At 64.1% G+C, this 57,671-nt stretch carries 42 protein-coding genes (1 of these 42 running past the window's edge); 23 read left to right on the top strand and 19 right to left on the bottom strand.

Features of this window, described 5'->3' with window-relative positions; all coding sequences use genetic code 11:
* The 4 genes from C8J98_RS17775 to C8J98_RS17760 form a co-directional block, all read right to left on the bottom strand.
* On the bottom strand, positions 1 to 1,568 hold the 5' portion of the coding sequence (locus C8J98_RS17775; RefSeq protein WP_107914526.1) for a fimbria/pilus outer membrane usher protein. It extends 931 nt beyond the left edge of the window; the window shows 1,568 of its 2,499 coding nt (coding positions 1-1,568); the start codon lies at positions 1,566 to 1,568; the stop codon falls past the left edge of the window.
* A 13-nt stretch (positions 1,569 to 1,581) separates the two neighbouring features.
* Entirely contained in the window at positions 1,582 to 2,316 is a 735-nt protein-coding gene (locus C8J98_RS17770) for a fimbria/pilus chaperone family protein (RefSeq protein ID WP_107914525.1), read from the bottom strand.
* A gap of 53 nt (positions 2,317 to 2,369) precedes the next feature.
* A complete protein-coding gene (locus C8J98_RS17765; RefSeq protein ID WP_146171665.1) occupies positions 2,370 to 3,182 on the bottom strand; it encodes a hypothetical protein in 813 nt (270 codons plus the stop codon).
* A gap of 158 nt (positions 3,183 to 3,340) precedes the next feature.
* Positions 3,341 to 3,940: a short chain dehydrogenase gene (locus C8J98_RS17760; RefSeq protein WP_107914523.1), complete on the bottom strand. Its 600-nt coding sequence runs from the start codon at positions 3,938 to 3,940 to the stop codon at positions 3,341 to 3,343.
* A gap of 47 nt (positions 3,941 to 3,987) precedes the next feature.
* Here C8J98_RS17760 and C8J98_RS17755 point away from each other — a divergent pair, with 47 nt between their 5' ends.
* The 10 genes from C8J98_RS17755 (at position 3,988) to C8J98_RS17715 (ending at position 16,971) form a co-directional block, all read left to right on the top strand.
* Positions 3,988 to 4,914, top strand: coding sequence for an AraC family transcriptional regulator (locus tag C8J98_RS17755; protein ID WP_107914522.1), 927 nt, complete (start codon positions 3,988 to 3,990; stop codon positions 4,912 to 4,914).
* Positions 4,915 to 5,167: 253 nt separating this feature from the next.
* Positions 5,168 to 6,535, top strand: coding sequence for a sugar ABC transporter substrate-binding protein (locus tag C8J98_RS17750; protein WP_107914521.1), 1,368 nt, complete (start codon positions 5,168 to 5,170; stop codon positions 6,533 to 6,535).
* Complete coding sequence (locus C8J98_RS17745; RefSeq protein ID WP_063571366.1) at positions 6,532 to 7,410, top strand: sugar ABC transporter permease; 879 nt, start codon at positions 6,532 to 6,534, stop codon at positions 7,408 to 7,410. The genes C8J98_RS17750 and C8J98_RS17745 overlap by 4 nt, the downstream gene beginning before the upstream one ends.
* An 11-nt stretch (positions 7,411 to 7,421) precedes the next feature.
* Positions 7,422 to 8,252 carry a carbohydrate ABC transporter permease gene (locus C8J98_RS17740; protein WP_107914520.1) on the top strand — a complete coding sequence of 277 codons (831 nt, stop codon included), beginning with the start codon at positions 7,422 to 7,424 and terminating at the stop codon, positions 8,250 to 8,252.
* Between the two features lie 9 nt (positions 8,253 to 8,261).
* Positions 8,262 to 9,332 carry an ABC transporter ATP-binding protein gene (locus C8J98_RS17735; RefSeq protein WP_107914519.1) on the top strand — a complete coding sequence of 357 codons (1,071 nt, stop codon included), beginning with the start codon at positions 8,262 to 8,264 and terminating at the stop codon, positions 9,330 to 9,332.
* A 9-nt stretch (positions 9,333 to 9,341) separates the two neighbouring features.
* Positions 9,342 to 10,826 (top strand): mannitol dehydrogenase family protein, encoded by a 1,485-nt coding sequence (locus C8J98_RS17730; protein ID WP_107914518.1) that lies wholly within the window; start codon positions 9,342 to 9,344, stop codon positions 10,824 to 10,826.
* Between the two features lie 83 nt (positions 10,827 to 10,909).
* The gene (locus tag C8J98_RS22110; protein WP_158272750.1) at positions 10,910 to 11,071 is read left to right on the top strand and encodes a hypothetical protein; all 162 of its coding nucleotides are present in this window, start codon (positions 10,910 to 10,912) and stop codon (positions 11,069 to 11,071) included.
* Positions 11,072 to 11,959: 888 nt separating this feature from the next.
* Positions 11,960 to 12,850 (top strand): 4-hydroxybenzoate octaprenyltransferase, encoded by an 891-nt coding sequence (gene ubiA, locus C8J98_RS17725; protein ID WP_233260283.1) that lies wholly within the window; start codon positions 11,960 to 11,962, stop codon positions 12,848 to 12,850.
* Positions 12,851 to 12,985: 135 nt separating this feature from the next.
* Positions 12,986 to 15,478 carry a TonB-dependent receptor gene (locus C8J98_RS17720; RefSeq protein WP_107914516.1) on the top strand — a complete coding sequence of 831 codons (2,493 nt, stop codon included), beginning with the start codon at positions 12,986 to 12,988 and terminating at the stop codon, positions 15,476 to 15,478.
* A complete protein-coding gene (locus tag C8J98_RS17715; protein ID WP_199229948.1) occupies positions 15,478 to 16,971 on the top strand; it encodes a CehA/McbA family metallohydrolase in 1,494 nt (497 codons plus the stop codon). The genes C8J98_RS17720 and C8J98_RS17715 overlap by 1 nt, the downstream gene beginning before the upstream one ends.
* On the opposite strand, the gene C8J98_RS17710 is transcribed toward C8J98_RS17715, so the two are convergent.
* The 3 genes from C8J98_RS17710 to C8J98_RS21975 are packed head-to-tail and all read right to left on the bottom strand — an operon-like array spanning position 16,965 to position 18,219.
* The gene (locus C8J98_RS17710) at positions 16,965 to 17,687 is read right to left on the bottom strand and encodes a ComF family protein (RefSeq protein ID WP_107914515.1); all 723 of its coding nucleotides are present in this window, start codon (positions 17,685 to 17,687) and stop codon (positions 16,965 to 16,967) included. The two genes, C8J98_RS17715 and C8J98_RS17710, sit on opposite strands and share 7 nt — an antisense overlap.
* 15 nt (positions 17,688 to 17,702) lie before the next feature.
* The gene (locus C8J98_RS17705; protein WP_107914514.1) at positions 17,703 to 17,909 is read right to left on the bottom strand and encodes a hypothetical protein; all 207 of its coding nucleotides are present in this window, start codon (positions 17,907 to 17,909) and stop codon (positions 17,703 to 17,705) included.
* Positions 17,910 to 17,934: 25 nt separating this feature from the next.
* A complete protein-coding gene (locus tag C8J98_RS21975) occupies positions 17,935 to 18,219 on the bottom strand; it encodes a hypothetical protein (protein WP_146171664.1) in 285 nt (94 codons plus the stop codon).
* Positions 18,220 to 18,635: 416 nt separating this feature from the next.
* Between C8J98_RS21975 and bioB the strand changes: the two genes are divergently transcribed.
* From bioB to bioC, 5 genes are read left to right on the top strand one after another with little or no spacing between them, the layout of a single operon-like run.
* Positions 18,636 to 19,643 carry a biotin synthase BioB gene (gene bioB / locus C8J98_RS17695; RefSeq protein WP_107914512.1) on the top strand — a complete coding sequence of 336 codons (1,008 nt, stop codon included), beginning with the start codon at positions 18,636 to 18,638 and terminating at the stop codon, positions 19,641 to 19,643.
* The gene (bioF, locus tag C8J98_RS17690) at positions 19,640 to 20,854 is read left to right on the top strand and encodes an 8-amino-7-oxononanoate synthase (RefSeq protein ID WP_107914511.1); all 1,215 of its coding nucleotides are present in this window, start codon (positions 19,640 to 19,642) and stop codon (positions 20,852 to 20,854) included. Before bioB ends, bioF begins: the two co-directional genes overlap by 4 nt.
* A 29-nt stretch (positions 20,855 to 20,883) precedes the next feature.
* The gene (locus tag C8J98_RS17685) at positions 20,884 to 21,621 is read left to right on the top strand and encodes a sulfurtransferase (RefSeq protein WP_107914705.1); all 738 of its coding nucleotides are present in this window, start codon (positions 20,884 to 20,886) and stop codon (positions 21,619 to 21,621) included.
* Complete coding sequence (gene bioH / locus C8J98_RS17680; RefSeq protein WP_255417751.1) at positions 21,618 to 22,391, top strand: pimeloyl-ACP methyl ester esterase BioH; 774 nt, start codon at positions 21,618 to 21,620, stop codon at positions 22,389 to 22,391. Before C8J98_RS17685 ends, bioH begins: the two co-directional genes overlap by 4 nt.
* Positions 22,388 to 23,275 carry a malonyl-ACP O-methyltransferase BioC gene (gene bioC, locus C8J98_RS17675; RefSeq protein WP_107914510.1) on the top strand — a complete coding sequence of 296 codons (888 nt, stop codon included), beginning with the start codon at positions 22,388 to 22,390 and terminating at the stop codon, positions 23,273 to 23,275. Before bioH ends, bioC begins: the two co-directional genes overlap by 4 nt.
* A gap of 10 nt (positions 23,276 to 23,285) precedes the next feature.
* On the opposite strand, the gene C8J98_RS17670 is transcribed toward bioC, so the two are convergent.
* The 3 genes from C8J98_RS17670 to C8J98_RS17660 all read right to left on the bottom strand — a co-directional run bounded on the left by C8J98_RS17670 (position 23,286) and on the right by C8J98_RS17660 (position 25,878).
* Complete coding sequence (locus C8J98_RS17670; RefSeq protein WP_107914509.1) at positions 23,286 to 23,840, bottom strand: DNA-3-methyladenine glycosylase I; 555 nt, start codon at positions 23,838 to 23,840, stop codon at positions 23,286 to 23,288.
* A gap of 92 nt (positions 23,841 to 23,932) precedes the next feature.
* Positions 23,933 to 24,877, bottom strand: coding sequence for a pyridoxal-phosphate dependent enzyme (locus C8J98_RS17665; RefSeq protein ID WP_233260275.1), 945 nt, complete (start codon positions 24,875 to 24,877; stop codon positions 23,933 to 23,935).
* Positions 24,874 to 25,878 carry an aldose epimerase gene (locus C8J98_RS17660; RefSeq protein WP_107914508.1) on the bottom strand — a complete coding sequence of 335 codons (1,005 nt, stop codon included), beginning with the start codon at positions 25,876 to 25,878 and terminating at the stop codon, positions 24,874 to 24,876. Before C8J98_RS17660 ends, C8J98_RS17665 begins: the two co-directional genes overlap by 4 nt.
* Positions 25,879 to 25,954: 76 nt before the next feature.
* Here C8J98_RS17660 and pepN point away from each other — a divergent pair, with 76 nt between their 5' ends.
* Positions 25,955 to 28,603, top strand: coding sequence for an aminopeptidase N (pepN, locus tag C8J98_RS17655; protein WP_107914507.1), 2,649 nt, complete (start codon positions 25,955 to 25,957; stop codon positions 28,601 to 28,603).
* An 8-nt stretch (positions 28,604 to 28,611) separates the two neighbouring features.
* Here pepN and C8J98_RS17650 read toward each other — a convergent pair whose 3' ends face one another.
* The gene (locus C8J98_RS17650) at positions 28,612 to 28,800 is read right to left on the bottom strand and encodes a hypothetical protein (protein WP_107914506.1); all 189 of its coding nucleotides are present in this window, start codon (positions 28,798 to 28,800) and stop codon (positions 28,612 to 28,614) included.
* 571 nt (positions 28,801 to 29,371) lie between these two features.
* Between C8J98_RS17650 and mnmG the strand changes: the two genes are divergently transcribed.
* The 4 genes from mnmG (at position 29,372) to C8J98_RS17630 (ending at position 36,631) form a co-directional block, all read left to right on the top strand.
* Complete coding sequence (mnmG, locus tag C8J98_RS17645; RefSeq protein ID WP_107914505.1) at positions 29,372 to 31,246, top strand: tRNA uridine-5-carboxymethylaminomethyl(34) synthesis enzyme MnmG; 1,875 nt, start codon at positions 29,372 to 29,374, stop codon at positions 31,244 to 31,246.
* A 91-nt stretch (positions 31,247 to 31,337) separates the two neighbouring features.
* Positions 31,338 to 32,111, top strand: a complete 774-nt coding sequence (locus tag C8J98_RS17640; protein ID WP_107914504.1) for an RDD family protein — start codon at positions 31,338 to 31,340, stop codon at positions 32,109 to 32,111.
* Between the two features lie 105 nt (positions 32,112 to 32,216).
* Positions 32,217 to 34,577 (top strand): Tex family protein, encoded by a 2,361-nt coding sequence (locus C8J98_RS17635; RefSeq protein WP_107914503.1) that lies wholly within the window; start codon positions 32,217 to 32,219, stop codon positions 34,575 to 34,577.
* 257 nt (positions 34,578 to 34,834) lie between these two features.
* The gene (locus C8J98_RS17630; RefSeq protein WP_107914502.1) at positions 34,835 to 36,631 is read left to right on the top strand and encodes an autotransporter domain-containing protein; all 1,797 of its coding nucleotides are present in this window, start codon (positions 34,835 to 34,837) and stop codon (positions 36,629 to 36,631) included.
* A gap of 267 nt (positions 36,632 to 36,898) precedes the next feature.
* On the opposite strand, the gene C8J98_RS17625 is transcribed toward C8J98_RS17630, so the two are convergent.
* The 4 genes from C8J98_RS17625 to C8J98_RS17610 all read right to left on the bottom strand — a co-directional run bounded on the left by C8J98_RS17625 (position 36,899) and on the right by C8J98_RS17610 (position 48,258).
* A complete protein-coding gene (locus C8J98_RS17625; protein ID WP_107914501.1) occupies positions 36,899 to 37,744 on the bottom strand; it encodes a YbaY family lipoprotein in 846 nt (281 codons plus the stop codon).
* A gap of 324 nt (positions 37,745 to 38,068) precedes the next feature.
* Positions 38,069 to 41,107, bottom strand: a complete 3,039-nt coding sequence (locus C8J98_RS17620; protein WP_107914500.1) for a TonB-dependent receptor — start codon at positions 41,105 to 41,107, stop codon at positions 38,069 to 38,071.
* Between the two features lie 481 nt (positions 41,108 to 41,588).
* On the bottom strand, positions 41,589 to 44,642 hold the full coding sequence (locus C8J98_RS17615; protein WP_107914499.1) for a TonB-dependent receptor: 3,054 nt from the start codon (positions 44,640 to 44,642) through the stop codon (positions 41,589 to 41,591).
* 574 nt (positions 44,643 to 45,216) lie between these two features.
* The gene (locus tag C8J98_RS17610; RefSeq protein WP_107914498.1) at positions 45,217 to 48,258 is read right to left on the bottom strand and encodes a TonB-dependent receptor; all 3,042 of its coding nucleotides are present in this window, start codon (positions 48,256 to 48,258) and stop codon (positions 45,217 to 45,219) included.
* A gap of 578 nt (positions 48,259 to 48,836) precedes the next feature.
* Here C8J98_RS17610 and C8J98_RS17605 point away from each other — a divergent pair.
* Positions 48,837 to 49,442, top strand: coding sequence for a helix-turn-helix transcriptional regulator (locus tag C8J98_RS17605; RefSeq protein ID WP_146171663.1), 606 nt, complete (start codon positions 48,837 to 48,839; stop codon positions 49,440 to 49,442).
* Between the two features lie 9 nt (positions 49,443 to 49,451).
* On the opposite strand, the gene glyS is transcribed toward C8J98_RS17605, so the two are convergent.
* On the bottom strand, positions 49,452 to 51,596 hold the full coding sequence (gene glyS / locus C8J98_RS17600) for a glycine--tRNA ligase subunit beta (RefSeq protein ID WP_107914496.1): 2,145 nt from the start codon (positions 51,594 to 51,596) through the stop codon (positions 49,452 to 49,454).
* Complete coding sequence (glyQ, locus tag C8J98_RS17595; RefSeq protein ID WP_107914495.1) at positions 51,586 to 52,500, bottom strand: glycine--tRNA ligase subunit alpha; 915 nt, start codon at positions 52,498 to 52,500, stop codon at positions 51,586 to 51,588. The genes glyS and glyQ overlap by 11 nt, the downstream gene beginning before the upstream one ends.
* Positions 52,501 to 52,565: 65 nt before the next feature.
* Here glyQ and C8J98_RS17590 point away from each other — a divergent pair, with 65 nt between their 5' ends.
* Together C8J98_RS17590 and C8J98_RS17585 are read left to right on the top strand one after the other, a co-directional pair.
* On the top strand, positions 52,566 to 54,383 hold the full coding sequence (locus C8J98_RS17590; RefSeq protein ID WP_107914494.1) for a GspE/PulE family protein: 1,818 nt from the start codon (positions 52,566 to 52,568) through the stop codon (positions 54,381 to 54,383).
* Complete coding sequence (locus C8J98_RS17585; protein ID WP_107914493.1) at positions 54,380 to 55,120, top strand: glutamine amidotransferase; 741 nt, start codon at positions 54,380 to 54,382, stop codon at positions 55,118 to 55,120. The genes C8J98_RS17590 and C8J98_RS17585 overlap by 4 nt, the downstream gene beginning before the upstream one ends.
* Here C8J98_RS17585 and C8J98_RS17580 read toward each other — a convergent pair.
* Both C8J98_RS17580 and C8J98_RS17575 read right to left on the bottom strand, forming a co-directional pair.
* Positions 55,109 to 55,792 carry a rhomboid family intramembrane serine protease gene (locus C8J98_RS17580; RefSeq protein ID WP_107914492.1) on the bottom strand — a complete coding sequence of 228 codons (684 nt, stop codon included), beginning with the start codon at positions 55,790 to 55,792 and terminating at the stop codon, positions 55,109 to 55,111. The two genes, C8J98_RS17585 and C8J98_RS17580, sit on opposite strands and share 12 nt — an antisense overlap.
* Before the next feature lie 2 nt (positions 55,793 to 55,794).
* Complete coding sequence (locus C8J98_RS17575) at positions 55,795 to 57,396, bottom strand: ExeA family protein (protein WP_107914491.1); 1,602 nt, start codon at positions 57,394 to 57,396, stop codon at positions 55,795 to 55,797.
* Positions 57,397 to 57,671: the final 275 nt, after the last annotated feature.

Below are 57,671 nucleotides of genomic sequence, written 5' to 3'. Positions count from 1 at the left end.
CGTCGCGTCGCAGCGCCTTGGAACAGGACGGTACGCGAGAAACCCGCACTGAGGTTGCCGAACCCGGGGGCTGACCACGACAGCGAAGCTGATGACTGATCACGATAGCGCGTGCGGCGCGCATCGATGGCGTTGTTGCCCGAGGTATCCAGCAGCTGGCGGTAGCCTGGGCTCTGGCGCAGATCGGACAGCGCGAACGACCAGTGCTCGCTCAGTCGATGCGACAGCGTCAGGGTCGCCTGCAAGCCCGACACATCCTCGCGGACAGCGCGTGAGCCGGTCGCGTCGAGTTGTAGCTGCGTGTTGGCCCCCAGCTGTGTGCCGACGCCGACACCGATCGCGTGGTAATCCGAGGACAGCATGGCGCCGCCGCTAACGATGACACTGCGACGCATGGGGCCGCTCCACCCACCACTGATCAACCATGGCGAGTCCGCACGCCCGGTGTTCCGTGCCTTGCCCACGGCGAGGGAATACCCGACGGAAGGTGCGACAGGGCCGGCCATGACCGGGGTCACGACAAAGCGTTGCACCTCACCCCCGTTTCCCACGACAGTCACATCCAGATTGGCACGCCGGTTGACGCGCGGAATATTGTTCAGGACGAACGGCCCGGCCGGCACCACGGTCGAGTAAACCAACACCCCATCCTGGCGAACCTCGACGCGTGCCTGGCTCGGGGCAACACCCTCCACGGCGGAATCGCCCCCTTGCATGGCAAGCGCTTGCTCGCTCATGAGCTGCATCCCGGTCACCTGTGCTCCGGCCAGCGCAGGGTTGACCACGTTGATCTCGCCGAGCTGGACCACGGCGCGGCGGTCGGAAAACGACCGTTGCGCGAAGGTGTCAAGGACCTCCGAACGAAGACGACCATCAGTTGCGCTGGCGACGCCGCGACTACGGATGATCCAATCGCCCGTATTGAATCCGACTTCCGTGTTGGCCGACGCGTAGCGACTTCGTCGCCCCTCCCCCCAGCTATTCAAGCCGATGACCTCGTAGTTGAGAAGGGCGGCCGTTCCACCGCGCGAGTAAGCCGACACATCCTGCTTCGGCCGCCGCAGCGCGTCAGTAGGTACCAGCAAGGAGACCTGGCCTCGGGCTGGATCGAGTTCGATGGACGCACGAGGCATGACCGACCTTAGATCGACACACGAGGACACTTCGGAGGCATCCCCGGCAGCTGCGTGCGTCGCTGGAATCACTACTTTCGCAACATCCAGCAAGGCCCGCTCGATACAGAGCGAACCGTGCTCGTCGAATCGTGCAGTGGCCCGCCCTGTCGATCGGCCGTTGACCCTCAACGACACGACGTGGTGCCCAACGGTGAACCGGGGAGCCTCGCGAAAGTATTCGGCCAGCTTCGGATCGATACCGCGCGACTTCAACATATCCGGATCGAACTCGACCCGGCGAGCACCGACGACAGAAGGAGAGGTCGACGACGTATCCCGTTCGTCGAGGTCGTTGGCTGAAGCCTCGGGCATATCCAGGGCGCACGCCAATGGAAACAGTGCCAGACGCAGACGCGCGCCGCGTAGTCGGCGGGCGGGCATGCGCAAACGCACGGCCGGCCTCGGCTCAACGCGCAATGGAACTCAATGCGGCGTCATAGGCGTCCACGGCGAAGCCATAGACGGTGGCGGGGTAAATACGTACCGACGCGGCGGACCTGGCAGACTCCGGAACCGCTATGGAGTGGAAGGCTCCGGGAAGCAGATAAGCGGCGGGAATCTTCACGGAAGCCATCATCGGCAGCAGGTGGACCTCCTGACCCATTCGCACGACGTAGGGCGTATCGTTGTGAACGGTCAACTCGCCGTTCGTGATCGACCATGTCAGGCCCTTCCACGGCTCGCGGTTGAGCGGCAGACCCTTCGGATGGACAATGACAGGAAGGTTCTGCCTGATATTGACAGCGACGGTCGCGCGCCCCGGCTCAAGCTTGTTCTTCGGCGGAATGCCTTCGAAGATCACGCGCTTCAGGCGCTGCGTCTTCAGTGGAACCGCGTTGCGCAGGATGAATCTAACCACCTGGTTCTCACCCGGCTCGACGCGCGACACCGGTGGCGTGACGAACAACAGCGGCTCGGTATCTTCCGGGATGCCTTGCAGCGTCACGTGCAGAAGGGAAGGTCGCGCATCGCTGTTACGTACATTTACCTGTGCCTCTCCCTTCTCCTCGTACACGATCACTACTGAGGTTTCCGGCAACATGCCGTCAGCAAGGGCCGGCATCGCAGGCAACACGCCAACCAATGCCACGGCGAACAGGACACGCCTGGCACGCACACACAGAACACCGCTCTTCGACATGCAAAAGCTCCCGCTCAGGCCCCCGGTGCGGCACACACAGGGGGCACCGTTGCTTAGTAGAAAATCTCGATCGTCGCCTGACCGGCGAGTTCGACTTCGTCATTAACGACCGGGTCCTTGGCCAGAACCGCATTGATCTTCAACGGCACATTCAACGTCGACAGGGCCGCCGGCTCCGTTGCGTCCGCGTCGGCGGCGAAAGCGAATGCCTCGCCGTCCTTGTCGAACCCGACCCGGCCGGTGACGGGCGTCGCCCAAGCTTCTCCAAGACCACCGTCCGTCGACTTCAGGACAAACGTATTGGAGACCATGGAAGCGGCGTCGATGCTAAGCGCGAAGTAACCGTTCGCCTTCCTGCCCTGCTCGTTGAAGCCAAGACTGTAGTGCGACGGGCCCGACTCCGACGCCCCCTGATCGCCATTGGCGTCGCTGGCTTTCAGCCAGAATTTCGCAGCGGCACCCTGGCAGTCGATCGCCAGCGACGCGTTCCTTTCTTCGAGAACCAGGTCCTGTCCGGGCGTGAAGTCAGCAAGCTTCACCGACTGAAGCTTCACACCCTCTTCGGGGACACCGACCAGCGATACGCTGCACGATGCCGGCGAGATCGTGCCGGTCACCTTGAGGCTGGCTGTATCTTCCGCGGTGGCGGCCAGGGGGACCAACAGCGCAAGCGTGACGCCGGAGTACAAGGCGAGATGACGCATCTGGTATTTCTCCTTAAATGGCCGTTGTGGCCGTAAAACTCCTGCGCGCCGATGGGATGCGACATGGCTGCGCGACGCGTAACCGCCGATTGCAAACGTGTTGCGACCGGAAGGCGTCTTAAGAGGTCGGCCATCGTATCGATGGCGCGACGGTGCCGACATAGGATCACTCCTATTTCACTCGGCAGGTTTGAACTTTCTGTGGGAGCCCATTTATCTGTGGGAGCCGATTCATCTGTGGGAGCCGATTTATCGGCGATTCCTTACGGTGTCCGCGAGCACCCATCGCCGATGAATCGGCTCCTACAGAAATCACGGATCTACCAGATTTTGTAGACCTGGCCGGTTTGGCGACCCTCGACCGAACGCGCGAACGCCATCGCCGCGCGTGCGGCGCTCACCGGCTCGAAGCCACGGAAGTAAGGCGCGTAGGCGTGCATCGCTTCGGTCAGTACGGTCGGGCTGACGACATTGATGCGGATGCCGCGCGGCAGTTCGATGGCCGCGGCGCGCACGAAGGCTTCGACGGCGCCGTTGACGGTGCTCGCCACGGCGCCGGAGAGGATCGGCTGCTCGGTGAGAATGCCCGTGATCAGGGTGAACGAACCACCATCGCGCACATGTGGCGTACCAGCGCTGACCAGCCGGATCTGGCCGAGCAGTTTGTCCTGCAGCCCCTCCAGATACTTCGCCTCGTTCAGCTCGGCCAGCGGTGCAAAGGGAACCTTGCCTGCTGCGCAGATCACGGCGTCGACCTGCCCCAGTTCGCGAAACATCGTCTCGACGCTCGCCGCGTCGCGAAGGTCCACATGGACATCACCACTGGAGCGACTCGCCCCGACAACGTTATGCCGCGCGCCCAGCTCCGCCGCGACCGCCTTGCCCAGGGTACCGTTGGCGCCCACGATCAGGACCTTCATATCCGCCTCCTTGGTGATTGATAACCGGAAAGAGTACGCTCGGACGCATGAACCGTCGTGCCGCCCTTTCGCTGCCGCCGCCCATGGCCGATACCTCGGCGCTCGGCCGTGAGCAGGATGTTCTGGGCCTGTCCGACGAACCCTCGATCCACTACCTCGACCATGGCTCACGCAGCCGGCTGATCCGTTGGCATTACCACCCAGCCTACGAGCTTCACCTGATCGTCGCGACCGAGGGTACCGCCTATGTGGGCGACTACGAAGGCCGCTTCGCGCCGTACACCCTGATGCTGACGGGCCCCAACGTGCCGCACAACTGGGTGACTGACACGAGCTGCGAGCCGGCGGCCTTGCGCGATCGCGTGATCCTGTTCTCCGAAGCCTTCGTGCGCCGCTGCATCGAGTTCTTTCCGCTGGCCCGACACGTGAAGTCCTTGTTGCTCGAGGAAGCGCGTTACGGCATCGAGTTCGCGCCGGATCTCGGCAGGCAGCTTGAGCCCTACTTCCGCCGCGTTGCGGAAAACCCAGGCTTGCGCCGCGTGGCGAGCTTCTTCGAGATGATCGAGGCGCTCGCCGAAGACCCCACCCGGCGCCCTCTGAGCAGCCGCCCATTCCAGGCGTCGGCCGATCCCAGTCAGTCGATGAAGTTGCATCGTGCGGTGACCTTCATCGACCGCCACCATGCCGGCGATGTGTCGTTGAAGACGGTGGCGGACCGACTGGCCATGTCTGAAACCGCATTCTCGCGCTTCTTCCACCAGCACACCGGTTATCGCTTCATCGACTATGTCAACCAGATACGCGTGCAACGCGCGTGCGAAAAACTGGTGGCTTCGACGGGGTCCATTACAGACATCTGCTACGAGGTCGGCTTCAGCAACCTGTCGAACTTCAATCGCCGCTTTCTTGCCCTGACCGGCATGACGCCGCGCGAATATCGGATGCGTCACCGGCAACCCGCCGCCGATCTGTAATGCCGCGACGCGTCACCAGACGCGTGCTGGATCTCTTATCGAACGGCTTCTTACGTACTTTATTGCTTAATGCCTTGTGTGCTGCATAGCAGCATTCGTGGCTATATGGCGGGTGTTTCTGAAGCCACGCGATGCCCGATTCTGCAAAAAAGTACGCATCTTCACCGGAAAACGACGAGACACGTATTGGTGGTCGTAGTGCCCTTGAACCTATAAACGGTCATCCATTCGGTTCGCCGCAAAGGGAGGCATGATGAGCGATTACCGGAACGGCCTTGGAAAGGGTATCGCCTCCGTCCTGTTCGCTACGTTGCTGGGAACGGCCGGCGTTGCATATGCCGACACCACGCTCACCATCGGCACGGTGAATAACGCGGACATGGTGCGCATGCAGGCGCTCTCGTCCGAGTACGAGAAGACCCATCCGGGCGTGCACCTGAACTGGGTGGTGCTCGAAGAGAACACCTTGCGGCAACGCCTGACCACGGACATCGCCACGCATGGCGGCCAGTTCGACGTCATCACCATCGGTGCTTACGAGGCGCCGCTATGGGGCGCACAGAAGTGGCTCAAGCCGCTGGACAACCTGCCCGCCGACTACGACACCAACGACATCTTCAAGAACGTGCGCGAACAACTGACGGTGGACGACCATCTCTACGCCGTGCCGTTCTACGCCGAAGCCAGCATCACCTACTTCCGCACCGACTTGTTCGCCAAGGCAAACCTGACCATGCCCGCCGAACCCACCTGGGACCAGATTCGTGGCTTCGCTCAGAAGCTCCACGATCCCGACCATGGCGTGTATGGCATCTGTCTGCGCGGCAAGGCAGGCTGGGGCGAGAACATGGCCCTGCTTGGCACCGTCGTCAACAGTTACGGCGGACGCTGGTTCGACGAACAGTGGCACCCGCAGATCGACACGCCGGAATGGCATAAGGCCGTCAACTTCTATGTGGACCTGCTGAAGAACTACGGCCCGCCCGGCCCCTCGGACAACGGCTTCAACGAGAACCTCGCGCTGTTCGCCTCGGGCAAGTGCGCCATGTGGGTCGATGCCAGCGTCGGCGGCGGTACCGTCACCGACCCGAAGGAAAGCAAGGTCGTCGGCAACGTCGGCTTTGCACGCTCGCCGCATGAAGTGACCGATCGCGGCTCGTCGTGGTTGTGGGTCTGGTCGCTGGCTATCCCGGACAGCACCCGGCAGCCGGATGCGGCGCGGCAGTTCATCCTCTGGGCCACGTCCAAGCCGTACCTGAAGATGGTCGCCGATAAGTACGGTGCGCAGGCCACACCGCCCGGCACGCGCGAGTCGACTTATGCGAACGCGGCGTACATGACCGCCGCGCCGTTCGCCAAGGTCACTTACGACTCGCTCAAGGCCGTCGACCCGTCGCATCCGACGCTCAAACCGGTGCCGTACAAGGGCATCCAGATCGTTTCGATTCCGGAGTTCCAGGCGGTCGCCACCCTGGTCGGCCGCGAGATCGCCGGTGCACTGGCCGGCCGCGGCAACGTGGACCAGCTACTGCATACCGCCGATGCCGCCGTCAGCCGCACCATGAAACGTGCGGGTTACTACGACCAGAAACCGGTCATCTCGAAGGAGCCGCCGAAATGAGCGCGCGTATCCGCAAACGCCCGGAGCGGCTGCTCGCCCAGCCCGCGATCATCATGCTGCTGGTATGGATGATTGTCCCGCTGGCGATGACGTTGTACTTCTCCACCCAGTACTACAACCTGCTCTACCCCGGTAAGTCGGCCTTCGTCGGGCTGGAGAATTTCGCCTACTTCTTCACGTACCCGAGTTTCTGGACCTCGATCCTCAACACCATCATCCTGGTCGGTAGCGTGCTGGTGGTCACCGTCGTGGGTGGCGTGCTGATCAGCGTGCTGGTGGACGAAACCTTCCCCGGCCAGGGCATCGTGCGGATGCTGCTGATCTCGCCGTTCTTCATCATGCCCACCGTCGCCGCGCTGGTATGGAAGAATCTGCTCATGAATCCCGTCTCGGGCTTCCTCGCCTGGGTATGGAAGCTGTTCGGGGCCACGCCGGTGAACTGGTTCGCCGACTGGCCGCTGTTCTCCATCATCACGGTAGTGTCGTGGGAGTGGTTGCCCTTCGCCATCCTTATCTTCGTCACCGCGCTGCAGTCGCTCGATCGAGAGCAGATGGAAGCCGCCCGCATGGATGGCGCGAGAGGCTTCGCGATCTTCCGCTACCTCACCCTGCCGCATCTCGCACGCCCCATCGCCGTGGTCGTGATGGTCGAGGCGATCTTCCTGCTCAACATCTTCGCGGAAATCTTCGTGACGACGAACGGCGGCCCGGGCGACGCGACGACCAACGTTCCCTACCTGGTCTATACGCAGGCCCTGCTCGAGTTCGACGTGGGCGCGGCGTCGGCCGGCGGCCTGGTGGCCGTGGTACTCGCCAACATCATGGCGGTGTTCCTCATCCGCCTGATCGGCAAGTCGCTGACAGAGAAGACCTGAGGAATAACGACATGACCAGGCGCAAACACAATCAGACCGCCCGCACGATCCGCATCGTCGGTTCATGGATCGTCGCGCTTATCGTCTTCTTTCCCATCCTCTGGATGCTGCTGACCAGCTTCAAGTCCGAACTCGACGCCTTCAGCATGCCGCCGCACTTCTTCTTCGCGCCCACGCTGGAGAACTACGAGCAGATCCTCGCTCGCGCCAACTATCTGCACTACGCGTGGAACTCCATCGTCACCGCAGGTGGCGCGACCATACTTGGCATGATCGTCGCGGTGCCGGCGGCCTATGCCTTCGCCTATCACCCCACGCTGAAGACCAAGAACGTCCTCCTGTGGATGCTCTCCACCAAGATGCTGCCGAGCGTGGGCGTGCTGGTACCGATCTACCTGATCTGCCGCGACCTCAACATGCTCGACTCGAAGACAGCGCTGATCATCATCTTCGCCCTGATCAACCTGCCGATCATGGTCTGGATGATCTACACCTACTTCCGCGACATCCCTTACGACATCCTCGAAGCGGCACGGATGGATGGCGCCAGCACGGGCCAGACGATGTTCCGCGTGCTGATTCCGGTGAGCCGCGGCGGCCTCGCCTCCACGGCGCTGCTCTGCCTGATCCTGTCGTGGAACGAGGCCTTCTGGTCGCTCAACCTCACCACCGCCAGCGCCGCGCCCCTGACCGCGCTGGTGGCCTCGTTCTCCAGTCCCGAGGGGCTGTTCTGGGCGAAGTTGTCCGCCGTGTCGACCCTGGCCTGCGCACCAATCCTGGTGCTCGGCTGGCTGTCGCAGCGCCAGCTCGTTCGCGGCCTCACCTTCGGCGCAGTCAAATAGGAGTCACTCATGTCCCGCCTGGAAATCCGTTCACTGCGCAAGTCGTTCGAGGGAGTCGATGTCATCAAGGGCATCGACCTGGTCGTCGAGGACCGCGAGTTCTGCGTGTTCCTGGGGCCTTCCGGCTGCGGCAAGTCCACCACGCTGCGCCTGATCGCCGGCCTTGAAGAGGCCGACGAGGGGCAGATTCTTCTCGACAAGGACGACATCACCGACCGCGCGGTGGATAAGCGCGATCTCGCCATGGTGTTCCAGAGTTACGCGCTATACCCGCACATGACCGTACGCGAAAACATGTCGTTCGCACTGCGACTGGCGAAGATGGACCAGCGTGCGATCGATGAGAAGCTCGGCCGGGCGACGAAGATCCTCGCGCTGGAACCCTACCTCGATCGAAAGCCGTCGGCGCTGTCCGGTGGCCAGCGCCAGCGCGTGGCGATCGGCCGTGCGATCACGCGCGAACCGCGCGTCTTCCTGTTCGATGAGCCGCTTTCCAACCTCGATGCCGCACTGCGTGCGGCGACGCGACTGGAAATAGCGCGGCTGCACCAGGAGCTCAACGCGACCATGATCTACGTAACGCACGACCAGGTCGAAGCGATGACTTTGGCCGATCGTATCGCCATCTTCAACGAAGGCCGCATCGAGCAACTTGGCAAGCCGATGGAGCTGTACCACCGACCGGTCAACAAGTTCGTCGCCGGCTTCCTCGGCATGCCGCAGATGAACTTCTTCGAGGCGACGGTCGAAGGCGGCAGCGTGAAGCTGGGCAATGGCAACAGCGTGAGCATTCCCGGTGCCAGCCAGTTGAACGGCAAGGTCACCGTCGGCATCCGGCCCGAGCATCTTCGTGTATGCGACGGCGACGGCACCGGCGAGACGGTCAGTGGCAAGCTTTCGGTGGTCGAGCGCCTCGGGAGCGAGACGTACGCCTATGTGGATGTGCCGCAGGTGGGTTCGATCACCGTGCGAGCCGACGGCGATTTCGAGAGGCGTGCGGGCCGCGACATCTGCATCCGCCTCGACCTCACGCACGCCCACGTCTTCGACGCCTCCGGCGCCGCCATTCATCACCCCTGAGACCGCCTCATGCCCGTCCCCCTCGGCAACGAAACGCTCGACCGCCTTCCCCAAGGTGTCGATGCACCGCCCTTCGATCGCATGAAGGTCACCGCCGGCATCGCGCACATCGGCGTCGGCGCCTTTCACCGCGCGCACCTGGCCATCTATACCAATCACGTCCTGGCCGATGCGGACATGCACGAATGGGGCATCCTCGGCATCAACCTGCTCGAACACGACCGTCCGCTGGCAGATGCGCTCAAGGCACAAGGCGGCCTGTATTCAGTCAGTGAGTTCGATCCACGCGGCGCGCGGAGAACCCATGTCGTCGGCGCGATGGTCGATTACCTGTACGCACCTGACGACGGTGATGCCGTGCTCAAGCGGCTTGCGGATCCTTCCATTCGCATCGTCTCGCTGACGATTACGGAAGGCGGCTACCTCATCGATGAACACGGTACGTTCCGTCTCGACGACGAAACGGTGGCCCACGACCTGAAATATCCCGACGCGCCCAGCGGTGTCTTCGGTTTCATCGTCGGTGCGCTCGAGGTACGCCGCAAGGCCGGCGTCGCGCCATTCACCGTCATGTCCTGCGACAACCTTCGTCACAACGGGTCGCAGGCGAAGCGGGCGGTGCTGGCGTTCGCTGCTGCGCGATCGAAGGAACTTGCAGCGTGGATCGACAAAGAGGTCGACTTCCCCAACGGCATGGTCGACCGCATCACGCCGGCGACCACGCCCGAGGTGCGCGATCAACTCAACGCCGCCACCGGTCTGGACGACAAGGCGCCCGTGGTCTGCGAGGATTTCATCCAGTGGGTGCTGGAAGACAGGTTTCGCCAGGGCCGCCCGGCGTGGGAACGGCACGGTGTACAGATTGTCGACGACGTCTCGCCGTACGAAGACGCGAAGATCCGTTTGCTCAATGGATCGCATCAGATGCTGTCGTACCCGGCGTTCCTGTCCGGGCATCGCCAGGTCGACGTGGCGGTGAGGGATCCGCTGTTCAACAGCTACCTCACCGACTTCCTCAATGAGGACGCCGGCGTCTGGCTGAAGTCGCTGCCCGGCATGGACCTGGAGCCCTATAAAAAGAAGCTGCTCGATCGTTTCAGTAATGCATCCATCGCGGACCAACTCGACCGCCTCTGCCTGGACGGCGGCTCGAAAATCCCCGGCTTCCTCGGACCGACCATCACCGCCTGCCTGGAGAACGGCAAGGATGCGCGACGCCTGGCCTTCCTTCTCGCTGCTTTCGACCGCTATGTGCGGGTGGGCAAGGACGATAACGGCGAGGCCTATCCGTTGAGGGAGCCTAACGCCATGCGACTGGTCCAGCCGCTCATCGACAGCGGCTCCAGGGACACCCTTGTCGAAAGCGTGGAGCTGGTCGGCCCGCTCCCCGCCAGGGACAAGCGCTTCCGCAACCAGTACGACATCTATGTAACGTCTCTGGAAAAGAGGGGCGTGCGCGCGACGCTGGAGAACCTCGATTCCCTCGTCGACTAAAGGGTAACGGTATCGTCGCAGGCATTTCACTGCCCCGAACCTACGTTGGATGCCTTCCCCGTAGTCCTGTGGAGTACGCACCGATGCCTTACAACCCCAGCAATCCGCAACCACCCTTCGCCGAGCCCGGCAAGAACCGCCCGGATGGCGAGATCGGCAAGCCTGGCAGCTACAAGGACGAGTACGGTGCGGACCCCGAACCGCTCGAAGAGGACGATCCGATCGAGCCGCTCAAGAAACCGTAATGTTTTTCCAGGGCGCCGAGAGGCGCCCTTTTATTGGCGTTCATCGCGGAATTGCGGACGTAGCGGCGCAGAGCCTTCGGTGACGTAGGGGCGCAGAGCCTTCGGCGCCCACCCTCGCTGCTCAGACAGTCCTCCGCGTTCGGTGCGGAAGGCCGCTTCGCGGCCCGTGTTCTCACTGGCCTACGGCCGCTCCACTTGTGCGGAACTCGCCTCGAGGGTGGGCACCGAAGACTCTCCCGAGCCCTGAGGTTCGCGTGGGTCGAGCCAAAGCGCGTGGCAGCATCGTCGTCAGCCAGCACGCCGGCACTGGCGCGAGGAAGGTGTTGGGCAACCGGGTGCTAGTAACCGCGTCCGCATCGCCCCGGTGTTCCGGAAGCGGCCGGGGCCGACGACGGCACCACGCCACGGCTCTCCTCCCACCCAACCGTATCGTCGTGAGAGACCTTGGTGTCCACCCTCGAGGCGAGTTCCGCACAAGTGGAGCGGCCGTAGGCCAGATAGATACATGGGCCGCGAAGCGGCCTTCCGCACCGAACGCGGAGGACTGTCTGAGCAGCGAGGGTGGACGCCAAGGTCTCCCCCGCGAGACGCCCAAGTGTAAAGAGCGACGGCGCAGCCGAGCCCGCGAGGCTGAAGGCGAGCCATGCACGAGGTGCGAGGTGCGAGGTGCGAGGTGCGAGGTGCGAGGTCCGAAAGCATGCCCGGACTGAAAGCCCAACGCCCGGGCCTCGGCAATCCGCCAAGCAGCTTTTTTTGGCTAGACTTCCCGGCATGAGTCCCCCACCCAAGAAGCCCCAGCCGCGGCGTACGGCGCCCCCGTCCGCGCGCAAGGTCGCGCCACCGAAGCCGGTCGCCCGGCCTGCCGATGCCTCGACCACGGCCGAGCGTGTGCTCACCTTCCTGCTTCGCGGCCTGCCACCCGAGCGGCGCGAAAAGATCCACGCCTACCTCGTGCTCACCCGCATGGACCGCCCCATCGGCGCCCTGCTGCTGCTCTGGCCAACCTGGTGGGCGTTATGGCTGGCAGCGAAGGATTTCCCGCCGATCGGTCCGCTGATCATCTTCACCCTGGGCGTGTTCGCCATGCGCTCGGCCGGTTGCGCGATCAACGACTATGCGGACCGCAAGCTCGATCCACAGGTGGCGCGCACGGCGGGACGGCCAATCGCCAGCGGTCGGGTCACGCCGCGCGAGGCGCTGTACGTGTTCGCCGGGCTCCTTGTGTTCTCGTTCCTGCTGGTACTGCTGACCAACCGGTTGACCATCCTGCTGTCGTTCGGCGGCGCCGCGCTGGCGGCCATCTATCCGTTCTGCAAGCGCTACACCAATCTGCCGCAGGTGGTGCTGGGCGCCGCCTTCGGCTGGTCCATCCCGATGGCTTTCGCGGCAGTGACCAACAGCGTGCCGCCGGTGGCCTGGCTGCTCTTCATCGGCAATATCCTGTGGTCGGTGATCTACGACACCGAATACGCCATGGTCGATCGCGAAGAAGACATCAAGGCCGGCGCGAAGTCCACCGCGATTCTTTTCGCCGATGCGGACCTGGTCATCATCGGCATCCTCATGGGTACCTTCCTGCTCACCATGTTGCTGGTCGGTACGCGCTCGGCGCTGGGCTGGCCTTACTGGCTCGGCCTCGCCGCCACGGCTGGCCTGTTCGCGTACCAGCAGTGGCTGATGCGCGACCGCGCGCGCGACGCCTGCCTTCAGGCATTCCGCCACAACAACTGGGTGGGCCTGGCGCTCTGGCTCGGCATCGTGATTGCCCTGGCTCTGTGACCGTCATCACGCTGTGAGCTTTTCATGGCGATTTATCACGATTGAAACCGCACGGTCATGCGAGTTGAGTCGATCCGTCATGAGTGACGCATAAGTTCCTACGGGTTGTGTTGCCCCATCCCCGGAGCTTTTCCCATGTTGCGTACCAAGCCACTCTGCCGCGCCCTGCGCGCGGCGTTAGCCGCCGCTTTGCTCGTCGCCACTGCCGCCCAGGCGGACGACACACCGCAGCAGAAGAAAACGACCGACCTCGACAACGTGGTGGTCACCGCCCGCTCGGGCGTCGAGACCCGCACCAAGGCGGAAACCAGCTACTCGATCACCACGATCGACGAAGATCGCCTGCGCATGCAGGCACCGACCAGCGTCACCGAGGCGGTGAAGTCGGTCCCCGGTTTCTGGGTGGAATCCTCCGGCGGCGAGGCCTCGGGCAACATCCGTGCACGCGGCATCCCGGTGGATGGCTACGGCTCGGTCACCCTGCTCGAAGACGGCATTCCCGTGCAGCACGATCCCGCGCTGGGCTATCTCAACGCCGACCAGGCCTTCCGCCTCGACGAGACCATCGAACGCGTCGAAGTCGTTCGCGGCGGTCCATCGTCGATCTTTTACTCGAATGCACCGGCGGGTGCGATCAACTTCATCCCGCGCCAGGTCGGCGACACACCCGAGGGGCTGATCAAGTACACGGTGGGCAACTACTCGTTGAACCGCCTGGACTTCTGGTACGGCACACCGATCGGCGGCGGCTGGAAACTCGGCGTCGGCGGCTTCTGGCGCGTGGACGACGGCCAGCGCAACCCGGGCTATCGCGCCAACGACGGCGGTCAGCTGCGCGCCACGCTGTCGAAGAAACTCGACAACGGCGACATCAGCTTCGACGTGAAGCACCTGGATGACAAGGTGGCTCTCTACCTCGGCATCCCGATGCAGACGAACGCCAACGGCGACATCCGCGCCGTGCCGGGATTCAACGGCAACTACGGCACGCTGGCTGGCCCGGAGACGGAGCACCTGCAGATGCGCGAAGGCGACGGCAGTCTCTACAACTTCGATAACAGCGAAGGCACGCACGTCAAGCGCACGCAGGTGTCGTTCAAGTTCAACCACGACCTCGGCGACGACTGGAAGCTGGCCGAATCCATGCGTTATGACACCACGGACACGCAGCGCAACGGTGTGTTCCCCAATGCCGTGCAGAGCGCGTCGTCGTTCATTACCCAGGACACCAAGCGCCTGTCACTTATCCCCGGCGCGACCGCGCTGCAGTTCCGCTACGTGGACAATCCGGGCCAAGTATTCAACACAGCTAACCAGAACGGCAACGGGCTTGTCCTCACCGACGGTCTGCGCGGCGTGACCATGCCGGTGAACGAGTTCATCAACGACACGCGCATCCTGCGCCAGTTCGAGTTCGGCGAGCAGACGCACGACGTCACCTTCGGTTACTACCACGCGAATTTCCAGCAGGACTTCGACCGCTATTCGTCCACCGTATTGACGGATGTGCGCGACAACGCGCGCCCGATCGACCTGGTCGGCGTGGATCCGAACGGCAACGTCGTCGGCTCACTGACGGACCATGGCGTCTACCGTTACGGCTACGAGTGGGAACATGCCAGCGGCAAATCGAACACCAACGCGGCCTATGCCTCCGACGAGTGGACCATCACGCCGGAGTTGCGCATCGACGGCGGCCTGCGCTATGAGCGAGTGAACGTGCAGGGCTACACCGAAGGCAAGCAGACCGTGGACCTCGGTGGCTCGCCGGCCGCGGCCACCGTGCTCACCGGCAACGGCCAGTTCACCCACTACGACCAGACCTTCTCCAAGACCGGCTGGACACTCGGCGCCAACTGGCAGTTCTCGCCGCGCCAGGGCCTGTTCGCGCGGTGGACCTCGGCCTTCCGTCTGCCCAACCTGAGCACGTACATCACCAGCCCGACGGCCACGCCGCTGCTGCAGACGATGGACCTGGCCGAGACCGGCTGGAAGTTCAGTGACCGCCTCATGGACCTGTACGCGACGGCGTTCTACACGAAGTACGACAACGTCAGCTTCACCAACAACGTCTTCGACCGTGCGGGCAATACATCCACGCCACAAACCGGCTTCGCCAGCACCAAGACGTACGGCCTTGAACTCGAGGGCACGCTCTACCCGACGAAGTGGTTCGACGTGCAGTTCAACGCCACGCTCCAGGATCCGAAATACAAGGGCCTGTCGTATACCGACAACGTCAACAACGGCCCCGTGCTGCGCGACTATGACGACAACCAGCTGATCCGCGTGCCGAAGGTGAGCTACCGCGTGGTGCCGGGTGTGAACCTGATGGAAGGGAAGCTCCGCCTGCAGATGTCGTACGAGCACGAAGGCAAGCGCTACGTCGACACCGCCAATTCGGTGATACTGCCTTCGTACCACGTGGTCGGCGCCAGTGCCCGTTACGACGCCACACCGGAACTGTCGCTGTACCTGTACGCGGATAACATCTTCAACTCGCTGGGCCTGACCGAAGGCAATCCGCGTGCGGGCGAACTGGCGAGCTCCGATGCCGGCGCCAACACCTTCATCGCACGTCCGTTGCTGGGCCGATCGTTCCGCGCCGCCGTGATGTACCGCTTCTGATGCGTGCGCTGATCGCTCTACTGGTCGCCTGCTTCGCCGCCACCGTGGCGGCGGAGCGGGCGCCCGACCTCGTGCTACGCGGCGCGTTGTCGGGAAAGGACCAGCATACCTATCGCGAAGTGCCGTTCGACGTACCAAAGGGCACGACACGGATCACCATCGACGTTGCGTATACCGGCCGCGAGGAGAAGACGACGATCGATATCGGCCTGCTGGGCCCCGCGGGCTTCACGGGGCAAGATGGGTTTCGTGGCTGGAGCGGCGGCAGCAAGCGTCGTTTCACGGTCTCGGCGACCGATGCCACGGCGTCGTTCCTGCCGGGTGCGATCGAACCCGGCAAGTGGCGCCTGTTGCTGGGCATTCCGAATATCCGTCCCGCATCCACGGCTACTTATACGGCGCAGGTATGGCTGTCGCGCGATGACGAAGGCTTCGGTCCGGAGCATGGTTTGTCCGCGGCACTCAACCCCGATAACCGTTGGTATCGCGGCGACCTGCACATGCATACGGCGCACAGCGACGGTGGATGCCCCAATGCCGCGGGGACGAAGAAGGTGCCCTGCCCGCTGTTCCTCACCGTGGCCAGCGCGGCAAAGCGCGGTCTCGAGTTCATCGCTATCTCCGAACACAACACCATGTCGCAAGTGTCGGAAATGCGCGAGCTGCAGCCGTACTTCGACACCATGCTGATGATCCCGGCGCGCGAGATCACCACCTTCGAAGGCCATGCGAACCTGTTCGGGGTTTCGCAGCCGATCGACTTCCGCGTGGGCAGTGCCGGCGTACCCGACTGGAACGCCTTGCTTGCCGATGTCGCCAGGGCGCACGGCGTGATCTCGATCAACCATCCACGCCGCCCGAACGACGAAACCTGCATGGGCTGTGGTTTCACGCCACATAACCTCGTCGACATGCACGGCTTCCAGGCCATCGAGGCGGTCAACGGCGGCGATGCGGAGCGCGCGGACAGCGGCATTCCGTTCTGGGAGGCGCAGCTCGATGCGGGCCTGCGTATCGCCGGCATCGGCGGCAGCGACAGTCATGACGGCAGCGACGCGCCGCGGGACACGTTCGCTGGCCGAATCGGCTCGCCGACGACGGTGGTGCATGCGCGGGACCTCTCGATGGAGGGCATCCTCGACGGTATTCGTGCGGGGCATGTGTTCGTCGACGTGGAAGGCTCGCGCGACCGGTCGCTGGATGTCCAGGCCGCTGCGGGTTCAAAGACGGCGGACATGGGCGACGCGCTGGCTGTCGCGGAGGGATCATCCGTACACTTCGTCGTGCATACCGCGGCACTTGGCGGTCAGCGATTGCGCGTGCTCGACAACGGCAAGCCGATCGATCTTGCGGCGCATGACGTCGTCCCGTCGAATGGCGAGCAGACGTTCGACTGGAACAGCGACGGCAAGCCACACTGGTTACGCGTAGATGTGCGCTCACCTGAAGGCAAGCTGCTGATCCTCGGCAATCCCGTGTACATCAATCACTGACGACCACCGGGAAGCGGCGTGCGCGCCAGCGCCCAGACGTCCACCCGTTCGACACCTACGGCAAGGAGTGCCTTGGTGCACTCGATCAGGGTGGCCCCGGTGGTCATGACATCGTCGACGATTGCGACATGCTTCTGCGTGGGCAGGCGCCGCACGGCGAACGCGCCGCGCACGTTGCCGAGACGTGCGGTAGCGTCGAGTTCGGATTGTGCGTCGGTGCGGCGGGCGCGATAGAGCACGTCGTGGGCCAGGGGAATGCGATATCGACGCGCCAACGGCCGTGCGAGTTCGAGCGCCTGGTTGTAGCCGCGAGAGCGGAGGCGACTCAGGTGCAGGGGCACGGGCAGGAGCAGTTCGGGCAGGGAGGGCGGCGGTCCGGCATCTATCCACGCATCCGAAAGGACGCGGCCCGCTGCGAGGCTGCCTGCGAACTTGAAGCGTGCTTCGAGCGCATCCAGCGGCCATCCGTATTCATACGGCACCCAGAGGTCGGCCCAGGGCCGTGATTCGGCGTGGCACCTGTCGCATTCGGGAACCGGCGACGGCAGTGGGACGGCGCAACGCCCGCAGCAGGCGAGGTTGCGTGGCAGGGCGGTGTAACAGGCGCGGCAGAGTTCACGCGCCTCGTGGCCCTCATCGGCACAAACGAGGCATCGCGGTGGCAGGACGAACCGGCCAGCCGCGACGACCCATCGGGTGAAGCGGGACGCATCCATGCGCCGGCGGATCGATCAGTAGCGCCGGCGGAACATGGCCGCGTCGACAATCGACCACAGATGGATGATCCAGCCGAGCCAGATCACCCAGAGCACGGCGGCCAGCACGAACATGATCAGCGCCTTGAACACGCGCCCCTGCACCAGCTGGCCGAGCCCGGGGATGAAGAAACTGCAGATTGCGGCGAGTACGTTGCCGCCGCTGCCTTGTCCATCGCTCATGTGCAACCCTCCTGTGGGAACGGTCTCATACTAAAGCAGTCGCCGGTGGATGGCGGCGTGCCGTTGACCGTTCGTTAAGTTTGGGTGCCATCGATGCAGAGGAATTGATACAGCGAGCTACTGCGCAGCGGAAGTAACGCTCGGGCGACCCCTTACAATTCTGGCGCGGGAGGTTCTTATCTTCGCCGATGGAAGAACGCGGTAGATCTTCGCGTCGCCCTTTTTCCACGTCATCATGGCCAATGGATACGGCGTACTTTGCGATGTCGACCAGATCCTTCTTCGCCATGCTCATAAAGAGAAGCGCCACGCTACGTTCCTTATTTTCGCCCACGCGGTCCCGCGGCCTTTCGCGCGGCCTTTCGCGCGGCCTTTCGCGCGGCCTTTCGCGCGGCCTTTCGCGCGGATGCTATCACTCGAGCAACGTTTTCCACGGGAGCTTTTTGCTCCTGTCCGGCAGCCTCCATCACATCAGCCCACACGTCGTCTTCGCTGTGCCGTGTGGCGGTGCCCTGCTCTTCTTGCAACAACGCTTCATTGACCTGGGCACGGAACCACGTGTCGTGCTCCAGGGCTGCGGCCGCACGCTTGGCGCGATCGGTTACGTCCGTTCGTCTAAGGTCCAGCCCTAGGGGCCCCTGGCCCGTAAACTTTGGCAGCTACCAATTAGTTGACAGCTTGGCTCGCCCGCGCCGACACTTCGCGCCTTCGCCCCGGGAGCCCACCATGACCGCAGCTATCCGCCACGACTGGTCCCGCGAGGAGGTCGAGCACCTTTTCGCCTTGCCCTTCAACGACCTGCTCTTCCAGGCGCAGACCGTACATCGCCAGTACCACGACCCCAACGCGGTCCAGGTGTCGACCCTGCTGTCGATCAAGACGGGTGGCTGTCCTGAGGATTGCGCCTACTGCCCGCAAGCCGCTCGCTACTCCACCGGGGTGAAAGCCGAGAAGCTGATGAGCGTTGAAGCCGTGCTCGCCCGGGCCCAGGCCGCCAAGGACGCCGGCGCCAGCCGCTTCTGCATGGGTGCCGCATGGCGCTCGCCGAAGGACCGTGACGTGGTCAAGGTGGCCGAGATCGTGGCCGCCGTGAAAGGCCTCGGCCTGCAGACCTGCGCGACGCTGGGCATGCTGTCCCAGCCGCAGGCCGACACGCTGAAGGCCGCCGGCCTGGACTTCTACAACCACAACCTCGATACCGCGCCGGACTTCTACGGCGAGATCATCCATACGCGTGAGTTCCAGGATCGCCTCGACACGCTCGACCACGTGCGCCAGGCCGGCCTGAAAACCTGCTGCGGCGGCATCGTCGGCATGGGTGAATCCCGCGCACAGCGCGCCGGCCTGCTGACCACGCTGGCGAATCTTCCCGAGCACCCCGAGTCCGTGCCGATCAACCGCCTCGTGCAGGTCGCCGGCACGCCGCTGGCCGGCACCGAGGCGCTGGATCCGTTCGAGTTCGTGCGTAGCATCGCCGTCGCACGCATCACCATGCCCGCCTCTGTCGTGCGCCTGTCCGCCGGTCGCGAGACCATGGACGACGCCCTGCAGGCACTGTGCTTCGCCGCGGGCGCCAACTCGATCTTCTACGGCGAGAAGCTGCTGACCACGGGCAACCCGGACGTTGAGCACGATCGCCGTCTGTTCGAACGCCTCGGCCTCAAGCCGATGGAAGTCGAGATCGAGCCGGGCACGGTCCACGCGGACATCGTCGAACGCGCCGACGCGGCGTGAGCCGTCCGGACCTCCGTGCCCGCGTGGAAGGCGCGCGGGCACAGCGCGAGCGGGACGGCCTGCTGCGCCGCGCGCGCACCTGCGAGGTCACGGCGGATGGCCATCGTCTCGTCGATGGACGGGCGCTGGTCGACTTTTGCGGCAACGACTATCTCGGTCTCGCGCGCCACCCTGACCTCGTCGCCGCGCTGACCCGCGCCGCCGTCGTCGAAGGTGTCGGCACGGGCGCAGCTCATCTCGTCTCCGGTCATCGCGGCGAGCACGCGGCACTCGAGGAAGAGCTGGCGGACTGGACCGGGCGCCAGCGCGCCGTGCTGTTCTCTACGGGCGTGATGGCCAACCTCGGCGCCTTACAGGCACTGCTGGGTGCGGGCGGCCTGCCGGGTCGCGGCGACGCGTTGTGCGTGCAGGACCGCCTGAATCACGCGAGCCTGATCGACGGTGCTCAACTGGCCGGCGCGGAGCTCCGCCGCTACCCACACGGCGATGCCGAGGCCGCCGCGCGCCAGCTGGATGCGCGGCCTGACCACCCAGCCTTGCTCGCCACCGACGGCGTGTTCAGCATGGACGGTGATGTCGCGCCCCTGGCGGCGCTGGCGACGCTCTGCCGGAAGCGCCACGCCCTCTTTTATGTCGACGATGCTCACGGACTGGGCGTGCTGGGCCCCCAGGGTGCCGGCAGTGTCGCCGCGGCCGGCCTCGATACGAAGCAGGTGCCGGTGCTCATGGGCACGCTGGGCAAGGCGCTGGGCACGGCCGGCGCCTTCGTGGCGGGTGATGCCGCCCTGATCGAGGCCATCGTCCAGTTCGCGCGTCCCTACATCTACACGACGGCGATGCCGGCCGCGCTGGCGGCAGCGACCCGCGCATCATTGCGCCTCGTGCGGGCCGATACAGACGGCCGCCGTGAGCGACTGGCGGCAAATATCGCCCGGTTTCGAGCGGGTGCCGCGCAGCTTGGCCTGGCCGTGACGCCTTCGCAGACCGCCATCCAGCCGCTACTCGTCGGCTCGGCAGAAGCCGCCCTGGCCGCCTCGCGCGCCCTGGAAGCTTCTGGGTTTCTCGTCGTCGCGATCCGCCCGCCCACTGTGCCGCAGGGCGCGGCGCGCTTGAGGATCACCCTCTCCGCGACGCACTCGCCCGGGCAGATCGACGCCCTGCTGGACGCCCTTTCCCGGCTTCCGGGTCCGGCCGGGAACGCCGCCGTATAATGGGCGGCCGCGTCCCCTCAGCCATGCCCATGTCGATCCTCAACATCTCCGCCTACAAGTTCGTCGGTCTCGACGACCTGGACGCGCTGCGCTCGCGCATGGTCGAGCGCTGCACCGCCCTGGCTCTGAAGGGAACGATCCTGCTTGCGCCGGAAGGCATCAACCTGTTCCTGGCCGCACCGCGCGAGGCGATCGCCTCCTTCGTGAACTGGTTACATGAAGATTCGCGCTTCGCCGACATCACGCCGAAGGAGAGTCTTTCCGACGAGGCGCCGTTTGGTCGTATGCGCGTGCGCCTGAAGAAAGAAATCATCACCATGCGTGCGCCGTCGATCCGTCCCGAGGAAGGTCGCGCGCCGCATGTGCTGCCGCTGGACCTGCGCCGCTGGCTCGACCAGGGCCACGACGACGACGGTCGTCCGGTCGTCCTGGTCGACACGCGCAACGACTACGAAGTCTCGGCGGGCACGTTCGAGAACACGGTCGAATACGGACTGTCGAGCTTCACCGGCTTTCCCGAAGCCATCGCCGCGGACCGCGCGCGCTTCGACGGCAAGACCGTGGTCTCGTTCTGCACCGGCGGCATCCGCTGCGAAAAAGCGGCCATCCATATGCGCGAGATCGGCATCGACCACGTCTTCCAGCTCGAAGGCGGCATCCTGAAATATTTCGAGGAAGCCGGCGGCGCTCACTGGCGCGGCGACTGCTTCGTCTTCGACGAGCGCGGTGCGGTCGACCCGACACTTGCGCCAAGCGACACCCCGTGAGCGGACTGCACATCGAGCGTCATGGCGATGGCGACACGCCGCTGGTGCTGATCCATGGCTGGGCCATGCATGGTGGCATCCTCTCGCCGCTCGTCGACGCGCTGGCATCGCGCTACACGATGTACGTGGTCGACCTGCCCGGGCACGGCTATTCGCGCGACTGCGATATCCCGCTCGAACCGGTGGCGTGCGCGCGGGCGATCGCCGCGGCGACCCCACCGGCCGTGTGGATGGGATGGTCGCTCGGCGGACTCATCGCTCTCACCGCCGCCCTCGACCTCCCCGACCAGGTGACCTCGGTCGCCGCCCTGTGTTCCACGCCACGCTTCGTCCGCACCGAAGGCTGGCCCTATGGCAACGACGCCGCCATGGTGGAAAAGCTCGCCGCCGATCTGGAAGCCGATTACCACGGTACGCTGGAGCGCTTCATCGCCCTCGAAGCCATGGGCAGTGCCGATCCACGTGCCGAAGCCCGCCGCCTGAAGGAAGAAGCCTTCTCCCGCGGCGAACCCAACCCGCGGGTGCTGATGGAAGGTCTTCGTCTGCTCGAGAGCGCCGACCTGCGGCCACGTTTGTCAGGACTGCGGCAGCGCAGCCTCTGGATGGCGGGACGGCGCGACCGCATTGTTCACCCCGAGGCCATGCGTTGGTGCGCCGAAGCCGCTGGCGGCCGCTTCGAGGAAATCGCCCACGCCGGCCACGCCCCCTTTATCGGACACGCCACCGCCGTGGCCGATGTCCTGACACAGTTCACCGAAGCAGACGCATGAGCGATTTTCATTTCGACCGGACCCAGGTCAGGCGCAACTTCGGTCGCGCCGCCGGCACCTACGAGAAACACGATGCACTGCAACGCGAGGTGCAGTCGACCCTGGTCGATCGCCTCGACATGTATGAGCAGGTTCCCGAGATCATCCTGGACGTGGGCGCCGGCACCGGTCGCGGCAGCGCGGCGCTGAAGAAGCGCTACCCCAAAGCGCAGGTGATCGCGATGGATCTCGCGTTGCCGATGCTACGCCAGGCGAAACAGCACAGCAGCTGGCTGAAGCCGTTCTCCCGCGTCGCCGCCGATGCGTACACGTTGCCGATCCCGGACCACAGTGTGGACATCCTTTTCTCCAACCTGTGCTTCCAGTGGTGTGAGGACATCGGCCGCCTGTTCACCGAATGCGCCCGCGTGCTCAAACCCGGCGGCCTGCTCACGTTCTCCACCTTCGGCCCCGACACGCTCAGCGAGCTGCGCGCCGCCTGGGCGGAATCCGACCAGCACGCGCACGTGGCACGCTTTCTGGACATGCACGACGTCGGCGACGCCATGCTGTCGGCCGGCCTGCGTGACCCGGTGCTGTTCGCCGAGCGCTATACGCTTACCTATCCCACGCCTCGTGCGCTGCTGGACGAACTGCGCGGCCTTGGCGCAAACAACGCCGACGCCGATCGCCAGCGCGGACTCACTGGCAAGCAGCACTACCGCCGCATGCTCGACGCCTACGAGGCGATGCGCAGCGATGGCGTGATTCCCTCGACCTGGGAAGTGGTGACGGCCCACGCATGGGGACCACCGGCCGGGCAGTCGCGTCGCGAAGGCAGCGGCGAAATCGCGAGCTTTCCCATCGAGAACCTGCGCGGATCGCGGCGGAAAACGCCGTTCTGACGATCACTGGTCAGCGACAAGCGCGGTGCTGGCATCCGGTTTCGTGGCCGTCGACCATGCCGGTCGCCTGCATGACCGCGTAACAGATGGCCGTGCCGGCGAAACGAAATCCCCGCTTGTAAAGAATGGCGCTCATGACGTCGGATTCGTCGCTTCGCGCACGCATCCCAAACGCAGTGCGGGGCGCTATGCGAGCGCTTTCGCTGTCAAGGAAGGCACATAGAAAGGTGAACAACGAGCCCTCGCTTTCGATCAGCCGAAGCCCTGCCCGCGCATTACCGCGCACCGAGGCGATCTTGAGACGGTGACGGATGATGCCCCGATCACGACGCACCACGGCGAGGTCGTCGTCGGTCATCGCGGCGATCCGCGCCAGGTCGTAATCGTGGAAGACGCGGCGATAACGTTCGCGTTTCGCAAGCACGGTGCGCCATGTCAAACCGGCTGCCGCTCCGCGCAACGTGATCAGCTCGAAGAGCTTTCGGTCGTCGTGGATCGGCAATCCCCACTCGGTATCGTGATAGACGCGTTCGGCGTCGCTTTGTTCGGCCCAGGCGCATCGCATGCCCTGTCTCGCACGTCCTGAAAGAGTAGCGAGAATAGCCACGCCAAATGGCCGGGGATGTCCGCTTCAGGTGGCGCACCGCGTGCGAATGCTTACCAGGGAAGGTCATCCAGATCGACGTTGCCGCCAGTCAACACCGCACCGACGCGACGCCCGGCCACACGCTCCGGATATCGCAGCAGCGCGGCAAGCACCGTCGCGCTCGACGGCTCGACCACGATGCGCAGTTCGGACCAGAGCAGGCGCATGGCGGCGACAACTTCGGCATCGCTGACACGCAACACGGTGACGCCCTGCTCGCGCAGCACGTGGAAGTTGGGCTCGCCAATCAGCGTGCGCAGGCCGTCGCATATCGTATTGGCGGTGAACGGTCCGACCCGTTCGTCCGCTTCCAGCGAGCGCGCGGCATCGTCGGCGCCTTCGGGCTCGGCACCGAACAAGACCATGGCTGGATCGATGCCGTGCGCGGCGATCGAACAGCCGGAGGCCAGCCCACCACCGCCAACGGGAAAGATGATCGCGTCGATCCTGGGGCACTGGCGAAGCAACTCCGGCACCAGCGTTCCCTGCCCCGCCATCACTCGCGAATCGGCATAGGGATGGACAAGGGTCGCACCGGTGCTGGCGACGAGCTCGGCCGCCTTCGCCTCACGGGCTGCGGTGGTCGGCGCACAGCGGTGCACGGTGGCGCCTGCCGCAATAATCGCGTCCACCTTGGTTTTCACGGCACCTTCCGGTACGACGACATGCGCCGTGATTCCACGCGTGCGCGCCGCCATGGCCAGTGCATTGCCGTGGTTGCCGGACGAATGCGTCACGACGCCGCGTGCGGCGTCCTCGTCACTCAGTGACCACACGGCGTTGGTCGCACCGCGAAACTTGAAAGCGCCGCCCCTTTGCAGGTTCTCGCACTTGAACATGACAGCCGCGCCGACCAGAGCGTCGATTCGGTCGCTTCGCATCGCCGGTGTCACCAGCGCGTAGGGAGCGATACGTGCGGCGGCGTCGCGCACGTCGGCAAAGGTGGGCAAGGTCACGTATTAAACTCCACGCCACAGACGAAGCGACGCTCCTGACCGGCAGCCAGCGTGATCAGCGGCGCGCAATCGTCGCGATTGAAAGCGTCCGGCATGCATTCCATCGGCTCCAGCGCGACCGACTTACGCGCGTCGCGATCGGCGGTGTCCGAGGTGAACACGAGCATCACCCCTTTCTCCTGCCACACGGCGATACCCGCGCCCGTCTTCGGATCGCGAAGATGCGTGCGTGCCTTGCCATCGGTGTCCAGCTGGAGATCGGCGTAGGTGTGGTTGAGCTCGGTACCGCCGATGGCGCGCGCCTTGCGAAAGTCGAGCGAACGGTCGGCCTTGTCCATCGCCTGCCAGGCGCTGGTGCCGGGCAGCGGAATGAAATCCTTGTCCGTAGCGATGATCTTGTCCGCCGGCACGTGCAGTTCCCAGGTCTCGATCGGGTTGTCCGAGAGACGGAAGTACGGGTGCCAACCGAAGAAGGTCGGCGCGGCATGCTCGCCGACATTGCGCGTCTTCGCTTCCACCGTGAGCCCGCGCTCGTCGAGGGTAAATGTCACACTGAAATCGAGTGCGAACGGGTAGCCGGGATTGACGCGCGGACGGATGGCCGCGGTGAAAAGCGTGACCGAAGCCCTGTCGTCATCGGCGTGCTCACGTTGCACGTCGAAAAGCGTTCCGCGAAGGAACCCATGGCGACTGGCGCGATCGGCGCCGACGGCACCTGGCTGCAAATCGTAGGTGGTTCCTTCAAAGGTGTAACGCGAGTCGTTAACGCGGTTGGCGAACGGCGTCATGATCGCGAAGCGCGACCCCTTGTGCCCGACCAGTTCCTTTTCGTCGCGAAAACCGTCGGTGACGGTACGCTGCCGGTCGCTTAGGCGAGTGCTGATCGAAAGCACGGTGGCGCCGCGCCGGGCGATCCGGACCTCACGGTCGGCATCGGCATCGACCAGGACCACCAGTTCGTTGGCGCCCAGGGTGGAGCGCGTCACGCTGAATCGGGACATGGGGAGGCTTCCTTTTGACGAATCCGACCGCATGTTAGCCTGCCTGTCAGACCAGAACATGTGTTGTCTTACTGCCATGAGTGATCGTTCCGACGCCCCCACGTCCGTCATCCGCCTCGCCGACTACCGCCCGCCCGCATGGGCCGTGGAAGAGGTGGCGCTCGAGTTCGACCTCGGCATCGACCATACCGAGGTCACCAGCCGCCTGACCCTGGTGCGGCAGGCCGACGAGCCTATCCGTCTCAACGGCGAAGGTATCGAGTTGCTCGAGCTGACGCTGGACGGCCGGCAGCTAGGCGACGGCGAGTACATCCTTGCCGACGGCGTGCTGGAAGTCGCGGTGGATGCGGACCGCTGCACGCTGGGCGCCCGCGTGGCCGTCCGGCCCGCGGAGAACACCGCCTTCGAAGGCCTGTATCTCTCCGGCAGCCGCGACCGCGGTTTCCTGCTGACCCAGTGCGAAGCCGAGGGCTTCCGCCACATCACGTATTTTCCGGATCGCCCGGACGTTCTTTCGAAGTACACGGTGACGCTGCGCGCCGACCCGGTGCGCTTCCCGGTGCTGCTGGCCGGCGGCAATCCGGACGGCGCGGGCGAACTGGCCGATGGCCGCCACTGGGCACGCTTCGTGGATCCTCATCCGAAGCCGAGCTACCTGTTCGCCCTGGTCGCCGGACGCCTCGAGCGAATCAGCCATGACTACACCACGGCCGATGGGCGCGCTGTCGCGCTTCACATCTGGGCGGAAGCCGATGTCATCGATCGCTGCGACTACGCGATGGACTCGCTCATCCGCAGCATGCAATGGGACGAGCGCACCTACGGGCGCAATTACGACCTCGATGTCTTCCACGTCGTCGCCACCCATGATTTCAACATGGGCGCGATGGAGAACAAGGGTCTCAATATCTTCAACGCGAAGTACCTGCTGGCCGATCCGGACTCGAGCACCGACGACGAGTACCGTCACGTGGAAGCCGTGGTCGCGCACGAGTACTTCCACAACTGGAGCGGCAATCGCGTCACCTGCCGCGACTGGTTCCAGCTCAGCCTGAAGGAAGGCCTCACCGTATTCCGCGAGCAGAGCTTCTCCGCGGACATGAACTCGGTGTCGCTCAAGCGTATCGAGGACGTCGCGCTGTTGCGCCGCGCACAGTTCCCCGAAGACGCCGGCCCGCTGTCGCATCCGGTGCGCCCGTCGCAATACAGCGAGATCAACAACTTCTACACCGCCACCGTCTACGAGAAGGGCTCCGAGCTGGTCCGTATGCTCGCTGGCCATCTCGGCCGTGACGGTTTCCGCAAGGGCATGGATCTCTACTTCGATCGCCATGACGGCGATGCAGCCACGATCGAGGATTTCCTGAAAGCCCTCGGCGATGCCAACGGCAGCGACCTGTCCACGTACCTTGCCTGGTATAGCCAGGCGGGTACGCCGCGCCTGACAGCCGAAGCACGTTATGACGCCGCGCAGTCGCGCTACCGTCTCACCCTGCGCCAGCGCACTCCGGCCAGCGCAGGGCAAACGGTGAAACAGGCGCTGCCGATTCCTGTCCGTCTGTCGCTGTTCGATGCGTCGGGCAAGGCGCTGCCGCTCCGGCTCGAGGGCGAAGCTACGGCCGGCGCCAGCGAACGCACCATCGTGCTCGACGGCGCCGAGCGCAGCGTGGTCTTCGAGGACATCTTCAGCGCGCCCGTGCCGTCCTTGCTGCGCGGATTCTCGGCCCCGGTGATCCTCGAATTCGATTACGCCCCGGAAGAATTGGGCGTGCTGCTTCGTCACGATCCCGACGGCTTCAACCGCTGGGAGGCCGGACAGCAACTCGCGGGCCTTGCCTACGACGACTGCCGCGACGGCAAAGTCGAAGGTGCGGCGATTGGCGCCTGGACGGCGGCCCTCGCCCAGCTCTTCGCCGACCCCTCGGTCGAAGACGCCTTGCTGGCCGAACTGCTCACCCCGCCCGGCGAGATTGAACTGGTCGAGCGACAGCCCGAGCGCGATCCGGACCGCATCCGCGCCAGCCGGCAGGCCATGCTCCGGGCGCTGGCCAGCAAGATCGGCGTGCCTGCCCTGCGTGCGCGCTACGACGCGCTACGCGCGGCCGCTAGTGCCGCGCTCGACGCGGCAAGCCAGGCGCAGCGCCAGCTGAAACGACGCGTGCTCGACCTGCTTTCACTGGTCGACGAAAGCGAAGCGCGTGACCTGGCTCGCGCGCAGTACGACGAAGCGCCTGGCATGACGGATCGCCTTGCCGCGTTAGCCACACTGGCAACCATCGATCCGGATGCCGCCACTCCGGCGTTCGCCCATTTCCGCCATCGCTACGAGAGCAACGCCCTGGCGTTGGACAAGTGGTTCGCGGTGCAGGCGCAGCTACCGGGCGACACCGCCCTGGCGCGTATCCAGTCGCTGGAGCGCGATGATGCCTTCACGCTGAAGAACCCGAATCGCTTGCAGTCGCTGCTGGGCAGTTTCGCGCGTGCCAATCCGAGCGGATTTCATCGCGCGGATGGCGCGGCCTATCGCTGGCTGGCGGATCGCCTCGTCGCCATCGATGCGCTCAATCCGCAGGTCGCCGCGCGCGTGGCGACGGCCTTCAATGGCTGGAAGCGCCTGGAGCCCGTGCGTCGTGAAGCGGCGCATGCGGTCGTCGCGGAGCTGGCGTCACGCAAGGATCTCTCGCGCGACCTCACCGACATTCTTGCCCGGGTGGCCCTGGGCTGAGCCCAGGGTCAGTCGTCCATCCCGGCAAGCGTTTCACGTATGTGTGCGAGGCGCTGCTCGATGCGCGGACGCAGGCGACCCTGTTCGGCCTGATTGCGTTCGTCGAGTTGCTCCATGGCCATTTCCAGGCTACCCATTTCGATGAGCAGGTCGTGGTGGCGGAGCATGGGTTCATTGGTGGACATGACAGCATTCATGGCGTCTCGCCTCTTTACTCGTGGGTCACGATGTTGCGATGCATCGGCCGTGCCACTCGCTGTGGCGCGAGAAAAAATGTGCGCTGGATCACATCGAATCTCGCATCGAGGGAGAAACTGACGTACTGCGTCACCAATTGCCGAAATCGAGCACTACGTTGACGAAAAAGTCACACACAGTTCATTCGATCGGTGTATGTTCAATTCAACGAAAAAAAGCCGAGGCTTTGGCCTCGGCTCTTCGTGCCAGTCACTCGGTTTCTGGCGCCCGGCAGCACGGTCATCCTGGATTCCCCCTGTTCCTGAGACCGCCGGGCGCCAGATCTCATTCGTTCAATCGAATGGGGCATCCTTGCCCGCATCCCGCTTCCTCCTCCCGGCACACGACCAAACCCCTGTCGTTCGGTCTCGGCGCGCGTGTTATCGCGCAGCGTCTGCCCGGGTGAAGTGCACGGAATAGGAAGCACAAGCCGTGCCAAGCCCTGTCGAATGCCGATCACGCTGCAACGCAGCGTGGCTCGCCCGGCAGGCGTAAAATGACCGCCTTGGCCCTACGCCCGAAACCCTGACCATGCTGCATAAAGAAACCTACGACGTCATCGTGGTCGGTGGCGGACACGCCGGCACCGAAGCCGCGCTTGCCTCCGCACGCGCCGGCGCACGCACTCTGCTGCTCAGCCACAACATCGAAACGATCGGGCAGATGAGCTGCAACCCGGCCATCGGCGGCATCGGCAAGGGGCATCTGGTCAGGGAAATCGACGCCCTCGGTGGCGCCATGGGCCGCGCCGCGGATCGCGCCGGCATCCAATGGCGAACGCTCAACGCATCCAAGGGACCGGCCGTCCGGGCGACACGTTGCCAGGCCGACCGCTCGCTCTACAAGGCGGCCATCCGTCTCATGGTGGAAACGCAGCCCAACCTGGTGCTGTTCCAGCAAGCTGTCGACGATCTCATCCTCGTCGATGGACGCGTCGCCGGCGTACGCACGCAGATGGGCCTCGATTTCCATGCGCCCGCCGTGGTGCTGACCGCGGGCACCTTCCTCGCCGGCAAGATACACATCGGTTCCGCGCAATACGCCGGTGGCCGCGCGGGCGATCCGCCTGCGTCGACGCTTGCAGCAAAACTGCGCGAGCTCCCCGTGGCCGCCGACCGGCTGAAGACAGGAACGCCCCCGCGTATCGACAGCCGCAGCATTGACTTCTCCGTGCTCGAGGAGCAGCCCGGCGACGATCCCATGCCGCACTTCTCGTACATGGGATCGGCGGCGGAGCATCCGCGGCAGGTGAGCTGCTGGATCACCCACACCACCGAAGCCACGCATGAGTTGATCCGCGGCTCGCTCGACCGGTCGCCGCTGTATAGCGGACAGATCGAAGGCGTCGGCCCGCGCTATTGCCCGTCGATCGAAGACAAGGTGGTCCGCTTCGCGGACAAGACCTCGCACCAGATCTTCGTCGAACCGGAAGGCCTCGATACCTTTGAGATTTATCCGAACGGCATTTCGACCTCGCTGCCCTTCGACGTGCAGTACGCGCTGGTGCGGTCGATCCCGGGTTTCGAGCGCGCGCACATCACGCGGCCCGGTTATGCCATCGAATACGATTACTTCGATCCGCGCGGCCTGCATCCGTGGCTGGAAACCAAGGGCATTCCGGGACTCTATTTCGCCGGGCAGATCAATGGCACCACCGGTTATGAAGAAGCCGGTGCGCAGGGGCTCATCGCCGGCATGAATGCCGCGCTTGCCGTGCGCGGCGAGACGCCGTGGTGTCCGCGCCGCGACGAGGCCTATATCGGCGTCCTCATCGACGACCTCACGACGAACGGCACCGTTGAGCCGTATCGCATGTTCACTTCGCGCGCCGAGTACCGACTGCACCTGCGCGAAGACAACGCCGACCTGCGCCTTACACCCCACGGCTACGCGCGCGGCATCGTTTCCGAGGAGCGCTTCCGTCGCTTCGAAGCCAAGCGGGACGCGGCCGAGCACGAGACGGCGCGCCTGCGCGGCATCTGGGCGGCACCGACCAATGCGCTGGGCGCAGCCATCGAGCGCTCGCTCGGCATCGCGGTGAGCCGCGAGACGCATGCGCTCGACCTGCTCCGTCGTCCGGAACTGAACTACGCCACCCTGACCGGTGTTCCCGAGTTGGGACCGCCGGTGGATGACGCCGAGGTGGCAACCCAGGTGGAAGTGCAGGCGAAGTACTCCGGCTACCTGGAGCGCCAGCGCGACGAGATCGAGCGCCAGCGCCGCCACGAAGCCACGGCCATTCCCGATGGCTTCGACTACGACCGCGTGCGAGGGCTCTCCGCCGAGGTCCTGCTCAAGCTGAAGCGGGCGCTTCCGGTGACGATCGGTCAGGCGTCGCGCATCAGTGGTGTCACGCCGGCGGCGATCTCGCTGCTGCTGGTCCACCTGAAGCGCCGCGCCGCGTAGGCGGCACCCGTGCCAACCAGCAGTCGGCGGCGCTTCGGTCCATCTGGCATCATCGGCGCCTGTCAGTGCATCAGTGAGAAGGTCGACCCCTATGCAAGTCTGGATCGGACGTAACGGCGAGCGCTTTGGCCCCTACACGGACGACGAAATCCGTCAGTGGCTGCGCGACGGCACCTGCCGTCCCGACGAGCTTGGGTGGTACGACGGCATGGTCGACTGGCGCCCGCTGGGTGAGCTCTTTCCGGAAGAGCGTCCCGCGGCGGTCGCCGACGGTGTGCCGCCCATGCCACCTTCCCCGCCACCCTTTCTTGGCGTCACCGATGTGGCCGCGCCGGAGTACGCCGGCTTCTGGCTGCGCTTCGGTGCCTGGGTGATCGACTACCTCATCCTCATCGTGCCGTTCACCGTTATAGCCCTGAGCATGGGCCTGGGTGCCGTCATGACCACCGTGATGGAGCAGATGAAGACCGATCAGGTCGCTGCGCTGGAAGCCTATGCAACGTCCGTCCTGCCGATTACCTACGTGCTGATGGTTATCGGCTTCGTGTATTACACGCTGTTCGAGGCTTCGAAGTGGCAGGCCACGCCAGGAAAGATGGCCGTGGGCATCCGCGTCACCGACACCGACGGACAGCGCATCTCGATTGCCCGTAGTGCCGGCCGCAACGCGGTGCGCCTGACCAACGTGCTGCGCTTTCCCGTGCCACTTCCACTGATCTGCTACGTGGTCGCCGCGTTCACCGAGCGCAAGCAGGGCGTGCATGACCTCCTGGCCCGCACCTACGTGCTGACGGGCCGCGCCGAACAGGTCTCAGTGGCCACCGTCGCCCCACGCGGCGGCGAGAACGGTCGCTTCGACGCCTGATTGCGCTTCCCCCACCCCGGCCACCGGGCCGGGGTTTTCCTGTGCTTGCTATCATCCACGGCTCGAACCGACGTTTCGGCCGGCCGCGCAACGCACAGGAACCACATGCAGAGCATCGAACAACGAATTGCCCAGGACATCGCCGCGAAGCCCGAACAGGTGCGCGCAGCGGTGGAACTCCTTGACGGCGGCGCCACCGTGCCGTTCATCGCCCGCTACCGCAAGGAAGTGACCGGCGGTCTGGACGACATTCAGCTGCGTCTGCTCGAAGAGCGCCTGCGCTACCTGCGCGAGCTGGAAGACCGCCGCGCGGCCATCCTCGACAGCATTGTCGAGCAGGGCAAGATGACCGACGCCCTCAAGGCCGACATCCTCAGCGCCGACACCAAGGCGCGCCTGGAAGATCTCTACCTCCCGTTCAAACCCAAGCGCCGCACCAAAGCCCAGATCGCCCGCGAAGCGGGCCTGGAGCCACTGGCGCTCGGTCTGCGCGAAGATCCCACGCAAGACCCGGACACCTTCGCCGCGGGCTTCGTCGACGCCGAGAAAGGTGTGGCCGATACCAAGGCGGCGCTGGACGGCGCGCGCGCCATCCTCATGGAGACGATCGCAGAGGACGCCAGCCTCGTCGGCGAACTTCGCGACTGGCTGTGGGACAAGGGCCAGATCCGCGCCGTCGTCGTCGCCGGCAAGGAGAACGAAGGCGCCAAGTTCCGCGACTACTTCGACCACAGCGAAGCGGTGTCGAAGATTCCCTCGCACCGCCTCCTCGCGCTGATGCGCGCGCGCAACGAAGGTGTGCTCGAGATCGACCTCAATCCCGGCGTGGACGCCGACCAGGGTCATGCCGAGGGCGAAGGCCGTGTCGCCGCGCGTGCCGGTATCGTCAACCGGAACCGCGCCGCCGATGCCTGGCTGCGCGAAACCGTGCGACTGACCTGGCGCGTGAAGCTGCATCTCCACCTCACGCTCGATCTGTTCGGCCGCGTGCGCGAAGGTGCCGAGGACGAAGCCATCCGCGTGTTCGGCGACAACCTGAAGGATCTCCTGCTCGCCGCACCCGCGGGCGCGAAGACCGTGATGGGCCTCGACCCGGGCATCCGCACCGGCTGCAAGCTGGCAATCGTGGACGCGACGGGCAAGCTGGTGGCGTACGACACGATCTACCCGCACGAACCGCGCAACCAATGGGATCAATCCGTGGCGCGCATCGCGCAGCTGTGTAATCAGCACGGCGTGAATCTCATTGCCATCGGCAACGGCACCGCCTCGCGCGAGACGGACAAACTGGCGGCGGAAGTTATCAAGAAGCACGCCGACCTCAACCTCGCCAAGGTGGTCGTCAGCGAGGCCGGCGCGTCGGTGTACTCCGCGTCCGAACTCGCCTCCAAGGAATTCCCTGACGTCGACGTGTCCATCCGCGGCGCCGTCTCCATCGCGCGCCGCCTGCAGGATCCGCTGGCCGAGCTGGTGAAGATCGAACCCAAGGCCATCGGTGTCGGCCAGTACCAGCACGACGTGAACCAGGTGAAGCTCGCGCGCGCGCTGGACGCCCGCGTCGAAGACTGCGTGAACGCGGTCGGCGTCGACGTCAACACGGCATCGGCACCACTGCTCGCGCGCGTTGCCGGCCTGTCCAGCAGTGTGGCCGAGAATGTCGTCAAGCACCGCGATGCCAACGGTCCGTTCCCGAGCCGGAAGGACCTGTTGAAGGTGCCTCGCCTCGGCGACAAGGCCTTCGAGCAGTGCGCCGGCTTCCTGCGCATTTCCGCAGGTAGCAATCCGCTCGATGCGAGCTCGGTTCACCCCGAGGCGTATCCGGTGGTCGAGCGCATCCTCAAGCAGTGCGGTCGCGAAGTGAAGCAGGTGATCGGCGATACGTCCTTCCTGCGTAACCTCAAGGCCGAGGACTTCACCGATGCCACGTTCGGTGTGCCGACGGTGCGCGACATCCTCAAGGAACTCGAGAAGCCCGGTCGTGATCCGCGCCCCGAGTTCGTTGCACCCACCTTCGCCGAAGGCGTCGAAGACCTCAAAGACCTGAAAGTCGGCATGGTGCTCGAAGGCCGCGTGACCAACGTCGCGGCTTTTGGTGCCTTCGTCGATATCGGCGTCCATCAGGACGGACTGGTTCATGTGTCCGCGCTGTCGCACACCTTCGTCAAGGATCCGCGCGATGCGGTGAAGGCTGGCGATGTGGTCAAGGTCAAGGTCATGGAAGTGGACCTGCCCCGCAAGCGCATCGCCCTCACCATGCGCCTGGACGACGTGCCGGGCGAAGCGCGCAGTGGCCGTCCCGCCCAGCGCGACGACGCTGCAGCCGGCGGTGGCGGCGGTGGCGGCGGTGGTAACCGTCGCGGTGGCCAGGGTAGCGGCGCCAGCCGTCCCGCGCAGCCGCCGAAGCCCGCAGCGGCACCGGCGAACAGCGCGTTCGCCGACGCGTTCTCGCGCGCCCAGAAGAAGTAAGGCATTGCATCTACCCGGCCGCTTCGAGGCCGGGTAGATGCCACTCCTTTTCGGCAAAACCCTAGAATTTCCTCAATGCGGAAGCTCGTTGTGTGAGCCGGCTGTGCCGGCGATGGGCGTTGCCGCTAAACCGCTCCGTTGGTTTTTCGCCGCTGAAGCGGCTCCCACATTTTTCGGTGCGGCGGCGCAGCATGCGCCGGCGTATGGCTTCCATTACCGTAACGTTTCTCTAACGCCCCACACACGGAGTGAACCACATGCGTATTCGCCATCTTGCCGGTGCCATCGGTGCCGCCCTTCTGTTCAGTGCCGGGGCGCACGCCGACGGATTCCAGCAGGTCGTATCGTTCGGCGACAGCCTGAGCGATAGCGGCAACGTCGCCATTCTTTCCGGCTCGCCGGTGCCCGTGCGTTTCACGACCAACCCGGGCACGACCGCTGTCGAGAACATCGCCACGTACTTCAACCTGTCGCTGACCCCGTCGCTGTCCGGTGGCACCGATTACGCTTTCGGTGGCGCCCGCGCCGCCATTGCAAACCCGGTCCCGGCGACCTCCACGCAGATCCAGCAGTACCTCACCGCGAACGGCGGCAAGGCTAACCCGAACGCGCTCTACACCATGTGGATCGGCGCGAACGATCTCCTCGCCGCCACCGCCAACCCGGCGACCGCGCAGGTCGTGGTCGCCACCGCCGCGACGCAGGAAGTCGGCCAGATCAAGGCACTGCAGGCTGCCGGCGCGAAGACCATCGTCGTCTTCAACCTGCCAGACGTGGGCAAGACCCCGGCCGCCCTGTCCCAGGGTGCCGCAGCTTCCGCAGGCATCACCCAGCTGACCCAGGTTTACAACGGCATCCTTTCCGGCGGCCTGGCCTCGGCCCAGCGCGGCATCGTGCCCATCGACACCTATGCCCTGCTCAACGAAGTCATCGCCAGCCCGGGCACGTACGGCTTCACCAACGTGACCGTGCCGGCCTGCACCACGGCCAGCTCGATCACCTGCACGCCGGCCACATTGCGTGATCCGAACGCTGCCTCCACCTACCTGTTCGCCGACGGCATCCACCCGACGACGGCGGCGCATGCCCTGCTCGGCCAGTACGCGATCTCGGTCATCACCGCCCCGCAGAAGATCTCGCTGCTCGGCGAAGCCGGCCTCGCCACGAGCGATGCGCACACCCGCGTGCTGCGCAACCAGATGATGGCCGACAACTTCGGTGCGGACACCCGCGTCTTCGCCTCGGCCGACTACGGCCAGCAGCGGTTCAAGTCGACCGACACCTCGCCGAAGGCTGACAGCGACAACGTCAACCTGACCGTCGGTGCCGATGCCAAGGTCAACGAAAACATCTCGGTAGGCGTCGCCATGGGCGTGGCCTCGACCAACGCCGACTTCTCGGGCGGCGGCGGCTACAAGATGACGGACATCATGGGCTCGGGTTACGCGTTCTATCACGCCGGTGGCGGTTACATCGGCGGCTTCGCCAGCTTCGGCCAGCTGAGCTTCACCGACATCGATCGTCGCATCGACCTGGGTACCGCCCGTCGCACGGAAACCGGCAAGACCGACGGTTCACACGTTGGCGGCGGCCTGCAGGGCGGCTGGTGGTTCGGCAGCGAAACGCTGAAGACCGGTCCGTTCGCCAGCCTCACGTTCGAGCAGCTGCGTGTGTTCGGCTATAACGAGTACGGCGGCGACAGCACCGCGATGAACTTCGGCAAGCAGGTCCGCAATGCCCGTATCGAAACCGCCGGCTGGCGCGTGCAGGGCTCGTGGCAGTCGGGCAACACCGTGCTGCATCCGTTCGCCGAAGTGGCCTACAACCACGACGGCCGTGCGGACGCCCGCTATGTCACCGCAGGCCTCATGAGCATGAGCGGTCGCTTCGAGGTTCAGGGGTTCACCCCGGACAAGACCTGGGCCACGGCCGACCTCGGCCTCACCGCCGACTTCAGCCAGACCTGGAGTGGCTGGGCCGCCTACAGTGGTCGTTTCGGCGACGACACCCAGCGCAACAACAGCCTGAACCTCGGCGTGAAGATGGCATTCTGATCGAACCCATCGCTGATGGCCGGCTCCTCTGATGGGGGGCACCTGCTGATGTAGGAGCCGCTTCAGCGGCGAACCCTCAGGGGTTGATGTAACGAACGAGGCTTTGCATCGCATCGTGCCGGTGGCTCAACCGCTCGCACGATGTCGTGCAAAGCCTCATTCGTATCTGCGGCAGCCTGAGGGTTCGCCGCTGAGGCGGCTCCTACAGTTCCGCCAATAAAAAACGCCGGAACTAGGCCGGCGTTCTTCATCAAACCGAAGTGGCGCTTACTTCTTGCCGCCGGCCTTCGAGTACATCGCGTCCGCCTGCTTGCGCAGGTCGTTGGCGGCGTCGTCGGAGAGGACGTCGGTCTTGTTGCCTGCCTGATTTTCCTTCAGCACCAGCTCGCCGGCATCGTTCCAGCCCGCGCGCTCGGTCGCGGTCGGTTTGCCATCCTTGCTCGGCTTCTTCTCCTGGACAACGACCCAGGGCTTGCCATTCTTGTAGGCGAAGTCGGTCGCGGTGAAGCCTTTGTCGCCGTAGTCGACGAGCTCACGCACGAACTGGACATCGTTGCCCTTCTTGAAGATCTGCCAGCCATGGGACTCGCCGTCTTTCAGCGCGGTGCCCTGGGTGACCTTCATGCCGCCGATGTTCTTCTTGACGCTGTTGAAGCCGCTGAGCTCCTTCTCACCCGGGGTGGCTTCGCCCACCAGCTGGATGTTGGCGACGTTCTTCGCGCCCTTGGTCAGCACCGGGGTCTTCAGCGGCGACGAGTAATGACGGTCGCCGTCCTGCAGGGACACCTCGACGATGTACATGTCGTTCGGGTTGAGGTCGGTGGCATTGAAGTCGAGCTGGAACTGCGCCGGCAGGGTCACCGGGGCGATCGTCTTGGTGGCCAGCGGCTGCGAGCCTTCGGCGCTGACGTCGATCAGCTTGAGATCAAGCTTGGCGTCGGGCGAAAGCTGCGCGCCCGCATCACGCAGGGACACACTGCCGGTGACGGCGTTGGCCGGGCCGGTCGCCTCAGGCGTACCACCCGCGGCCTGCTGGCCGTTATCGGAAGAGCCGCCGCAACCGGCGAGGGCCAGTGCGGCCACGGATGCGAGCGACAAGAAAATCCTGCGCATGGTCGAACCTCGTAACGGAACGGAAAGAAGGTATGGGTCACGGAAGATACGCGCGCGCATGGCGCAAGACCTTCCGGGGGGAACCTTGGAGCATACCGGCAAATGCGCCCTTGGAAAAGTCAAGGGTGAAAATCCCTAGGAATTCGTAACTGGGAGCCTGTTGGCAAGCTGGCAGTCATAAATGCCGAAAAACGGCAAACGCCTGATCGGCAACCGGTTTACGAACAGACCACTTTCAAAAAAAAGGCCACCCGAAGGTGGCCTTTTCTTGCGATCCAGGCCACCAGTCCAAGGGCTGGTGGCTTTCGATCCGACTTCGATGGATCAGAAGTCGTAGGTGATACCGAAGCGAGCGTAGCGCGGCTGCGACGAGTACAAGGTCGCCTTGTAGTTCGACTCGACGCCAGTCGTGTTGCCTGCGTTCGGGTAGATCTGCAGGGTCTCGCGGCTGTTGAACACGTTGAACACCGTGATGTTGAACGCGAGCTTCTTGTCGGCCCAGACCGGACGGTACTCGGCGCTGAGGTCGAACAGGTACAGCCACGGGGTGTGACCCATGGAACCCGGGGACGACGGCTGACCGTAGCAGTAGTGGTAGTTGTCCTGGTAACCAATCGGATCGGACTCGTCCGCACCGAAATAGCCAAGGCACGACTTCGGAGCGCCCGACGAAACCGACAGGTTACCGGAGAGCATCACTTCATCGGTCAACTGGTAGGAACCGTAGGCCTTCAGCACATGCCGGCGGCTGTTAGCCAGTTCGCCACCCGAGTACTGCATCAGCTGCGGGAAGTCCCAGTCGACCGTCGCCGAGACGTCGGCCTGGCCGGTGTCCGAACGAACCTGGCCTTCCGAGTTGCCGTAGCTCTTCGAGTAGACGTAGTCGACCTTGCCGTACCACTTTCCATCGAACGGATGCTCGAGGTACATCTCGAGACCGTAGTAGTTACGCTTCAGGTGCGGGAACCCGAAGTCGGCATTCGACACGTTGGCCTGGTAGTAGCCGCCGTTGGTGTTCGGCACCAGGAACTCCGACGCGCGACCCGGATTGAACAGGTAGCTGCCCTGGATCGGACCGATCGTTGCCGGATCCACACCCTGCGCAATCAACGTGTTGCGGATGGTGGTGGCATCCCCGGTGTCATCGATGGCGTTACGCAGCTTGCGCAGCGTGGCCTTCGCGCCGTAAACCCACTTGTCGCCCAGGGTCTTGTCGAAGCCGAGGATGAACTCGTCCTGGTATTCCGACTTCAGGTTGCGCGAAGCCGCGGTGTTCGGATCACGCTGAAGGCCATACTCGGCGTTGGCCGAGATCGGACCGCCCGTGGCGGTGTCGATCGGGGTCAGGCCCTGCGGGATGCCGTTGCCGTCGATGCCCGTATAGGTGAAGTACTCACGGGTGTAGAGCGACTTACCCGCCGAACGCAGCGCGACCGACGCCGGCAGCGCAAGGTAGTAACGACCCGCGTTGGCGTAGATCTTCAGGCTGGAGTCGCCGTTGACGTCCCAGGTGGCACCGAGGCGCGGGGCCCACTGCGGGCTACGCAGACGCAGGTAAGCCGAGCCGGTGGTGTCGTAGTTGGTGAACTGGTCGTTACGCACACCGACCTTCACCAGCCAGCGGTCATTGACCTGCCAGGAATCTTCGATGTACTGGGCGCGCTGGGTCGTACGCACCGACGCCGTGGTGTTGTACTTGTACTGGTCGACGTAGTAACCACCGGGACCCGGCAGACCGACGAAGTCGCTCGAGCCCGGCTCACCCTGGATCGGTGCACCGGCGGTGACCTGACCGTATTCCCACGCATAACCCGGACCGGTCGTGAACTGACCGTCGTCCTTGTCGCGGATATTCTGGTTGTCGATACCGGCGGTGATCGTGTGATCGCCGATGTGGTAGCTCAGGTCGACGCGCAGGTTGGTGTTGGTCGACTTGTGCTCCGGCGTGTACGCGGCCGTCGAGGGGTTGTCGTTGGTGATCGGACCACCGCCGTTCAGATCCGGGTTCTGATTGCCCGGGCTGATGATGTGCGGGTTGGTCGACGACGGCGTGTCGCTGTAATACGTGCCCTTCATCTTGCCGTAGAGGGCAGTCAGGGTCAGGTCGTCGGTGATGTAGCTGGTGAACTTGGCCGAGTACAGATCGGCACCCGTCTTGTTCAACGGCTTGCCCGACGTATCCTTGCCGATGTACGCACCGCGCTGGCGGGTGTCGTAATCGAAGGCGTACTGCGAAGCGTCGTAGCTCTGCTTGTTCGACGCACCGGTGACTTCAAGGATGTTGCTGTCGCTGATGTTCCAGTCGAGCTTCGCGTAGTACTTCGGGTTGCGATAGCTGGTCGACTGGTAGGTCGGCGCATCCTGCGACTTGACGACCGTGCCTTCGGTACGCTCCTGCTCGGCGGCGAGGAAGATGTACAGCTTGTCCTTGATCAGCGGGCCGCCGACATAGGCCGACTCGGTGGTGACCGTCTGCTTGTCGCGCTGGTTGTAGTTGTAAAGTTCGCCAACGGAGTGGTTCGAGCTGTCGACCTTGTAGTGGTCGTTACCCGGTGCCGAGGCAGCGCCGCCCGGCTGCCAGAGGATCTGCGCACCGAAGTGCCACTCGTTCGTGCCGCGCTTACCGACCTGGCTGATTACGCCACCGGCCGAACGACCATAGGCCGCACCGTAACCACCAGCGAGGATTTCCTGCTGGTCGATCGCGCCGTAAGGCAGGGTGATGCCGCCGAAGCCGCTGAGCGGATCCGTGGTGTTGAAACCGTTAATGTAGTACGCGTTCTCGGTAACCGAACCGCCACCGATCGAGACCAGGCTGTTGCCGGTCGGACCCTTGAAGTAGCCGCTACCACCGATAGCACCCGGAGCCAGCAGCGCGATGGATTCGGCGGTGCGGGCGAGGGGGAGCTTAGCGAGCTGCTCGGAAGTGATGACCGTGCGCGAGTCGACCGTCGAGACGTCGACCGGCGGCAGGCTGTTGGCGGTGACCGTGACCGAGTCGAGCGACTGGGCCGACGCCGCGGTTGCGGCAGCGGCGAACGAGACGTCCGAACCCTTGCCGACCGTCAGGCTGACGTTCTTGCGGGAATCGACGACGGCACCGTTACGCTTGAGGTCGACGTTGTATGTGCCGACGGGCACGTTGCTGATCTGGAAACGACCCGACGCGTCAACCGGGATCTCGCGGTTGAAACCGGTGTTGCCGGTGATCTGAACGGTATCGCCCGGCTGAGCGGTACCGAAGATGTTACCGCTGGTGGCCTGAGCAAGGACAACGCCCGTGCCGCCCAGACCGGCCGCGAGGGCAATCGCCAACGCGGAATGACGCAGGAATGAACCCTGCCGGATGATGCGAGAACTCATGTGCAAATCTCCCCAGATCGGCCCAACCGGGCCTGAAAACGAGCAAAACCGACGCCAGGCCGGAAAAAGATTGGCCTCGTCGGTGCTCGCTTCTGGGGATGGAATCACCGCCACTCCTCCCAGAGTGACAAGCGCCCCCATAAAACTGCTCCCGACAAGTCCTACGACTCTTACTGAACGGGAGCAGCATCACAGTTTGTGAATGCCCCGCCCAGATTCGTCGATGCCGAACATAGGCTTAGGGGGCTTGTCGTGTCAACAAAATATTTACAACGGCTTTCTACCTACATGACGGTTGGGAGAACGCCGTCAGCCGTTGATTTCCTTGTTCATCAAGCACCTGACCCAAAAAGGCCACCGGGAGACCCGGTGGCATCTGGGGAGGTGCTTGCGTTCCATCCGTGGATGCTTTGTTCTGATTGTTCGCTTTGTTCTGTGCAGGTTAACGCCGCCGGGGTGGATCGCCCCGGCGGCACCTGCATCAGAAGTCGTAGCTGATACCAAAGCGCGCATAACGCGGCGTGGTCTGGTAGAGCGGCACGCCGTAGCGTGTATTCGGACCGGCCGCGGCGAGAGTGCTACCCAGCAGCGGGTAAGTCTGCGTACGCTCGCGCTGGTTGAGCAGGTTGAACACGGTCACGTTGAAAGCCAGCTTCTTGTCGGCCCACTCCGGACGATATTCCACCGAGCCCGTGACGATGTAGGTCCACGGGTTGTGGCCTGCGTCACCCGGACGTGAGACCTCGCCTGCGCACCAGTGGTAGTACGAGCCGTAGCCGAGGCTCGGGTTCGTCTGGTCCGGACCGAAGTAACCGAGGCAGCTTTTCGGCGTACCCGAGGCGATCAGTATGTTGGCCGAGACCATCCATTCCGGAGCCAGCTGGTACGAGCCGTAGATCTTCAGCTGATGCTTGCGGCTGTTAGCCAGTTCGCCACCGGCGTACTGCATGACCTGCCAGTAATCCCAGTCGACCGTGGCCGAGACCGTGTCCTGACGGATGTCCGAACGCACCTGGCCTTCCGAGTTGCCGTAGCTCTTCGAATACAGGTAGTCGAACTTGACCTGGTACTTGCCGTCCCAGGCGTGGTCGAGGTACAGGTCGAGGCCGTAGTAATTACGCTTCGAATGCGGCATGTGGAAGTCGTCGTTGGTCATCTCGACGCTGTAATAACCGCCATTCGTGTTCGGAATCAGGAACGTGTTGGCGCGACCCGGGTTGAACAGGTAGCTACCCTGGATAGCGCCGATCGTGTCCGGATCGATACCCGTGGCAACCATCTTGTCTTCGATCGCCTGGCCGTCACCGACGTCGTCGATCGAGTTGCGCAGCTTGCGGACCGTGGCCTTGGCACCATAGGTCCAGCCAGCCCATGCCTGGGCGTCGAAGCCGAGGATGAATTCATCCTGGTACTGCGACTTGATGTCGGTGCCGGCGGCCGTCTTCGGGTCGCGCGGAATGCCGTACTCGCTGTTAGCCGAGATCGGGCCACCGGTGCTGCTGAAGATCGGGGCCAGGCCCTGCGGAATACCCTGGCCGTCGATGCCCGTGTAGGTGAAGTACTCGCGGGTGTAGAGCGAGGCACCTGCCGAACGCAACGCGACCGTTGCCGGCAGCGCGAGGTAGTAGCGACCCGCGTTGGCGTAGATCTTCAGGCTGGAGTCGCCGTTGACGTCCCAGCTGACGCCCAGGCGCGGAGCCCACTGCGGCTTCTTCAGGCGCAGGTACGGGTCGCCGTCCTGGTTGTAGTTGGTGAACTGGTCGTTACGAAGACCGACCTTCACCAGCCAGCGGTCGTTCACCTGCCACGTATCTTCGATGTACTGGGCACGCTGCGTCGTCCGGACCGAGGCGGCGGTGTTGTACTTGTACTGCGCAACGTAGTAGCCATCGCCCGGCGGCGGTGCGACGTACGACGCGTCAGTCGGAAGCGTACCGATGATCGGCGTGGCGGCGTCACCCTGGGCGTATTCCCAGGCATAGCCCGGACCCGAGGTGCTGACGCCGTCGTCCGTGTCACGAACCGTCTGGTTATCCATACCGGCGACGATGGTGTGGTCGCCGATGTGCCAGCTCAGGTCGATACGCAGGTTCGTGTTGGTCGACTTGTGGTCCGGGTTGTTGACCTGCGCAGCCGGGTTGCCATTGGTGATGAAGCCGTTCGGCGTGTAGGCCGGGTTCTCATCGGTAGCGCCCAGGATCGAGGGCACCGTGTTGTCGCCGCCCGGAGCGGTGAAGTACTTACCCTTCATCTTGCCGTACAACGCGGTCAGCGTGATGTCGTCGGTGATGTAGCTGGTGAACTTGGCCGTGTACAGGTCGGCGCCGGACTTGTTCAGCGGCACGCCTGCGACGTCCTGACCGACGTAAGCACCCTTGTAGCCGGTGTCGTAGTCGTAGTCGTAGATCGGTGCGTTGTATTCCTGCTTGTTCGACGCACCGGTGATTTCAAGAATGTTGCTGTCGGTGATGTTCCAGTCGATCTTGCCGTACAGCTTCGGGTTCTTGTAGGTCTGCTGATAGGTGAACGGCGCAGCGATGCTGCCGGTCACTTCACCCTCGCGACGCTCCTGCTCGGCGGCGAGGAAGATGTACAGGGTGTCCTTGATCAGCGGGCCGCCGGCGTACGCGGAGTACGTGGTGCGCCAGGACTTGTCCCGGTCGTTACGGTCATAGATGTTGCCAGCGTTCGAACCGACCGTGCTGTAGTAGTTGGACGGGTCAGCCTTGGTGCCCTTCGGCTCCCAGAGGACCTGGGCACCGAAATGCCATTCGTTCGTACCACGCTTACCGACCTGGCTGATGACACCACCCGAGGAACGACCGTAGGCCGCGCCGTAACCGCCGGCGAGGATTTCCTGCTGGTCGATCGCGCCGTAAGGCAGGGTGATGCCGCCGAAGCCGCTGAGCGGATCCGTGGTGTTGAAACCGTTGATGTAGTACGCGTTCTCGGTGACGGCCGAGCCAGCGATGGAGACCAGGGCGTTACCGGTCGGACCGGTGAAGAACGAGCTACCGGCAACGGCGCCCGGTGCCAGCAGGGCGATCGCTTCCGCGGTGCGCGCCAGCGGCAGCTTGGCCAGCTGCTCTGCGGTAATGACGGTGCGCGAGTCGACCGCGCTGACGTCGATCGACGGCAGGGCGTTGGCCGAAACGGTGACGCCTTCGAGGCTGGTCGACTGAGTGGCAGCGGCAGTAGCGCCGGCGAAGGCGACTTCCGTACCGGAGCCGACACGCAGGGTGACGTTCGAACGCGAGTCGACGGCGGCACCGTCGCGGTTCAGGGTGACTTTGTAGTTACCCAGCGGCAGTGAGCCGACCGTGTAACGACCCGCCGAATCAACATTGACCGTACGGCTGACGCCGGTGTCGCTGGTGACGGTGACGGTCTGGCCGGCGCCTTCTGGAGCCTGGCCGAAGATGGAGCCGGTAGTCGCCTGGGCGAAAACAGCACCCGACACGGAACCCAGGCCGATGGCCAGGGCAAGCGCGGTGCGACGTCCCAGTGACGCTGCGCGGTATTGACGCGAATTCATTGAATGCCTCTCCCCGTTAAAATCCGCTATCGCAAAAATATGCGATTAGCGACAAGCCGACCCCGGCCCGGCGTACGCCAGGCTTTCTTTTGAATCGGCAGTAAAAGTCACCTTGAAACAACGAGATCCAACCAGCGATCACGCTCCCCGAAACACCGCCCGTAAAGGCGATGAGACACATATACGTAAGGTTTCACGGGTAATCAATGCGAAATTTTTACATTCGACTTACATGTCGCAACAACATATTACGCGGCACTATTAACGGCCAAAAATAACTTGTCTGCCGCCAATGGGTTACGTAAATGTTGCGTGCGTCTCGGCGAAACCCCGGAATGTGGCCTAGGAAAGATTCTTAGCAAGAAGAGCCCACGGAAGAGGCTCCGGGCTAAGCAACAAGATGTCATGGCATACCTGATCCATCAGGCATCGGGCACAAAAAGGCCACCGGGGAGACCCGGTGGCATCTGGGGAGACGCTTGGCGTTCCGGTCCGTGGATGCCTTGTTCTGATTTTGCGATTTGTTCTGTTGAGGCTGATGCCGCCAGGGTGGATGGCCCTGGCGGCGCCGTCATCAGAAGTCGTAGGAAATACCGAAACGGGCGTAACGCGGCGTCGTCTGGTAGTAGGGGACGTCATAGCGCGGGTTCACCGCAGCCGACGTGCCGTAACGCGTATACAGCTGCGTTTCCTTACGCTGGTCGAGGATATTGAAGACCGTGACATTGAAGGCAAGCTTCTTGTCGGCCCAATCCGGACGGTACTCGATGCTGCCGGTGAGGGTGTACAGCCACGGGGTGTGACCGGCATCGCCAGGACGCGACGGCACGCCACCGCACCAGTGGTAGACCGAGGCGTAGCCGAGTCCCGGAGCATTCTGCGCGGTGCCGTAGCCACCGAGGCAGCTGATCGGGGAACCCGACGCGACCAGGACGTTGGCCGAGGCCAGCCATTCCGGAGCGATCTGGTACGAGCCATACACCTTGAACTGGTGCTTGCGGCTGTTGGCGAGCTCGCCGCCGGCGTACTGCATGACATAGGAGTAATCCCAGTCGACCGTCGCCGAGACGTCGACCTGACCGATGTCCGAACGCACCTGGCCTTCCGAGTTGCCGTAGCTCTTCGAATACAGGTAGTCGAACTTCACCTGGTACTTGCCGTCCCAGGCGTGGTCGAGATACAGCTCCAGACCGTAGTAGTTACGCTTGGACTTCGGGAAGCCGAAGTCGTCGTTGGTCACCTTGACGTCGTAGTAGCCGCCATTGGTGTTCGGGATGACGAACGTGTTGGCGCGACCCGGGTTGAACAGGTAGCTGCCCTGGATGGCACCAATGGTGTCCGGATCGATACCCGACGCAATGGCCGCGTTGACGATGGCATCGCCGTCGCCGACGTCGTCGATCGAGTTACGCAGCTTGCGGACCGTGGCCTTGGCACCATAGGTCCAGCCAGCCCATGCCTGGGCGTCGAAGCCGAGGATGAACTCATCCTGGTATTCCGACTTGATGTCCTTCGAGGCCGCCGTCTTCGGGTCGCGCGGAATGCCGTACTCACGATTGGTCGAAATCGGGCCACCGGTGCTGCTGGCGATCGGGGCCAGGCCCTGCGGGATGCCGTTAGCGTCGATGCCTGTGTAGGTGAAGTACTCGCGGGTGTAGAGCGAAGAACCGGCCGAGCGCAGCGCGACGGTCGACGGCAGCGCGAGGTAGTAACGACCCGCGTTGGCGTAGATCTTCAGGCTGGAGTCGCCGTTGACGTCCCAGCTGACGCCCAGGCGCGGGGCCCACTGGGGCTTGGTCAGACGGAGGTACGCTTCGCCGCCCTGGTTGTAGTTGGTGAACTGGTCGTTACGAATACCGGCCTTCACCATCCAGCGATCATTCACCTGCCAGCTGTCTTCGATGTACTGCGCGCGCTGCTTGGTACGGACCGAGGCCTGCGTGCCATAGACGTAGCGAGCGACGTAGTAGCCCTGTCCGCCCGGCGCAGCGACGTACGCGGAATCGGTCGGCAGTGTGCCGATGATCGGCGTGTTCGCAGCACCCTTGTTGTATTCCCAGGCATACCCGGGACCGGACGTGGTCACGCCATCGTGGTTGTCACGAACATTCTGGTTGTCCATACCGGCGATGACGGTGTGATCGCCGATGTGCCAGCTCAGGTCGATGCGAAGGTTCGTATTGGTCGACTTGTGGTCCGGGTCGTTGACCTGGGCGCTCGGGTTGCCGTTGGTGATCAGGCCGCCCGGCGTGAACGCCGGATTCTGGAACTGCGGGGTCAGAATCGCAGGCTGCGACACGTCGCCACCCGGTGCGGTGTAGTACGTGCCCTTCATCTTGCCGTAAAGAGCAGTCAGCGTGATGTCGTCGGTGATGTAGCTGGTGAACTTGGCCGTGTACAGGTCGGCGCCGGACTTGTTCAACGGATTGCCCGCGACGTCCTGACCGACATAGTCGCCCTGGGTCTTGGTCGCGTACGAGTACTTGTAGAACGGCGCGTTGTATTCCTGCTTGTTCGACGCACCGGTGATTTCAAGAATGTTGCTGTCGGTAATGTTCCAGTCGATCTTGCCGTACAGCTTCGGGTTCTTGTAGGTCCGGTGGTAGACGAACGGCGCGGCGACACTGCCGGTCACCTCACCTTCGCGACGCTCCTGCTCGGCGGCGACGAAGACGTACAGGGTGTCCTTGATCAGCGGGCCACCGGCATAGGCGGCGTACGTGGTGCGCCAGTTCTTGTCACCGCGGTTCTCGTCATAGAGCTGACCGGCCTGCGCGCCGACCTGACGGTAATAGTTGAACTGGTCGGCCTTGGTGCCCTTCGGCTCCCAGAGGACCTGGGCACCGAAATGCCACTCGTTCGTGCCGCGTTTACCGACCTGGCTGATCACGCCGCCAGCCGAACGACCATAGGCCGCGCCGTAACCGCCGGCGAGGATTTCCTGCTGGTCGATCGCACCGTAAGGCAGCGTGATGCCGCCGAAGCCGCTGAGCGGATCCGTGGTGTTGAAGCCGTTGATGTAGTACGCGTTCTCGGTGACGGCCGAACCGGCGATGGAGACCAGGGCGTTACCGGTCGGACCGGTGAAGAATGAGCTACCGCCAACGGCGCCCGGTGCCAGCAGGGCGATCGCTTCCGCGGTGCGCGCCAGCGGCAGCTTGGCTAGCTGCTCGGAGGTGATGACGGTACGCGAGTCGACCGCGCTGACGTCGATCGACGGCAGGGCGTTGGCCGAAACGGTGACGCCTTCGAGGCTGGTCGACTGCGAGGCAGCAGTAGCGCCAGCGAAGGCGACTTCCGTACCAGAGCCGACACGCAGGGTGACGTTCGAACGCGAGTCGACGGCGGCACCGTCGCGGTTCAGGGTGACTTTGTAGTTACCCAGCGGCAGCGAGCCGACCGTGTAACGACCCGCCGAATCCACGTTGACCGTGCGGCTGACGCCGGTGTCACTGGTGACGGTGATCGTCTGGCCGGCGCCTTCAGGAGCCTGGCCGAAGATGGAGCCGGTAGTCGACTGGGCGAAAACAGCACCCGACACGGAACCCAGGCCGATGGCCAGGGCAAGCGCGGTGCGACGTCCCAGTGACGCTGCGCGGTATTGACGCGAATTCATTGAATGCCTCTCCCCGTTAAAATCCGCAATCGCAAAAATATGCGATTAGCGACAAGCCGATCCCGGCCCGGCATGCGCCAGGCTCTCGTTTGAATCGACAGTAAAATTCCCCCAGTAAACAACGTGATTCAACCAGCTATCACGTCCCCGTAACATCACCTGTAAAGGCGATGAGACACATATACGTAAGGTTTCACGAGTAATCAATGCAATTTTTTTACATTCCGTATACATGTCATAGCAATAACTTACGCGACAGCACCGCCACATAGAAAAATCTTGCGATCTGCCAGCGAGTTACACGGGCTCGTTCGTTCACGGCGGTTTTCACTAGGACTTCGGCCTAGGAAAGATTCCTATCAAAATTGCCGCATTACGAGAGGCCGTGGATCGTCCACACAAGGGGTGGCGCGGCTTGCGGGGCATTCATGAAGCGACGTAGGCTCCCTTGAACTTACGAAACTTCTCAGCCGAAAGGCTTTCGAAGGGCAATCGCTGTACACCGATTGCGAGGTTCGCGCGTTTGTTCGCGAAATCGCCGGGGGGCGGCCTGTAGAAAACAACGAGGTTCCATGCGCATGAATGACAATTCGAGGGGATCGATCCTGGCAGACGCCGCCATGGGTGGCCTGGATAACAGCCGTGGAGATGCCAGCGTGCCGGCCTCTTCATTCGCCAGCCGCGTTCGCGCGGTCATCAAGATCTCGGGTAGCGTCAGTGAGATCGCCCGCCGCTGCGGGTTCTCGGAAGGTGTCGTGCGCAGTTGGCGCGACGGCAATACAGACCCGTCGCGCGGTCGCTGCGTGACGATGGCCAAGACGCTGGGCCTGTCGCTGGTGTGGCTGGCCGCAGGCGAAGGCCCGATGATGCTGGACGGCTCGGGCGACGACCCGGCGGCCCGCACCGAGACGACGGAGTCGATCCGCGGACGCGAAGGCAGCCACGAGGCCCACGCCCCGTCGGCGACCGTCCTCGACGCATCGCGCCTGGCGGCGGCTATGAAGCTCCTGCAGTCGGACATCGAGATGACCGGAAGCCGCTTCTCCCCGGTGCGCCACGCCGACCTGGTCGCCGAGATGTATTCGATCCTCGCGCGCTCGAACGAGGGCGACTACGCCGATCGCATGATCGCGTTCCGCCGCACCCTGATGGCGCGCGTCCAGGACGATAAGGCCGCCGCCTGATTTGTCCGATCAGAGGCGGGAAATATCGGCGATGGCGCCGAAGGTCGCTTTCAGCTGTGCGAGCAGCGCGAGGCGATTGGCGCGCACCGCCGGATTCTCGGCGTTGACGAGCACGTCGTCGAAGAACCGGTCCACCGGCGCCTGAAGCGCCGCCAGGCGAGCAAGCGTGCCGGTGTAGTCACCGGCCGCAAGCAGCCCCTGCGATTCCGTGCGAGCAGCAGCCAGCGCGTCGTGTAGTTCACGCTCGGCGTCGAACTCGAAGTGCGCGGTATCGACCGTCGCCGGAATGGGCGCGGCATCAGCCTCTTCGGCCTGCTTGCGCAGGATGTTGGCCACGCGCTTGTTCGCCGCGGCCAGGCTCGCGGCCTCGTCGCGGCGCGCGAACTCACCCACGGCACGAAGGCGTCGATCGAAATCGGGAAGGGTCGCCGGAGCAACGGCAAGCACGGCTTCGAACTGGTCCGTCGAAAAACCCTGGTCGGCGTAATAGCCGCGAAGGCGCTCGAGCACGAAGCCCTGAACCTCGTCGCCCAGTTCGCGACGGCGCGCGCCGAGGTCGACCACCGGAACCTTGCCGTCCTTGCCCGGCTTCACGCCTGCCAGCAGGGCCGTTTCCGGAATCATTTCCAGGGCCTCGGTCAGCGCGGCGCGCAGCTCGATGTCCAGCCCGCCTTCAATCAGGGTGCGGGCCAGGCCCAGCGCGGCGCGGCGCAGGGCAAAAGGATCCTTGTTGCCGCTGGGCTTCATGCCCACGGCGAAGATGCCTGCCAGCGTGTCGAGACGTTCGGCCACGGCGAGCACCTGTCCCACCTTGCCCGCGGCAATGGCGTCGCCACCGAAGCGCGGCTGGTAGAAGCTGTCCAGCGCGTCGGCCACGTTCGCGTCGATGCCCTGCCGCGAGGCGTAGTAGCGACCCATCACGCCCTGCAGCTCGGGAAATTCACCGACCATGCGGGTGAGCAGGTCGCACTTGGACAGAGCCGCGGCGTGCGTGGCCTGTCCGGCATCCACATCGACGCGGTTGGCTATCACGCGGGCCAGTTCGGCCACACGAACGGTCTTGTCCCAGAGGCTGCCCAGCGATTGCTGGTAAGTGACGTTCTTCAGGCCTTCCTGGTAGTCGGCCAACGGTGACTTGAGGTCTTCGTCCCAGAAGAACTTGGCGTCGGCGAAGCGGGGACGGATGACCCGCTCATAACCCTTGCGGATTTCCGCCGGATCCTTGCTCTCTATGTTGGCCACACCGATGAAATGCTCGGTAAGCCAGCCGTCTGCGTCGAAAACCGGCACGAACTTCTGGTTGGTCTCCATCGTGGTGACCAGGGCCTCCGGCGGCACGTCGAGGAAGGCGCGTTCGAAGGTGCAGGCGATGGCAACCGGCCATTCCGTGAGGTTGGCGATCTCACCGAGCAGGCTGTCCGACAGACGCGGCACACCGCCGGTGGCCACGCGGGCGACTTCGTCGCGCACGCGCTGGCGACGCTCGGCGGGGTCGGCCAGGACATGGGCGTGGCGCAGTGCATCCAGCCAGCTGTCCGCGTCTGCGACGTGGATCGGCTTGGGATGATGGAAACGGTGGCCATGGCTCAGCCGGCCGCTCGTCAGGCCGAGGATCTGCCCATCGACGATATCGGCGCCGTGCAGCATCAATAGGGTGTGGACCGGGCGTACGAAGCTGTCTTCGCGATTGCCCCAACGCATGGCCTTCGGGATCGGCAGGGACTTCAACGCCTCCGTGACGATCTCGGGCAACAGCGCGGCGGTCGGCTGCCCGGGCTTCACGGCCCGGAAGACGAACCAGGCGCCCTTGTCGGTCTCGAGTTTTTCCAGCGCCGACACCTCGACGCCGCAGGACTGCGCGAAGCCGACCAGGGCCTTGCCCGGCTCGCCATCGGCGCCGAGGCTGGCGGACACGGCCGGGCCGCGGCGTTCGATGGTCTGCTCGGGCTGGGCCATGGCCACGCCGGCGATATGCACGGCGAGACGGCGCGGTGACGCGTAGGCCTTGGCGGAACCGTAGTCGGCGGCCACGCCGCGCTTCTCCAGGCCTTCGATGACGCCGCGCGCGAACGCCGCAGCGAGATCGTCCAGTGCCTTCGGCGGCAGCTCTTCGGTGCCTAGCTCGATGACGAGCGGCAAGCGCTTATCGGCCATGGACGGCCTCCTTGTCTTTCTTCAGGCCGGGAAAACCGAGCTTCTCGCGCTGTGCGACGTAGGCTTCGGCCACGGCACGCGCCAGAGTGCGCACGCGCAGGATGTAGCGCTGGCGCTCGGTCACGCTGATGGCGCGGCGCGCGTCCAGCAAGTTGAACGCATGGCTGGCCTTGCAGACCTGCTCGTAGCCCGGCAATGGCAGGCCCGCGGCGATCAGCTTGGCCGCTTCGCCCTCGCACACGTCGAACCAGTGGAACAGTTCGGGCACATTGGCGTATTCGAAGTTGTAAGTGCTCTGCTCCACCTCGTTCTGGTGGAACACATCGCCATAGGTGACCACGCCATGTGGGGCGTGCGTCCAGACGATGTCGTAGATGCTGTCGACGTTCTGCAGATACATCACCAGGCGCTCGAGACCGTAGGTGATCTCGCCGGTGACGGGACGGCATTCGAGCCCGCCGGCCTGCTGGAAGTAAGTGAACTGTGTCACCTCCATCCCGTTCAGCCAGACTTCCCAACCCAGCCCCCAGGCGCCCAGGGTCGGCGATTCCCAGTTGTCTTCGACGAAGCGCAGGTCGTGGACCAGCGGATCGATGCCCAGCGCCTTCAGCGAACCGATGTAGCGCTCGAGGATGTCGTCCGGGTTCGGCTTGAGCACCACCTGGTACTGGTAGTAGTGCTGCAGACGATTGGGATTGTCGCCATAGCGGCCATCCGTCGGGCGACGGCAGGGCTGCACGTAGGCGGCAGCCCAGGGCTCGGGTCCGAGCGCACGAAGAAAGGTAGCCGGGTGGAACGTACCCGCACCCACCTCGGTATCGAGAGGCTGGACCAGCACGCAGCCCTGCTCCGCCCAATAGCGGTTCAGGGTCTGGATCACGTCTTGGAAAGTGGGCGCGGACATGGTTCCCGAGTCCTTGATAAAGCGGGCTAGTATAGCGGCGTGGGATTCACACAGGGTCGCAAGTGATGGTAGCCAATCCGCAACACGGCGCACTGCTCGGACGCCGTGGCCGCCTGGAACTCGACGAGGTGCTGGCCTCCCTCGTGGTCGACGGACACCTGACCGGGGAAGACGCCAAGCGCGTTCGCATGGGCTCGAGGAGCGGCAAAACCGCCATTGAGCTGCACCCCCTCGTGGTCATCGCCAATGCGAAAGCGGAGAACCGCCGTGACGCGGGCCGCCCGCTGAGCCTGGAAGGTCTCATGGAGTGGCTTGCCGGCAAGGCCGACCTGCCTTACCTCAAGATCGACCCCATGAAAGTCAACGTGGCCCAGGTCACCCAGGTGGTCAGCAGCGCGTACGCGCAACGGCATCGCATCCTGCCAGTGTCGGCTTCGTCCAGTGAAGTGGTGTTCGCCACGGCGGAGCCGTTCGATACCGGCTGGGCCACCGACCTCGCCCATATGATTCGCCGCGACGTTCACCGCGTCGTCTCCAGCCCGATCGACATCAACCGTTACCTGCAGGAATTCTACGGCGTGCAGCGGTCGATCCAGCTCGCCCAGGATGCCAAGGGCATCGGCGACACCTCGAAGATCATCAACTTCGAGCAGCTGGTTGAGCTGGGTAAAGGCGGTGAGCTCGGCGCGGACGACCGGCATGTCGTGCACATTGTCGACTGGCTGCTGCAGTACGCGTTCGAACAGCGCGCCTCGGACATCCACCTCGAGCCGCGTCGCGATGCCGGGCAGATGCGCTTCCGCATCGATGGCGTGATGCAGAAAGTCTTCGAACTGCCGCCGCCGGTGATGACCGCGGTCACCTCTCGCATCAAGATCCTCGCCCGCATGGATGTGGCCGAAAAACGCCGGCCGCAGGATGGCCGCATCAAGACGCGCTCCGCCGGCGGCCGCGAAGTCGAGCTTCGTATCTCGAGCATGCCCACGGCGTTCGGCGAGAAGATCGTCATGCGTATCTTCGATCCCGACCTGGTCATGAAGGATTTCGCGCAGCTGGGTTTCTCCGAGGAGGAGGGCTTGCTCTGGCGCGGCATGGTCGAGCGACCGCATGGCATCGTGCTGGTTACCGGTCCGACTGGCTCGGGCAAGACCACCACGCTTTATTCGACGCTCAAGCATCTGGCCAAGCCCGAACTCAACGTGTGCACGGTAGAAGACCCGATCGAAATGGTCTCGCCGGAACTGAACCAGATGCAGGTGCAAACCTCGATCGATCTGGACTTCGCCGCAGGCGTCCGCACCCTGTTACGACAGGATCCGGACATCATCATGATCGGCGAGATTCGCGACCTCGAAACCGCGCAGATGGCAGTGCAGGCATCGCTCACGGGGCATCTGGTGCTGTCGACGCTGCATACCAACGACTCGCCGAGCGCCATTACCCGTTTGCTCGACCTGGGCGTGCCCCACTACCTGATTCAATCCACGCTGACCGGCGTGGTCGCCCAGCGTCTGGTGCGTACGCTATGCCCGCACTGCAAGCGGGCAACCACCCAGAATATCGATGAATGGCGCGCAGTGACGCACGGTTGGGACATTCCCGTGCCAGAGCAGGTGTTTGAAGCGGTAGGTTGCCTGGAGTGTCGCAAGACCGGTTTTCTCGGCCGTACCGGCATCTACGAAATGATGCCCGTATCGTCGCGGTTACGCGGGCTCATCTCCGCCGAGCTGGATCTGTCGCGCCTGGGCGCCGCCGCACTGCGCGACGGCATGAAACCCCTGCGTATTTCGGCCGCGGCGCAAGTCGCCGCGGGAGTGACAACGGCGCGCGAAGTGCTCAACGTACTTCCGCCCACCGATATCGACGATACGATTTCCTCATGAAGCCTCTTCTCATCGTACGCACGGGTCGCGCACCGGACGTCATCAGTGCACGCCACGGCGACTTTCCCCGCTGGTTCCGTCTCGGCCTTCGCCTGCCCACGCCACGGCTGCGTATTGTCGATGTCGAGCAAGGTGACCGCCTTCCCGATCCTGATGAATGCGCCGGCGCGGTGATTACCGGTTCCGCTTCGATGGTGACCGAGCGCCTGCCGTGGAGTGAGCGCACAGCGGGTTGGATCCGGGACGCAATGGATGTCGACCTGCCACTTCTGGGTGTGTGCTATGGGCACCAGCTGATGTCGCACGCCCTCGGTGGTCGCGTGGATTACCTCCCGGGTGGCCGTGAAATGGGTACGGTAAGCCTCGCGACGGCGCGGGAATACGCCGGTGACGACACGCTCGGCTCATCGTTGCCGGAGCGCTTCCACGCGCATGCCACCCACGAACAGAGTGTGATGGAACTCCCTCCGGGAGCCATCGCGCTGGCTCGATCGGAACGCGATCCTCACCATCTGGTCCGTTACGGGAAGAACGCGATCAGCACGCAGTTCCACCCCGAGTTTTCCGCCGAAGTGATGCGTGCCTACATCCGGCGCAAGCACGACGTGCTTCGTGAGGAAGGCCAGGCGCCTGACGCCATGCTCGCTTCGGTCGTGGCGACGCCCGTGGCAACGATGCTGCTGCGCCACTTCGTCCGCGAACATCTGCATGCACCGCGCGCGATGTCAGCCGCGTAAACGGCGCACGATAGCCCCGCGCGAGAAGAACGCGAAGACGATGCCGAAAACAAATCCGCCAATGTGGGTCCACCACACGACGGCGCCATAGCTTGCGCCCGCGACGCTGAAAAGCAGCTGCACCAGTGCCCATATGCCGATGAGCAGGAAGGCCGGCACGCGTACGAATTCAAGGAAGAGGCCCAGCGGAAGCACGAGGCCAAGCTTTGCCCGCGGGAACAGCGTCACATAAGCGCCCACCACGGCCGAGACGGCGCCGCTACAGCCGATGATCGGCACACCCGCCCCGGTCAGCGAAATCGCACCAATCAGGTTTGCCACCACCCCGCCGAGCAGGAAGAGCAACAGGAAGCGGGGAGAACCCAGGCTTCGTTCGGCCGGCAGGCTGAAAATGACGAGGAAGAGCAGGTTGCTTAGCAGGTGCAGCCAGCCGCCGTGAATGAAGATCGCGGTGAACAGCCGAAGCAGCGCAGGATCACTGATCTGTTGCCAAAGCGGCAAGCCGGTGCTGAACAGGTGTGCGGGGACGGTACCCCATCGCCGCATGATTGCCTGGCGTTCGTCATAGCCACTCAGAGCCAGCGCGACGAAGCAGACGACGCACACGATGACGATGAGGATCGTTGCCCAGCACAGTCGCGAACGCCGGCGCGTATCGACGTGAACGAACATGCTCAAGGCACGCCGCGAGCGAGATGCGGGCCTTCGGCTTCCAGCGACGACAGGGCGAACATCGTTTCCGGACCGACGACGCCGTCGGCCGCGATACCGAAACGCTGCTGGAGGCTGCGCACCCGGGCCTCGACCGTCCGGTCGAAACCGGTCGGTACCGCAGCGGCGGGACCTGCGTCCGGCGGGAGACGAGTAAGCAGCCAACGCATGCCGTCGCCGGCATCGCCGCGGGCAAGTTTTCCCGGCATGCTGGCGTCGACACGGAACACGGCGTAGAAACGCCCGTTCCACACATGTTCGAAGACGTCGCGGGTTAGTTCGACGTATTTACCGCCAAGATACAGACGGACCGCCTGGTCGCCCGCGCCCACCAGAAGCACCTGCTGTTTGGCGTGGGCGTCGTCGAGCTCGAGCACGATGGGGCGGTCGAAACGGCGCAGCTGGTCCAGCGAGCCGCGTCCGCTGACGCAGGCGAAGCCAGGGAATATGAGCGCATCGCAGTTGATCGCATTGGCGACCGAAGTGTCTTTGGATCCGACCTGCCAGCGCGCGAGCAACTCGCCCCACACCCTGACTTTTCCAATGTCCGGTGCGGGCAAGGCCTCGCTCAGTTTGGCGAGTGCTTGTTCGGGGGTGACGGTCACCAGGTTCTTCGGCCGCGATGGACTGCGCCCGGAAAGGAACCAGGTTGCCGCGCCGCCAACAAACAGAATGGCCAGCATGGCACCGACGGCGAGAAGGGGCTTGCGGTAACGGCGCAGCCAGTACCTGGCATGTTGTGGCAACACCTCGCGGGCGACGAAACCCAGCGCCCTTTCACCGATCGATTGCTCGCCCCGTTCGGCCGCGCGCTCGAGGGCACGATGTGCCAGGGCGTTGAGCCGACGTGGATTGCCCTTCCCATCGTCGCGAAGCGTGCGCAAGCCCAGTCGGCTGAAGGGCATGCGTGCCGTACCCGCCACGTGGAGACGATGACGGACATAGCGCTCGCTCTCTTCCGCGCTCAGCACAGGCATCGGCAATCGACTGCGCACATGCGCCGCGATCGAGGGGGCCGACGGACCTGACAGGCGCTCCCGTAATGCCGGCAGTCCGGCAAGCAGGATGTGAAACGGGGCGTCGACGTTCTCGCAAGCAAGGAGAAGACGCTCGACGATCGCCAGGTCGTCGTCCGCGAGCTGGTCGGCGTCGTCGAGGATCAGCAGGTACCGGTGATTCCCGTGCTGGGAGATGCGCCCCAGGCCAGCCGCGAGTCCATCGACCAGGTGATCTTCCGTATTGGCCTCGGCGCTCAAGGGCAGCGGCAAACCGAAACCGGCGTACATGGCGCGCAACCAGGCCACGGTTTCCAGTGCATAGTCGCCGGCGCCCTGACGCACGGCGCGGACGCCGTGGTTCGGCGCATCCGCCTCCACCAGCATGCAAAGCAGACTCTTGCCGACGCCAGCCTCGCCCGTCACCAGGGTGACGCTGGAGGCAGTGGAAGTCAGTTCGTATTCGACATGCGCGAGGATGTCCCGTTCGCGTCCGAACAGGCAGGCAAAGCGCGGATCCGGTGCGTCGCCAAATGGCAGCTCGCGCAGCCCGAAGGTCTGTAGGTACATGGACCCTAATGTAGCCGATTGTGGGAGCCGCTTCAGCGGCGATAGCCAGGTTGCGGTAACCCCGCCGTAACTGTGGATCGGGCTCTATGTAGGAGCCGATTCATCGGCGAAAGGCAGGTGGCGATGAGCTGGCCCGCTACCGCGGGATCGCCGATAAATCGGCTCCCACAGGAATCGCAGGCAAAGAAAAACCCGCCTTCTTTCGAAGACGGGTTGTTCCGGTATAAGGCCCCTGGCGGTGACCTACTCTTGCATGGCTTGAGCCACACTACCAT

The sequence above is a fragment of the Luteibacter sp. OK325 genome (genome assembly GCF_003050935.1).
Taxonomy (GTDB): domain Bacteria; phylum Pseudomonadota; class Gammaproteobacteria; order Xanthomonadales; family Rhodanobacteraceae; genus Luteibacter.
Note: the sequence above shows the minus strand (reverse complement) of the source record. Positions and strands in the feature narration are given on the sequence as shown.

Coding starts and splice junctions, on each gene's coding strand:
- C8J98_RS17770 (WP_107914525.1), bottom strand. CDS start 2,316: ATGTCGAAGAGCGGTGTTCTGTGTGTGCGTGCCAGGCGTGTCCTGTTC.
- C8J98_RS17765 (WP_146171665.1), bottom strand. CDS start 3,182: ATGTCGGCACCGTCGCGCCATCGATACGATGGCCGACCTCTTAAGACG.
- C8J98_RS17760 (WP_107914523.1), bottom strand. CDS start 3,940: ATGAAGGTCCTGATCGTGGGCGCCAACGGTACCCTGGGCAAGGCGGTC.
- C8J98_RS17755 (WP_107914522.1), top strand. CDS start 3,988: ATGAACCGTCGTGCCGCCCTTTCGCTGCCGCCGCCCATGGCCGATACC.
- C8J98_RS17750 (WP_107914521.1), top strand. CDS start 5,168: ATGAGCGATTACCGGAACGGCCTTGGAAAGGGTATCGCCTCCGTCCTG.
- C8J98_RS17745 (WP_063571366.1), top strand. CDS start 6,532: ATGAGCGCGCGTATCCGCAAACGCCCGGAGCGGCTGCTCGCCCAGCCC.
- C8J98_RS17740 (WP_107914520.1), top strand. CDS start 7,422: ATGACCAGGCGCAAACACAATCAGACCGCCCGCACGATCCGCATCGTC.
- C8J98_RS17735 (WP_107914519.1), top strand. CDS start 8,262: ATGTCCCGCCTGGAAATCCGTTCACTGCGCAAGTCGTTCGAGGGAGTC.
- C8J98_RS17730 (WP_107914518.1), top strand. CDS start 9,342: ATGCCCGTCCCCCTCGGCAACGAAACGCTCGACCGCCTTCCCCAAGGT.
- C8J98_RS22110 (WP_158272750.1), top strand. CDS start 10,910: ATGCCTTACAACCCCAGCAATCCGCAACCACCCTTCGCCGAGCCCGGC.
- C8J98_RS17720 (WP_107914516.1), top strand. CDS start 12,986: ATGTTGCGTACCAAGCCACTCTGCCGCGCCCTGCGCGCGGCGTTAGCC.
- C8J98_RS17715 (WP_199229948.1), top strand. CDS start 15,478: ATGCGTGCGCTGATCGCTCTACTGGTCGCCTGCTTCGCCGCCACCGTG.
- C8J98_RS17710 (WP_107914515.1), bottom strand. CDS start 17,687: ATGGATGCGTCCCGCTTCACCCGATGGGTCGTCGCGGCTGGCCGGTTC.
- C8J98_RS17705 (WP_107914514.1), bottom strand. CDS start 17,909: ATGAGCGATGGACAAGGCAGCGGCGGCAACGTACTCGCCGCAATCTGC.
- bioB (WP_107914512.1), top strand. CDS start 18,636: ATGACCGCAGCTATCCGCCACGACTGGTCCCGCGAGGAGGTCGAGCAC.
- C8J98_RS17685 (WP_107914705.1), top strand. CDS start 20,884: ATGTCGATCCTCAACATCTCCGCCTACAAGTTCGTCGGTCTCGACGAC.
- bioC (WP_107914510.1), top strand. CDS start 22,388: ATGAGCGATTTTCATTTCGACCGGACCCAGGTCAGGCGCAACTTCGGT.
- C8J98_RS17670 (WP_107914509.1), bottom strand. CDS start 23,840: ATGCGATGCGCCTGGGCCGAACAAAGCGACGCCGAACGCGTCTATCAC.
- C8J98_RS17660 (WP_107914508.1), bottom strand. CDS start 25,878: ATGTCCCGATTCAGCGTGACGCGCTCCACCCTGGGCGCCAACGAACTG.
- pepN (WP_107914507.1), top strand. CDS start 25,955: ATGAGTGATCGTTCCGACGCCCCCACGTCCGTCATCCGCCTCGCCGAC.
- C8J98_RS17650 (WP_107914506.1), bottom strand. CDS start 28,800: ATGAATGCTGTCATGTCCACCAATGAACCCATGCTCCGCCACCACGAC.
- mnmG (WP_107914505.1), top strand. CDS start 29,372: ATGCTGCATAAAGAAACCTACGACGTCATCGTGGTCGGTGGCGGACAC.
- C8J98_RS17640 (WP_107914504.1), top strand. CDS start 31,338: ATGCAAGTCTGGATCGGACGTAACGGCGAGCGCTTTGGCCCCTACACG.
- C8J98_RS17635 (WP_107914503.1), top strand. CDS start 32,217: ATGCAGAGCATCGAACAACGAATTGCCCAGGACATCGCCGCGAAGCCC.
- C8J98_RS17630 (WP_107914502.1), top strand. CDS start 34,835: ATGCGTATTCGCCATCTTGCCGGTGCCATCGGTGCCGCCCTTCTGTTC.
- C8J98_RS17625 (WP_107914501.1), bottom strand. CDS start 37,744: ATGCGCAGGATTTTCTTGTCGCTCGCATCCGTGGCCGCACTGGCCCTC.
- C8J98_RS17620 (WP_107914500.1), bottom strand. CDS start 41,107: ATGAGTTCTCGCATCATCCGGCAGGGTTCATTCCTGCGTCATTCCGCG.
- C8J98_RS17615 (WP_107914499.1), bottom strand. CDS start 44,642: ATGAATTCGCGTCAATACCGCGCAGCGTCACTGGGACGTCGCACCGCG.
- C8J98_RS17610 (WP_107914498.1), bottom strand. CDS start 48,258: ATGAATTCGCGTCAATACCGCGCAGCGTCACTGGGACGTCGCACCGCG.
- C8J98_RS17605 (WP_146171663.1), top strand. CDS start 48,837: ATGAATGACAATTCGAGGGGATCGATCCTGGCAGACGCCGCCATGGGT.
- glyS (WP_107914496.1), bottom strand. CDS start 51,596: ATGGCCGATAAGCGCTTGCCGCTCGTCATCGAGCTAGGCACCGAAGAG.
- glyQ (WP_107914495.1), bottom strand. CDS start 52,500: ATGTCCGCGCCCACTTTCCAAGACGTGATCCAGACCCTGAACCGCTAT.
- C8J98_RS17590 (WP_107914494.1), top strand. CDS start 52,566: ATGGTAGCCAATCCGCAACACGGCGCACTGCTCGGACGCCGTGGCCGC.
- C8J98_RS17585 (WP_107914493.1), top strand. CDS start 54,380: ATGAAGCCTCTTCTCATCGTACGCACGGGTCGCGCACCGGACGTCATC.
- C8J98_RS17580 (WP_107914492.1), bottom strand. CDS start 55,792: ATGTTCGTTCACGTCGATACGCGCCGGCGTTCGCGACTGTGCTGGGCA.
- C8J98_RS17575 (WP_107914491.1), bottom strand. CDS start 57,396: ATGTACCTACAGACCTTCGGGCTGCGCGAGCTGCCATTTGGCGACGCA.